At 69.2% G+C, this 56,839-nt stretch carries 53 protein-coding genes, 4 tRNA genes and 2 pseudogenes (1 of these 59 only partly in view); 39 read left to right on the top strand and 20 right to left on the bottom strand.

Going from position 1 to position 56,839, the window contains the following annotated elements:
* The 5 genes from ACGFY9_RS32310 to ACGFY9_RS32290 form a co-directional block, all read right to left on the bottom strand.
* Positions 1–677 carry the 5' portion of a 2-oxoacid:ferredoxin oxidoreductase subunit beta gene (locus tag ACGFY9_RS32310; RefSeq protein WP_393759987.1) on the bottom strand. Its footprint begins 403 nt before the window's first position, so 677 of the gene's 1,080 nt are visible here — the first part of the coding sequence; it begins with the start codon at positions 675–677; its stop codon lies off the left edge, out of view.
* Positions 670–2,598, bottom strand: a complete 1,929-nt coding sequence (locus tag ACGFY9_RS32305; protein WP_393759986.1) for a 2-oxoacid:acceptor oxidoreductase subunit alpha — start codon at positions 2,596–2,598, stop codon at positions 670–672. The genes ACGFY9_RS32310 and ACGFY9_RS32305 overlap by 8 nt, the downstream gene beginning before the upstream one ends.
* Before the next feature lie 318 nt (positions 2,599–2,916).
* Positions 2,917–3,576 (bottom strand): response regulator transcription factor, encoded by a 660-nt coding sequence (locus ACGFY9_RS32300; RefSeq protein WP_328686389.1) that lies wholly within the window; start codon positions 3,574–3,576, stop codon positions 2,917–2,919.
* 262 nt (positions 3,577–3,838) lie between these two features.
* Positions 3,839–5,188, bottom strand: coding sequence for a sensor histidine kinase (locus ACGFY9_RS32295; protein WP_393759985.1), 1,350 nt, complete (start codon positions 5,186–5,188; stop codon positions 3,839–3,841).
* Positions 5,189–5,301: 113 nt separating this feature from the next.
* Complete coding sequence (locus ACGFY9_RS32290) at positions 5,302–6,516, bottom strand: sensor histidine kinase (protein ID WP_393759984.1); 1,215 nt, start codon at positions 6,514–6,516, stop codon at positions 5,302–5,304.
* A 258-nt stretch (positions 6,517–6,774) separates the two neighbouring features.
* Between ACGFY9_RS32290 and ACGFY9_RS32285 the strand changes: the two genes are divergently transcribed.
* The 15 genes from ACGFY9_RS32285 (at position 6,775) to ACGFY9_RS32215 (ending at position 20,778) form a co-directional block, all read left to right on the top strand.
* Positions 6,775–7,194 (top strand): NADH-quinone oxidoreductase subunit A, encoded by a 420-nt coding sequence (locus ACGFY9_RS32285; protein WP_393759983.1) that lies wholly within the window; start codon positions 6,775–6,777, stop codon positions 7,192–7,194.
* The gene (locus ACGFY9_RS32280) at positions 7,185–7,901 is read left to right on the top strand and encodes an NADH-quinone oxidoreductase subunit B (protein WP_393759981.1); all 717 of its coding nucleotides are present in this window, start codon (positions 7,185–7,187) and stop codon (positions 7,899–7,901) included. The genes ACGFY9_RS32285 and ACGFY9_RS32280 overlap by 10 nt, the downstream gene beginning before the upstream one ends.
* Entirely contained in the window at positions 7,898–8,998 is a 1,101-nt protein-coding gene (locus ACGFY9_RS32275; protein WP_393759979.1) for an NADH-quinone oxidoreductase subunit C, read from the top strand. Before ACGFY9_RS32280 ends, ACGFY9_RS32275 begins: the two co-directional genes overlap by 4 nt.
* Positions 8,995–9,963: an NADH-quinone oxidoreductase subunit H gene (locus ACGFY9_RS32270; RefSeq protein WP_393759977.1), complete on the top strand. Its 969-nt coding sequence runs from the start codon at positions 8,995–8,997 to the stop codon at positions 9,961–9,963. The genes ACGFY9_RS32275 and ACGFY9_RS32270 overlap by 4 nt, the downstream gene beginning before the upstream one ends.
* Positions 9,963–10,649, top strand: coding sequence for a NuoI/complex I 23 kDa subunit family protein (locus ACGFY9_RS32265; protein WP_393759975.1), 687 nt, complete (start codon positions 9,963–9,965; stop codon positions 10,647–10,649). The genes ACGFY9_RS32270 and ACGFY9_RS32265 overlap by 1 nt, the downstream gene beginning before the upstream one ends.
* Positions 10,646–11,482, top strand: a complete 837-nt coding sequence (locus ACGFY9_RS32260) for an NADH-quinone oxidoreductase subunit J (RefSeq protein WP_393759973.1) — start codon at positions 10,646–10,648, stop codon at positions 11,480–11,482. The genes ACGFY9_RS32265 and ACGFY9_RS32260 overlap by 4 nt, the downstream gene beginning before the upstream one ends.
* The gene (gene nuoK, locus ACGFY9_RS32255) at positions 11,482–11,922 is read left to right on the top strand and encodes an NADH-quinone oxidoreductase subunit NuoK (protein WP_393759971.1); all 441 of its coding nucleotides are present in this window, start codon (positions 11,482–11,484) and stop codon (positions 11,920–11,922) included. The genes ACGFY9_RS32260 and nuoK overlap by 1 nt, the downstream gene beginning before the upstream one ends.
* Positions 11,919–13,913: an NADH-quinone oxidoreductase subunit L gene (locus tag ACGFY9_RS32250; RefSeq protein ID WP_393759969.1), complete on the top strand. Its 1,995-nt coding sequence runs from the start codon at positions 11,919–11,921 to the stop codon at positions 13,911–13,913. The genes nuoK and ACGFY9_RS32250 overlap by 4 nt, the downstream gene beginning before the upstream one ends.
* A 6-nt stretch (positions 13,914–13,919) precedes the next feature.
* Positions 13,920–15,518, top strand: a complete 1,599-nt coding sequence (locus tag ACGFY9_RS32245) for a NuoM family protein (protein ID WP_393759967.1) — start codon at positions 13,920–13,922, stop codon at positions 15,516–15,518.
* The gene (locus ACGFY9_RS32240) at positions 15,515–17,038 is read left to right on the top strand and encodes an NADH-quinone oxidoreductase subunit N (protein WP_393759965.1); all 1,524 of its coding nucleotides are present in this window, start codon (positions 15,515–15,517) and stop codon (positions 17,036–17,038) included. The genes ACGFY9_RS32245 and ACGFY9_RS32240 overlap by 4 nt, the downstream gene beginning before the upstream one ends.
* Positions 17,039–17,227: 189 nt before the next feature.
* Positions 17,228–18,091 (top strand): zinc metalloprotease HtpX, encoded by an 864-nt coding sequence (htpX, locus tag ACGFY9_RS32235; protein ID WP_359608928.1) that lies wholly within the window; start codon positions 17,228–17,230, stop codon positions 18,089–18,091.
* Complete coding sequence (locus ACGFY9_RS32230) at positions 18,088–18,480, top strand: YccF domain-containing protein (RefSeq protein ID WP_266860840.1); 393 nt, start codon at positions 18,088–18,090, stop codon at positions 18,478–18,480. Before htpX ends, ACGFY9_RS32230 begins: the two co-directional genes overlap by 4 nt.
* A 12-nt stretch (positions 18,481–18,492) precedes the next feature.
* Entirely contained in the window at positions 18,493–19,650 is a 1,158-nt protein-coding gene (locus ACGFY9_RS32225; protein ID WP_393759962.1) for a barstar family protein, read from the top strand.
* Positions 19,651–19,764: 114 nt separating this feature from the next.
* Complete coding sequence (locus ACGFY9_RS32220; protein ID WP_393759960.1) at positions 19,765–20,331, top strand: SMI1/KNR4 family protein; 567 nt, start codon at positions 19,765–19,767, stop codon at positions 20,329–20,331.
* A 180-nt stretch (positions 20,332–20,511) separates the two neighbouring features.
* A complete protein-coding gene (locus tag ACGFY9_RS32215) occupies positions 20,512–20,778 on the top strand; it encodes a GlsB/YeaQ/YmgE family stress response membrane protein (protein ID WP_019061143.1) in 267 nt (88 codons plus the stop codon).
* A gap of 98 nt (positions 20,779–20,876) precedes the next feature.
* On the opposite strand, the gene ACGFY9_RS32210 is transcribed toward ACGFY9_RS32215, so the two are convergent.
* Complete coding sequence (locus ACGFY9_RS32210; RefSeq protein WP_043682730.1) at positions 20,877–21,365, bottom strand: YajQ family cyclic di-GMP-binding protein; 489 nt, start codon at positions 21,363–21,365, stop codon at positions 20,877–20,879.
* Positions 21,366–21,599: 234 nt separating this feature from the next.
* Here ACGFY9_RS32210 and ACGFY9_RS32205 point away from each other — a divergent pair.
* The 3 genes from ACGFY9_RS32205 to ACGFY9_RS32195 all read left to right on the top strand — a co-directional run bounded on the left by ACGFY9_RS32205 (position 21,600) and on the right by ACGFY9_RS32195 (position 23,018).
* Positions 21,600–21,681 (top strand) — tRNA-Tyr (locus ACGFY9_RS32205).
* Between the two features lie 264 nt (positions 21,682–21,945).
* Positions 21,946–22,758 carry a polysaccharide lyase family 7 protein gene (locus ACGFY9_RS32200; RefSeq protein ID WP_393759958.1) on the top strand — a complete coding sequence of 271 codons (813 nt, stop codon included), beginning with the start codon at positions 21,946–21,948 and terminating at the stop codon, positions 22,756–22,758.
* Between the two features lie 47 nt (positions 22,759–22,805).
* Entirely contained in the window at positions 22,806–23,018 is a 213-nt protein-coding gene (locus ACGFY9_RS32195; protein WP_033282563.1) for a hypothetical protein, read from the top strand.
* Positions 23,019–23,063: 45 nt separating this feature from the next.
* Here the strand turns inward: ACGFY9_RS32195 and ACGFY9_RS32190 are convergent, their stop codons facing one another.
* Complete coding sequence (locus ACGFY9_RS32190) at positions 23,064–23,720, bottom strand: NAD(P)H-binding protein (RefSeq protein ID WP_393759956.1); 657 nt, start codon at positions 23,718–23,720, stop codon at positions 23,064–23,066.
* A 143-nt stretch (positions 23,721–23,863) separates the two neighbouring features.
* Entirely contained in the window at positions 23,864–25,141 is a 1,278-nt protein-coding gene (locus ACGFY9_RS32185) for an amidohydrolase family protein (protein ID WP_393759954.1), read from the bottom strand.
* Between the two features lie 261 nt (positions 25,142–25,402).
* On the opposite strand from ACGFY9_RS32185, the gene ACGFY9_RS32180 reads away from it, so the two are divergent.
* From ACGFY9_RS32180 to ACGFY9_RS32145, 8 genes are all read left to right on the top strand, one after another.
* Positions 25,403–25,475 (top strand) — tRNA-Thr (locus ACGFY9_RS32180).
* 46 nt (positions 25,476–25,521) lie between these two features.
* A tRNA-Met gene (locus tag ACGFY9_RS32175) sits at positions 25,522–25,594 on the top strand.
* 88 nt (positions 25,595–25,682) lie between these two features.
* Positions 25,683–25,847, top strand: a complete 165-nt coding sequence (gene rpmG / locus ACGFY9_RS32170; RefSeq protein WP_003948671.1) for a 50S ribosomal protein L33 — start codon at positions 25,683–25,685, stop codon at positions 25,845–25,847.
* 107 nt (positions 25,848–25,954) lie between these two features.
* On the top strand, positions 25,955–26,407 hold the full coding sequence (locus ACGFY9_RS32165; RefSeq protein WP_393759952.1) for a MaoC family dehydratase N-terminal domain-containing protein: 453 nt from the start codon (positions 25,955–25,957) through the stop codon (positions 26,405–26,407).
* Position 26,408: 1 nt separating this feature from the next.
* Positions 26,409–26,837, top strand: coding sequence for a MaoC family dehydratase (locus tag ACGFY9_RS32160; RefSeq protein ID WP_266860859.1), 429 nt, complete (start codon positions 26,409–26,411; stop codon positions 26,835–26,837).
* 153 nt (positions 26,838–26,990) lie between these two features.
* The gene (locus ACGFY9_RS32155) at positions 26,991–27,563 is read left to right on the top strand and encodes a TetR/AcrR family transcriptional regulator (protein WP_393759949.1); all 573 of its coding nucleotides are present in this window, start codon (positions 26,991–26,993) and stop codon (positions 27,561–27,563) included.
* 93 nt (positions 27,564–27,656) lie between these two features.
* On the top strand, positions 27,657–29,138 hold the full coding sequence (locus tag ACGFY9_RS32150; protein ID WP_393759947.1) for a DHA2 family efflux MFS transporter permease subunit: 1,482 nt from the start codon (positions 27,657–27,659) through the stop codon (positions 29,136–29,138).
* A gap of 539 nt (positions 29,139–29,677) precedes the next feature.
* A complete protein-coding gene (locus ACGFY9_RS32145; RefSeq protein WP_393759945.1) occupies positions 29,678–30,802 on the top strand; it encodes a UDP-N-acetylmuramate dehydrogenase in 1,125 nt (374 codons plus the stop codon).
* 21 nt (positions 30,803–30,823) lie between these two features.
* On the opposite strand, the gene ACGFY9_RS32140 is transcribed toward ACGFY9_RS32145, so the two are convergent.
* Positions 30,824–31,456, bottom strand: coding sequence for an NAD(P)-dependent oxidoreductase (locus ACGFY9_RS32140; protein WP_393759943.1), 633 nt, complete (start codon positions 31,454–31,456; stop codon positions 30,824–30,826).
* Positions 31,457–31,579: 123 nt separating this feature from the next.
* On the opposite strand from ACGFY9_RS32140, the gene ACGFY9_RS32135 reads away from it, so the two are divergent.
* Both ACGFY9_RS32135 and ACGFY9_RS32130 read left to right on the top strand, forming a co-directional pair.
* Entirely contained in the window at positions 31,580–32,218 is a 639-nt protein-coding gene (locus ACGFY9_RS32135; RefSeq protein WP_393759941.1) for a TetR/AcrR family transcriptional regulator, read from the top strand.
* Between the two features lie 26 nt (positions 32,219–32,244).
* Positions 32,245–32,802 (top strand): annotated as a pseudogene (locus ACGFY9_RS32130) (hypothetical protein); the annotation flags it as partial.
* On the opposite strand, the gene ACGFY9_RS32125 reads toward ACGFY9_RS32130, so the two are convergent.
* Complete coding sequence (locus ACGFY9_RS32125; RefSeq protein ID WP_393759939.1) at positions 32,783–33,823, bottom strand: adenosine deaminase; 1,041 nt, start codon at positions 33,821–33,823, stop codon at positions 32,783–32,785. The pseudogene ACGFY9_RS32130 and the gene ACGFY9_RS32125 sit on opposite strands and share 20 nt — an antisense overlap.
* Before the next feature lie 130 nt (positions 33,824–33,953).
* A complete protein-coding gene (locus ACGFY9_RS32120) occupies positions 33,954–35,180 on the bottom strand; it encodes a pyridoxal phosphate-dependent aminotransferase (RefSeq protein ID WP_365308679.1) in 1,227 nt (408 codons plus the stop codon).
* A gap of 259 nt (positions 35,181–35,439) precedes the next feature.
* On the opposite strand from ACGFY9_RS32120, the gene ACGFY9_RS32115 reads away from it, so the two are divergent.
* The 11 genes and pseudogenes from ACGFY9_RS32115 (at position 35,440) to ACGFY9_RS32065 (ending at position 48,993) form a co-directional block, all read left to right on the top strand.
* Positions 35,440–35,512: transfer RNA gene (locus ACGFY9_RS32115), tRNA-Trp, on the top strand.
* 113 nt (positions 35,513–35,625) lie between these two features.
* Complete coding sequence (gene secE / locus ACGFY9_RS32110) at positions 35,626–35,913, top strand: preprotein translocase subunit SecE (protein WP_019055477.1); 288 nt, start codon at positions 35,626–35,628, stop codon at positions 35,911–35,913.
* A 77-nt stretch (positions 35,914–35,990) separates the two neighbouring features.
* Complete coding sequence (nusG, locus tag ACGFY9_RS32105; RefSeq protein ID WP_033279975.1) at positions 35,991–36,848, top strand: transcription termination/antitermination protein NusG; 858 nt, start codon at positions 35,991–35,993, stop codon at positions 36,846–36,848.
* 228 nt (positions 36,849–37,076) lie between these two features.
* Positions 37,077–37,511: a 50S ribosomal protein L11 gene (gene rplK, locus ACGFY9_RS32100; RefSeq protein WP_006383482.1), complete on the top strand. Its 435-nt coding sequence runs from the start codon at positions 37,077–37,079 to the stop codon at positions 37,509–37,511.
* A gap of 79 nt (positions 37,512–37,590) precedes the next feature.
* Positions 37,591–38,316: a 50S ribosomal protein L1 gene (gene rplA, locus ACGFY9_RS32095; protein ID WP_093627332.1), complete on the top strand. Its 726-nt coding sequence runs from the start codon at positions 37,591–37,593 to the stop codon at positions 38,314–38,316.
* Between the two features lie 159 nt (positions 38,317–38,475).
* Positions 38,476–39,417: a hypothetical protein gene (locus tag ACGFY9_RS32090; RefSeq protein WP_393759936.1), complete on the top strand. Its 942-nt coding sequence runs from the start codon at positions 38,476–38,478 to the stop codon at positions 39,415–39,417.
* Between the two features lie 103 nt (positions 39,418–39,520).
* Positions 39,521–39,607: pseudogene (locus ACGFY9_RS32085) on the top strand (DUF1396 domain-containing protein); the annotation flags it as partial.
* A 297-nt stretch (positions 39,608–39,904) separates the two neighbouring features.
* A complete protein-coding gene (gene rplJ / locus ACGFY9_RS32080; protein WP_019055481.1) occupies positions 39,905–40,435 on the top strand; it encodes a 50S ribosomal protein L10 in 531 nt (176 codons plus the stop codon).
* 123 nt (positions 40,436–40,558) lie between these two features.
* Positions 40,559–40,942 carry a 50S ribosomal protein L7/L12 gene (gene rplL / locus ACGFY9_RS32075; protein ID WP_369192459.1) on the top strand — a complete coding sequence of 128 codons (384 nt, stop codon included), beginning with the start codon at positions 40,559–40,561 and terminating at the stop codon, positions 40,940–40,942.
* A 571-nt stretch (positions 40,943–41,513) separates the two neighbouring features.
* Positions 41,514–44,999: a DNA-directed RNA polymerase subunit beta gene (rpoB, locus tag ACGFY9_RS32070; RefSeq protein WP_393759934.1), complete on the top strand. Its 3,486-nt coding sequence runs from the start codon at positions 41,514–41,516 to the stop codon at positions 44,997–44,999.
* A gap of 94 nt (positions 45,000–45,093) precedes the next feature.
* Complete coding sequence (locus ACGFY9_RS32065; RefSeq protein ID WP_393759932.1) at positions 45,094–48,993, top strand: DNA-directed RNA polymerase subunit beta'; 3,900 nt, start codon at positions 45,094–45,096, stop codon at positions 48,991–48,993.
* 58 nt (positions 48,994–49,051) lie between these two features.
* On the opposite strand, the gene ACGFY9_RS32060 is transcribed toward ACGFY9_RS32065, so the two are convergent.
* From ACGFY9_RS32060 to ACGFY9_RS32020, 9 genes are all read right to left on the bottom strand, one after another.
* Entirely contained in the window at positions 49,052–49,318 is a 267-nt protein-coding gene (locus ACGFY9_RS32060; protein ID WP_327401957.1) for a hypothetical protein, read from the bottom strand.
* The gene (locus ACGFY9_RS32055) at positions 49,315–49,590 is read right to left on the bottom strand and encodes a hypothetical protein (RefSeq protein WP_393759930.1); all 276 of its coding nucleotides are present in this window, start codon (positions 49,588–49,590) and stop codon (positions 49,315–49,317) included. The genes ACGFY9_RS32060 and ACGFY9_RS32055 overlap by 4 nt, the downstream gene beginning before the upstream one ends.
* A gap of 26 nt (positions 49,591–49,616) precedes the next feature.
* Complete coding sequence (locus ACGFY9_RS32050; RefSeq protein ID WP_393759928.1) at positions 49,617–50,486, bottom strand: peptidoglycan-binding protein; 870 nt, start codon at positions 50,484–50,486, stop codon at positions 49,617–49,619.
* 321 nt (positions 50,487–50,807) lie between these two features.
* Positions 50,808–51,236 (bottom strand): ATP-binding protein, encoded by a 429-nt coding sequence (locus tag ACGFY9_RS32045; RefSeq protein WP_393759926.1) that lies wholly within the window; start codon positions 51,234–51,236, stop codon positions 50,808–50,810.
* A gap of 20 nt (positions 51,237–51,256) precedes the next feature.
* Entirely contained in the window at positions 51,257–51,952 is a 696-nt protein-coding gene (locus ACGFY9_RS32040; protein ID WP_393759924.1) for a hypothetical protein, read from the bottom strand.
* Positions 51,952–53,085, bottom strand: a complete 1,134-nt coding sequence (locus ACGFY9_RS32035) for a hypothetical protein (protein WP_393759922.1) — start codon at positions 53,083–53,085, stop codon at positions 51,952–51,954. Before ACGFY9_RS32035 ends, ACGFY9_RS32040 begins: the two co-directional genes overlap by 1 nt.
* On the bottom strand, positions 53,082–54,182 hold the full coding sequence (locus ACGFY9_RS32030; RefSeq protein ID WP_393759920.1) for a hypothetical protein: 1,101 nt from the start codon (positions 54,180–54,182) through the stop codon (positions 53,082–53,084). The genes ACGFY9_RS32035 and ACGFY9_RS32030 overlap by 4 nt, the downstream gene beginning before the upstream one ends.
* 47 nt (positions 54,183–54,229) lie before the next feature.
* A complete protein-coding gene (locus ACGFY9_RS32025) occupies positions 54,230–55,426 on the bottom strand; it encodes a hypothetical protein (RefSeq protein ID WP_393759918.1) in 1,197 nt (398 codons plus the stop codon).
* Positions 55,423–56,646, bottom strand: a complete 1,224-nt coding sequence (locus ACGFY9_RS32020) for a hypothetical protein (protein WP_393759916.1) — start codon at positions 56,644–56,646, stop codon at positions 55,423–55,425. Before ACGFY9_RS32020 ends, ACGFY9_RS32025 begins: the two co-directional genes overlap by 4 nt.
* Positions 56,647–56,839 lie beyond the last annotated feature (193 nt).

The raw sequence follows: 56,839 nt of genomic DNA, 5'->3' as shown, positions 1-56,839 counted from the left end.
TTGAAGATGTTGCAGTTCTGGTAGATCTCGACCAGGGCCGTGCCGGGGTGGGCGGCCGCCTCGCGGAGGACCTGGGTGAGGTGTTTGCGGTCCGAGTCGATCGTCCTCGCGACGAAGGACGCCTCCGCGCCGATCGCCAGCGACACCGGGTTGAACGGGGCGTCCAGCGAACCCATCGGCGTCGACTTGGTGATCTTTCCCACCTCGGAGGTCGGCGAGTACTGGCCCTTCGTCAGGCCGTAGATCCGGTTGTTGAAGAGGAGGATCTTCAGGTTGACGTTGCGGCGCAGGGCGTGGATCAGGTGGTTGCCGCCGATGGAGAGGGCGTCGCCGTCGCCCGTGACCACCCAGACGCTCAAGTCCCGCCTGGACGCGGCCAGGCCCGTCGCGATCGCGGGGGCGCGGCCGTGGATGGAGTGCATGCCGTACGTGTTCATGTAGTACGGGAAGCGGGAGGAACAGCCGATGCCGGAGACGAAGACGATGTTCTCCTTGGCGAGGCCCAGTTCCGGCATGAAGCCCTGCACCGCCGCGAGGATCGCGTAGTCACCGCAGCCGGGGCACCAGCGCACTTCCTGATCGGACTTGAAGTCCTTCATGGACTGCACTGCCTCGGCCTTGGGGACGAGTGAAAGTGCCTCGATCGTGCCCGTGCCTTCCGTGGACGTCTCAGCCATCGATGGCCTCCTTGAGAGCCGTGGCGAGCTGCTCAGCCTTGAACGGCATGCCGTTCACCTGGTTGTACGAGTGCGCGTCCACCAGGTACTTCGCCCGCACCAGCGTGGCGAGCTGACCGAGGTTCATCTCGGGGATCACCACCCGGTCGTAGCGCTTGAGGACCGCGCCGAGGTTGCGGGGGAAGGGGTTGAGGTGGCGCAGATGCGCCTGCGCGATCGACTCGCCGGCGCCCCGCAGACGGCGGACCGCCGCCGTGATCGGGCCGAACGTCGAGCCCCAGCCCAGGACCAGCGTCCGTGCGCCGTGCGGGTCGTCGACCTCCATATCCGGTACGTCGATGCCGTCGATCTTGGCCTGGCGGGTGCGGACCATGAAGTCGTGGTTGGCGGGGTCGTAGGAGATGTTGCCCGTGCCGTCCTGCTTCTCGATGCCGCCGATGCGGTGTTCCAGGCCGGGCGTGCCGGGGATCGCCCACGGGCGGGCCAGGGTCTGCGGGTCGCGTTTGTAGGGCCAGAAGACCTCGGTGCCGTCGTCCAGGGTGTGGTTCGGGCCCTGCACGAACTGGACGGTCAGGTCCGGGAGTTCGTCGATGTCGGGGATGCGCCAGGGCTCGCTGCCGTTGGCCAGGTAGCCGTCCGAGAGCAGCATCACCGGGGTGCGGTAGGTGAGCGCGATCCGCGCGGCCTCGATCGCCGCGTCGAAGCAGTCGGCCGGGGTGCACGGGGCGACGATCGGGACCGGCGCCTCGCCGTTGCGCCCGAACATCGCCTGGAGCAGGTCGGCCTGTTCCGTCTTGGTCGGCAGGCCCGTGGAGGGGCCGCCTCGCTGGATGTCCAGGACGAGGAGCGGGAGTTCCATGGAGACGGCGAGACCGATGGTCTCCGACTTCAGGGCCACGCCCGGGCCGCTCGTCGTCGTCACCGCGAGTGAGCCGCCGAAGGCCGCCCCCAGCGCCGCGCCGATGCCCGCGATCTCGTCCTCGGCCTGGAAGGTCCGTACGCCGAAGTTCTTGTGCCGGCTCAGCTCGTGCAGGATGTCCGAGGCCGGGGTGATCGGGTACGAGCCCAGGAAGAGCGGGAGGTCCGCCTGCCGGGACGCGGCGACCAGGCCGTAGGACAGGGCCAGGTTCCCGGAGATGTTGCGGTAGGTGCCGGTCGGGAACGCCGTGGTGGCCGGGGCGACCTCGTAGGAGACCGCGAAGTCCTCCGTCGTCTCGCCGAAGTTCCAACCCGCCCTGAACGCCGCGATGTTGGCCGCCGCGATCTCCGGCTTCTTCGCGAACTTCGACTTCAGGAACTTCTCGGTGCCCTCGGTCGGCCGGTGGTACATCCACGACAGCAGGCCCAGCGCGAACATGTTCTTGCTGCGCTCGGCCTCCTTGCGGGTCAGGCCGAAGTCCTTCAACGCCTCCACGGTGAGGGTCGTCAGCGGGACGGGGTGCATGCTGTAGCCGTCCAGCGACCCGTCGTCGAGGGGCGAGGCGGCGTAACCCACCTTCTGCAGCGCGCGTTTGGTGAACTCGTCCGTGTTGACGATGATCTCCGCACCGCGCGGCACATCGGCGATGTTCGCCTTCAGGGCCGCCGGGTTCATCGCGACCAGCACGTTGGGCGCGTCGCCCGGGGTCAGGATGTCGTGGTCGGCGAAATGCAGCTGGAACGACGAAACCCCCGGCAGGGTGCCTGCGGGGGCGCGGATCTCGGCCGGGAAGTTCGGCAGTGTGGAGAGGTCGTTCCCGAAGGACGCCGTCTCCGAGGTGAAACGGTCACCGGTGAGCTGCATACCGTCACCCGAGTCACCGGCGAACCGGATGATCACCCGGTCCAGGCGGTGGACGTCCTTCACCCCCGCCGGTTTGCGTTGTTCCCCGACGACGGCTCCGTCGGCCTGCTCCGCTGGGCTACTGACCTGGCTGGTCACTGAACTGGACCTCCTCTTCGAGGACGCTGTCCGGGCATGGTCGTACTGCCGACCCTCCCAGGATCAACCCTACGTCTGTAAGGGTCGCCTTCCTTCGGCCGTTCGCATGATGGATGCTGTTTTGAGACGGCCAGGCGCCCTGACTTGTCATGATTTCCCGCCCCCCGGCACTTCCCTTGACGACGCTCCCGTTGCGCTGACTGGTTCTCGGATTGCGCTGTCCGAGTCTCGGACTCGGCTGACGGCAAACTGACGGCGGTGAACAACCGCCGGTCGGCGGCCGGACAGCTGACACGGTGTCAGTTTGGCAGGATTCTGTCAGGAGTTGAGGTAGGTGAGGACGGCCAGAACCCGTCGGTGATCCCCGTCACTCGGCGACAGGCCGAGCTTCAGGAAGATGTTGCTGACGTGCTTCTCGACCGCGCCGTCGCTCACCACGAGCTGCCGGGCTATCGCGGAGTTCGTCCGCCCTTCGGCCATCAGCCCCAGCACCTCGCGCTCCCGCGGGGTGAGTCCGGCGAGCACGTCCTGCTTACGGCTGCGCCCGAGCAGCTGCGCGACCACCTCCGGGTCGAGCGCCGTACCGCCCGAGGCCACGCGCACCACCGCGTCGACGAACTCACGCACCTCGGCCACCCGGTCCTTCAGCAGATAGCCGACGCCGTGCGTGGAACCGGCCAGCAGTTCGGTGGCGTAGCGCTCCTCCACGTACTGCGACAGCACCAGCACACCGAGGCCGGGATGCGCCTTGCGCAACTCCACGGCCGCGCGTACGCCCTCGTCGGTGTGCGTCGGCGGCATTCGTACATCGGCCACGACCACGTCCGGCAGTGCGCCCTGCTCGGCCAGCTCGGTGATGGTCTTCACCAGCGCGTCCCCGTCGCCCACTCCGGCCACCACGTCGTGCCCCCGGTCGGTCAACAACCGGGTCAGGCCCTCCCTGAGCAGCACTGAATCCTCGGCGATGACCACCCGCACCCTGTCCTCCACGATGTTCGGCCCCCCATTGCCCGCCCTGCCGGCCCACGTCGACTCGCGTCCGTCCACACGACAGGTCCAGCATTCCAGGGTTCGCGGCTTGGTGCGGGCGAGGGGATGGAATCGGGAGTCGGGGGGTGGTGGAGGCTGGGGGTAAATCTAACCGTTGTCGAGTGCGTTGAATGGTTAGATCGGACCCCAGCCTGCGGAGGGTGGTGGGGGTGGAGAAATCAGGCCTGCCCGAACTCCCCGCCCCGCCCCCTCAACCCCGCCAGGGCAGCTCCGCCGTGATCCGGGTGGGCCCACCCACCGGTGAGTCCACCACCAGAATCCCGTCCACCGCGTCCAGCCGCCCGGCAAGCCCGGCCAGCCCCGAACCGCCGGAGGCATCCGCGCCGCCCACCCCGTTGTCCACGACCTGCAGCATCAGCCGGTTCTCCACCCGCCACACATCCACGGCCGCCCAGGTCGCCTTCGCGTGCTTGCTGATGTTCTGCAGCAGCTCGGAGACGGTGAAGTACGCGATCCCCTCGATGGCCGCCGCCGGCCGCGCGGGAAGATCCACCTCCACCTGAACCGGCACCGTGCACCGCGAGGCCACGGAGGACAGGGCCGCATCCAGCCCCCGGTCGGTCAGCACCGCCGGATGGATCCCGCGCGCCAGATCCCGCAGCTCCTGCAACGCCGTCTTCACCTCACCGTGCGCCTCGCCCACCATCCGCGCCGCGGCCTCCGGGTCCTCCGTCAGCTTCTCCTTCGCCAGCCCCAGATCCATGGCCAGAGCCACCAGCCGGGCCTGCGCCCCGTCGTGCAGGTCGCGCTCGATCCGCCGTAGATCCGCCGCCGCCGTGTCGACCACGACACCCCGGTCCGACTCCAGCTCCACGACCCGCGTGGCCAGCGTCGACGGTCCGAGGAGCCCGTGCACCATGAGCCGGTCGACCATCGTCAGGGCCCGCACGATCCATGGCGTGGCCAGCGTGAACAGCAGTCCGACCAGCGCGGTCACGGTGATCTCGAAGGGGTTGTCCAGATAGATCCGGTGGTGCTCGTCGCCGTACAGCTGAAGGCCGCCCCCGCCGCCGTACATCGGGAAGAGCCAGAACCACAGCGGGTACGTCAGCATGGCCCAGCCGTACGCCCAGACGGTGAGGGCGATGGCGAAGGAGAAGACCGCCCACGGGAGGTGCAGCAGCGCGTACAGCAGATGGCGCCAGGATGAGCCGCTCTTGAGGACCGCGCCCATCCAGGCCATCGGGCCGTTCTTCTTCATGCGCAGCGGCTCGGGGGCGGCGACGTCCAGGTCGAGCAGGCGGCGGGCCCGCGCCCGTTCCAGCGCGCCGAAACCGCGGCAGCCGGCCAGGGCGCCCGCCAGGACCGGGACGCCGAGGAAGGTGATCAGCAGGCCCGCGCCCAGCGACACCATCGTGACGGCGTAGGTGAAGAGAAGGATGCTGATCGGCAGGCTCAGCAGCACATAGCCGAACTCCCGCCAGCTGCGCGCCTCAAGGGGTGCGCGCAGCGCGGTCGGCAACCGGTGCCGGCGCTGACGCCGCTCGTCGAGGCCGAACGTGCCGTGCGATCCGTACCCCTGCCCGTACTCCGTGGCCATTGACGTCGTCCCGTTCTACTCGTTTCCGCAGCCCTGCTGTCGTATCCCCAGACTGCTCGACCGCAGGTCCGTGGACCATGGAGTCCGTCGGCCTCTCGGGAGGGGGGTTTTCCCTACCTCCGGGGTGGCTCGGAGGTCCGTTCCCGCCACGGCAGTTCCGCCGTGACCGTCGTAGGGCCGCCCGGCGGTGAGTCGAGGACGAACAGGCCGTCGACCGCGCCGAGTCGGTCGGCGAGGCCGCGCATGCCGGTGCCGCCGTCGAGGTTGGCGCCGCCGCGGCCGTCGTCCCAGACCTGGATGAGCAGGCGGTCGTCCGACCGCCACACGTCGACCGACGCCGTACGGGCGCCGCTGTGCTTGCTGATGTTCTGCAGCAGCTCGGAGACGGTGAAGTACGCGATGCCCTCGATGGCGGCGGCCGGGCGCGCGCCGAGGTCGGCCGTCACCTTCACCGGCACCGTGCAGCGCGAAGCGACCGAGGACAGGGCCGCGTCGAGGCCGCGGTCCGTCAGCACAGCCGGGTGGATCCCGCGGGCCAGATCCCGCAGTTCCTGCAGCGCCAGCTTCACCTCGCCGTGCGCCTCGTCGACCATCGCGGCGACCTGCTCGTCGGCCCGGCCCTCCAGCAGCTTCTCCTTGGCCAGCCCCAGCCCCATCGCCAGATTGACCAGCCGGGCCTGCGCCCCGTCGTGCAGGTCGCGCTCGATCCGCCGCAGATCCGCCGCCGCCGTGTCGACCACGACACCCCGGTCGGACTCCAACTCGGCGATCCGGCGCTCCAGTTCGTCGGAGGGGGAGAGGAGGCCGCGCACCATCGCCCGGTCCGCGTTCGCCAGCCCGCGCGCGATGAACGGCAGCACCGGCCACAGCACGAACAACGAGGTCAGCGTGACGGTGAAGGTGACGATGCCCCACGGCAACCGCATCCCGTCGTACAGCACCGTCCGCCAGCCCACCGGGTCCTTCAGCGCCATCCACACCCGTTGCAGCAGCCCGCCGCCCTTGCGCCACGGCAACGGGCTCGGCTCGTCGATCCGCACCCCGAGCAGCCGCCGGGCCCGGCCGCGCTCGAACTTCCCGATCAGCCGCGCGCCCATCAACCCCAGCGCGAGCAGCGGAAACCCGACCACGGTGACGGTCAGCCCGGCGCTGATGAACAGCATCGTCACCACATAGACGAAGCCGAACACCGACACCGGCAGATTCGTCAGGAGATGCGCGATCTCCTTCCAGGTGTGTCTGTCGTAGGCGAAGCGGGCCGGCGGCAGCGGCTCGTCGAGTTCGCCGCCGGGTGCCGCCGGGTCGGCGTAGGGAATGCGTACGGTCATATGGGCCAGCGTGCCGCGCGACGCGCTCCGGCGCCATGAGGTCCGCCGCCCGGGTCTGCTGGGGAAAACCCCACCATCGCGTCCGTCCCGTCATTCCGAGCGGATCTCAAGCCGTGACGGGCTGCTTACCGTGCCTTTAACAGGGCCTAGACTCCCGTGCGTACAGATCGTCGAACACAGAGTTCACATGGGTCACGGGGGCACCGGGTCACCGGAGCGGCTCGTGGGGAAGCCCGTGCGGAGGAGGAGGGGTCGGACTTGCGGGAGACGTTGCCGGACACCTTGCGGGAGCCGACCGTGGTCGTCGCGGCGGACTACTTCCGGTCCTACTCCGTCGTGGGACTGCTCACCGTCGTCGGTGTGCTCTTCGTCGCCGTGGCCTTCGGCGCGGGCCGCCTGCTGCGCCCGGTCGTCCCCACCCCCGAGAAGCTCCTGACGTACGAGTGCGGCGTCGACCCCGTCGGCGAGGGCTGGGCCCACACCCAAGTCCGGTACTACGTCTACGCGTTCCTGTACGTCATCTTCGCCGTCGACTCGATCTTCCTCTTCCCCTGGGCGACGGTCTTCGCCGCGCCGGGCTACGGCGCGACCACCCTCGTCGAGATGTTCGTCTTCCTCGGCTTCCTGACCGTGGGCCTGCTGTACGCATACAAGAAGGGCGTCCTGGCATGGACGTGACGCCAGACATGACCTCCTCCTCGTCCTCGCCGGAGCCGGTGTACCTCCCCGAGCCGAAACGCCTGGGCGCCCTCGCCCGGCTGGCCCCCGAACCCATGAAGGTGGTCCTCAACTGGGGCCGCCGCTACTCCCTCTGGGTCTTCAACTTCGGCCTCGCCTGCTGCGCCATCGAGTTCATCGCCGCGTCCATGGCCCGCCACGACTTCATCCGCCTGGGCGTGATCCCCTTCGCCCCGGGCCCGCGCCAGGCCGACCTGATGGTCGTCTCCGGCACCGTCACGGACAAGATGGCCCCGGCCGTGAAACGCCTCTACGAGCAGATGCCCGAGCCCAAATACGTCATCTCCTTCGGCGCGTGCAGCAACTGCGGCGGCCCGTACTGGGACTCCTACTCGGTCACCAAGGGCGTCGACCAGATCATCCCGGTCGACGTCTACGTCCCCGGCTGCCCGCCCCGCCCCGAAGCCCTCCTCCAGGGCATCCTCAAACTCCAGGAGAAGATCGCCCGGGAATCGCTGGGGGAGCGGTACGGGCCGACTGCCGCGGGCCGTCCTTCTACGGCTGCGCTGCAGAGCGGGTTGGTACCGGCGCCGGCACCTGATGGGGGTTCCGCGGGTGCGGGTGCGGGTGCGGGTGCGGGCGGGGGCGGGGATGCGGGCTCGGCCTCCGACTCGGGCTCCGGTTCCGGCTCGGGTGATGCCCGATGACCGCCGTCGGCTGGCTGCCCGCCCCGGTCGAGGAGTTGTTCGGTACGGAGTCCACGGCCGAGGAGTCCTACGACCTCCTCACGGTCGACGTACCCCCCGCCACCTGGCTCGCCGCCCTGCGCACCGCCCGCGACGACCTTGGCTGCACCTACTTCGACTGGCTGAGCGCGGTCGACGAACCAGGCACCGGCTTCCGCGTCTCCGCCCACGTCGTGGCACTGTCACCGGTACGCCGTCTCCTCGTCCGTACGACCGTCCCGCACGAGACCCCGGCACTGCCCACCGCCGTCGGCGTCTACGCGGGCGCCGCCTGGCACGAACGCGAGACCCACGAAATGTTCGGCGTCGACTTCGAGGGCCACCCGGCACTGGACCACCTCCTCCTCCCGGAAACCTTCGAGGGCCACCCCCTCCGCAAGGACTTCGTCCTCGCGGCCCGAGTCGCCAAGGCCTGGCCCGGAGCGAAGGAACCGGGCGAGTCCGACCACGGCGGCCCGAAACGCCGCCAGATGCTCCCGCCGGGCGTGCCCGACCCGAACGAGTGGGGCCCCTTGAAGGGCCGGCTCCCAGCGGCTCCGGCACGGCCCGCGCGGGGGGCGGGGCGGGCTGCGGGTGAACGTCCGGCGCGTGCGGCGGGTGAGCGTCCGGTACGTGCGGGGGGTGATCGTCCTGCACCTGCGGCGGGCGAGACTCCAACTCGTGCGGCCGGTGAGTCTCCAACTCGTGCGGCCGGTGACGGTACGGCCCGTGCGGCGGGTGATCGCCCCGTGCGGCGGGCCCGTTCGGCTTCGGAGGGGTCCGTGAGTCAGGGGGCGCCGGCTGGGGGTGCGGTGCCTTCTGGTGAGGGTGGGGCATCAACACGAGAGGGCAGCACCACCCAGCCCCCTACCGCTCCCCGCAGCACGGACGCCCCATGGCACAACGCCAGCCCAGCCTTCGAGCAGCAGCCCGGGCCGGAGCCGGACTCGGACGCAACTGCACCGGACTCGGACGCAGTTGAACGGACCGATTCGCCCCCCACTGCGGAGGGCCCTACACGCGACGGCGCCGGCCCCGAAGACCCCACTCCCGACACCCCCACAGGAGGCCCGCAGTGAACGACGTGTTCGACGTCGCCCTGCGACTCCTGATCGTCTTCGTCGTCTTCCTCACCTTCCCCCTGATCGTCGGCCAGACCGAGCACAAGGTGATGGCCCACATGCAGGGCCGCCTCGGCCCCATGTACGCCGGCGGCTTCCACGGCTGGGCCCAACTCGTCGCGGACGGCGTCAAGTTCGCCCAGAAGGAAGACATCGTCCCGGCGGGCGCGGACCGCCGTATCTTCCAACTCGCCCCCGCCGTGGCCCTCCTCCCGTATCTGCTCGTCCTCCTCGCCATCCCCATCGGCCCGAGCGAGGGCGCCGTCGGCCAGGTCCTGGACGCGGGCATCTTCTTCGTCCTCGCGGTGATGGGCGTGAGCGTCCTCGGCTCGCTCATGGCCGGCTGGGCCTCCGCCAACAAGTTCTCCCTCCTCGGCGGCCTCCGCACCGCCGCACAACTCCTCGCCTACGAACTCCCCATGCTGCTCACCGCCGCCTCTGTGGCGATGGCGGCCGGCACGGTCTCCCTCCCCGGCATCCTCGACGCCTTCCACTGGTGGTGGCTGCCCTGGCAGATCGTCGGCGCGGTCGTCTTCTTCGTGGCGGGCCTGGCCGAACTCCAGCGCCCTCCCTTCGACATGCCGGTCGCCGACTCCGAGATCATCTTCGGCGCCTACACCGAGTACACCGGTCTCCGCTTCGCCCTCTTCCTCCTCGCCGAGTACGCCGGAATCGTCGTCCTGTGCGGCCTGACCACCGTCCTCTTCCTGGGCGGCTGGCACGGCCCGTGGGGCGCGGACGGCCTCGGCTGGGTGTGGACCCTGCTGAAGACCGGGATCCTCGCCTTCGTCGTCATCTGGCTCCGCGTCACCTATCCCCGCCTGCGCGAGGACCAGCTCCAGAAACTCTCCTGGACCCTCCTCGTCCCCCTCTCCCTCGCTCAGATCGCCCTCACCGGCGTCGTGAAGGTGGTGTTCCTCTAGTGGCCCCGATCCCCGGCTCCGGTCTGGCCAAGGGCCTGGCCGTCACCCTCCGCACGATGACGAAGAAGACCGTCACCGAGCAGTACCCGGACACCCAGCCCGACCTCCCGCCCCGCACCCGCGGGGTCATCGGCCTGTTCGAGGAGAACTGCACGGTCTGCATGCTCTGCGCCCGTGAGTGCCCCGACTGGTGCATCTACATCGACTCCCACAAGGAGACGGTCCCGGCGGCCGCCCCCGGCGGCCGCGAGCGCAGCCGCAACGTCCTCGACCGCTTCGCCATCGACTTCTCCCTGTGCATGTACTGCGGTATCTGCATCGAGGTCTGTCCTTTCGACGCGCTGTTCTGGTCCCCGGAGTTCGAGTACGCCGAGACCGACATCCACGAACTCACCCACGAACGCGACAAGCTCCGCGAGTGGATGTGGACCGTCCCGGCCCCACCCGCCCTCGACCCCGGCGCCGAGGAACCCAAGGAGATCGCCACCGCCCGAAAGACCGCCGAGAAACTGGCCGCGACTCAGGCAGCACAGGCAGCACAGGCAGCACAGGCAGCACAGGCAGGTCACGCAGCTCAGGCCGCGGAAGCAGCGGAGACCACGCAGACGCCGGAAGCCGCAACGCCGGCGGAGACCACGCAGCCCGACCCCGCCGACCCCACCGAGCCGCCGGAGGGCCAGTCGTGACCCTCGCCGCAACCGTCGCCGTGACTGCCACGGCACCCCTCGCCGCCCCCCACACCCACGGGTTCCTCTCCCCGACCGGCGTCGAGATCGCCTTCCTCCTCGTCGGTCTGGTCACCTTCGGTGCCGCCCTCGTCACCGTCACCACCAAGCAGCTGGTGCACGCCGCCCTGTGGCTCGTGGTGACCCTCGGGGGTCTCGCCGTCGAATACCTCCTCCTCACCGCCGAGTTCATCGCCTGGGTGCAGGTCCTCATCTATGTCGGTTCCGTCGTCGTCCTCCTTCTCTTCGGTCTGATGCTCACCAAGGCCCCCATCGGCCGCTCCCCGGATGCCGACTCCGGCAACCGCTGGGCCGCCCTCGCCGTGGCCGTCGCCGCCGCGGCGGCCCTGGTCTGGGTCGTCGTCGACGCCTTCCGCGCGACCTGGATGGACCTGGACGGTCCTGCCGCCGGCTCGACCGCGGTGACCGGCGCGAGCCTGTTCCAGAACTGGGTCCTCCCCTTCGAGGCCCTCTCCGTCCTTCTCCTCGCGGCCCTGGTCGGCGCGATCGTCCTGTCCCGCAAGACGAAGTCGGAGCTGAGCTCTCCCCCTGTGAACTCCCGGGGCGCGACCGGTAGTTCCCCATCCGTCCCGGATTCCCGTAATCACACGTTCAGGCGAAATAGCCGGTCTCAAGGCAACGATCCGACCGCGCGGGACAAACGGACCGAGCGGAACGACCCGACCGAGCGGAACGACCCGACTGGGCGGAACGACCCGACTGGGCAGAACCAGACGGCGCAGAACAACGCGACCGCGCAGAACAACCCCATCGAGCAGAAGGGAGCCCGCTGATGCACCTCGTCTATCCCGCCGTGCTCGCCGCCCTCCTCTTCTGCACCGGCATCTACGGCGTCCTCGCCCGCCGCAACGCGATCCTCGTCCTGATGTCGGTCGAGCTGATGCTCAACGCCGTCAACCTGAACCTGGTCGCCTTCGACGTCTGGCTCAGCAGGACCGCCGAGGAGAAGCTGCACTCCGGCCAGGCCCTGACCCTGTTCGCCATCGCCATCGCCGCCGCCGAGATCGGCATCGGCCTGGCGATCGTCCTCGCCGTCTACCGGGGCCGCGGCACCTCGGACATCGACAAGCTCCGCGACACCGCCGAGGGCCACGAAACCGACGGCCCCGACGGATCCGGCGGCTCCGACAGCACCGGCGGGTCCGGCCCCGGCGGCTCCGACAGCGAGGGCACCGAGCCCCCCGCGGCCGAGAAGGCTGAGGCCACCGCGTGACCACGACCACCCTCGCCGTCCTCGTCCCCCTCCTTCCGTTCCTGGGCGCGGCGGCCGGCCTGTTCCTGGGCCGCACCGCCCCGGGGTTCGTCCGTCCGCTCGCCGTACTGCCGACGCTCGCCGCGCTCGCGCTGGCCGCGATCGTCGCCGTACGGCAGGGCGGCGACGCGGCCATCGACTCCGCCACCGAACTCACGCCCACCGGTTCGGTCCCCGTCGAACTCGCCCTGCACATCGACGGCTTCGCCGCCCTCGTCGCCGTACTCGTCGGCTTCGTCGCCACCTGCGTGCAGATCTACTCGACGGGCTACCTGCGCGACGACCCGCGCTACCCCTCGTACGCCGCGCTCGTCTCCCTCTTCACCTCCGCGATGCTCCTGGTCGTCTACTCCGGCGACCTGATCGTGCTGCTGGTCGGCTGGGAGGTCATGGGCATCTGCTCCTACTTCCTCGTGGGCCACTACTGGGAGACCCCGGAGGCCCGCGCCGCCTCCATCAAGGCCTTCCTCGTCACCAAACTCGGCGATGTCCCCTTCCTGATCGGCCTGTTCGCGCTCGCCATCGACGCCGGGTCCTTCCGCATCACCAAGGTCCTGAGCACCGTCACGAACGGCGGGCTGCACCACCCGACGCTGATCGCCCTGCTGCTCCTGGCCGGCGTGGCGGGCAAGTCGGCGCAGTTCCCGCTGCACACGTGGCTCCCCGACGCGATGGCAGGCCCCACGCCTGTCTCCGCACTGATCCACGCCGCGACGATGGTCGCCGCCGGTGTCTACTTCGTCGCGCGTCTCCTCCCGGTCTTCGAGGCCTCCTCGGCCGCGATGGTCGTCCTCGCCGTCATGGCCGCGGTGACGATGGCCGGGTCGGGCCTCGCCGCGCTCGCCCAGGACGACATCAAACGCGTCCTCGCCTACTCGACGATCGGTCAACTCGGCTACATGACCGGCGCCCTCGCCGTCGGCGACCGCGGTGCCGCCGTCTTCCACCTCCTGTCCCACGGCGCCTTCAAGGCGCTGCTCTTCCTCGCGGCCGGCGTGATCATCCACGCCTCCGGCACCAACTCGCTGGCCGCCATGTCCCGCATGGGCAACCTGCGCGCCCGCGTTCCGGACGCCTTCTGGACGATGACCGTGGCGCTCCTCGCGCTCGCCGCGATCCCGCCCTTCAGCGGCTTCTTCTCCAAGGAGTCCGTCCTCGGCGCCGCCGAACACGCGGCCACCGGAGACACCGCGCACGTCCCCGGCGTCGCGGGCTGGATCGTCCTCGCCGCCGGTCTGCTCACGGCCCTGCTCACCGCCGCGTACGCGACGCGCCTGTGGCTGCTCGCCTTCCACGGACGGGGAGTTGAGGCCCCGGATCACGGCAGGCAGCCCGTGGCGATGAACGCCGTGCTGTGGGTGCTCGCCGTCCCGTCCCTCGCCCTTGGCGGGCTCGCCTACCGCGTGCTCCCCGGCTGGTTCGACGGCCGCGACCTGACCCCCACGCTCACCACCTCGGTGCTGGGCACGGGCGTCGCCCTCGTCGGCGGCATCGTCACCTACGGCGCCTGGCGGCACACCACCGCGCTCGCGGCCCGCGCACCGCTGGGCGCGGTCGCGGCCCACCCGGAGGGCGACGCCGGACTCGTCGAGGCGGAGGCCATCGCGAGCCACACGCCCGCCTACGGGGACGTGGCCTCGGCACCCGACCCGGCGGACCCGGGCCGCCTGCTACTCGGCCCGCTGCACCGCCACGCGGCCTCCGGCTTCCATCTGGACGCCGCGTACGCGGCCCTGTTCGTCCGCCCGGTGATGGCCGCAGCGAGTCTCGTCCGGTTCCTCGACCGCGAGGTCGTCGACACCTACGTACGCGGCGCGGGCACCCTGCCCCGCCTGCTCGGCGCCGCCGTACGGCGCGCCCAGACCGGCAATATGCAGACCTATGTGAGCGCGCTGCTCGCCGGCACCGTCGTCCTGACGGTCGCCGTCCTCCTCGTCGCCACGGGAGCGTGAGCAGGCGTGATCGATATCAACGAGTCCGTGATGCAGGTCCTTCTGGCGTTCATCGTCGTCGGCCCGCTCCTCGGCGCCGTCACCGCCCTGCTGCCCGCGCCGCCCGGGCTGAAGGGGAAGTCGCCCGAACAGGCCGTACTACGGCACGGCGTCACCGTGACCGGCGTGATCCTCATCGCCGCGATCGTCCTCGCGCTGGGCTTCGACCACGACCATCCGTCGAAGATGCAGGCCACGACCGACATCAGCTGGATCCCCGCACTCGACGTGCGCATCCACCTCGGCATCGACGGCATCTCCCTCCCCCTCCTGGTCCTGACCGCGCTGCTGACTTTCCTCTGCGCGCTCTACTCCTACTTCAAGCAGCAACATCAGCGGCTGACGCCGCGGGCTTCGGGCCCGTCCCCGAAGGCATTCGTCGCCCTGATCCTCCTCCTGGAGTCCGGCACCCTCGCCACCTTCGCCGTCCTCGACCTGATCCTCTTCTTCCTCGCCTTCGAGACCGTCCTGATCCCGATGTACTTCCTCATCGCCCGCTGGGGTGGTGCCCAACGGACCCAGGCCGCCTGGAAGTTCATCCTCTTCACACTGCTCGGCTCCGTCGTCATGCTGCTCGGCCTGCTCCTGATCGGAATCAAGGCGGGCACATTCGACATGGTGGCACTCGCCACTGACAACGGCCGGTCGCTGACCACATCCGTGCAGGTCATCGCCGTTCTGGCGATCGGTGTCGGGCTCGCGGTGAAGACGCCGATGTGGCCCCTGCACAGCTGGCTGCCCGACGCCCACACCGCCGCACCGACCGTCGGCTCGGTCCTGCTGGCCGGCGTGATGCTGAAGATGGGCACGTACGGGTTCGTCCGCATCCTGCTGCCGATCGCCCCCGACGGCATGCACACCTTCGCGCCCTATCTCGCCGCCTTCGCCGTCGTCGGGATCATCTACGGCTCCCTGGCCTGCCTCGCCCTCGCCAGACAGGGCGCGAAGGGCGACCTCAAACGCCTCATCGCGTACTCCTCCGTCGGCCACATGGGCTTCGTCCTGCTCGGCATCTCGACGATGACCCCGACCGGCGTGAACGGCGCGCTGTTCGCCAACATCGCCCACGGCCTCATCACCGGCCTCCTGTTCTTCCTCGTCGGCGCCCTCAAGGACCGCACAGGCACCACCGACCTCGACACCCTCGCCGAGGAGACCGGCGCAGCCCTCTACGGAAAGGCCCCGCGCCTCGGCGGCCTGCTCGCGTTCGCCGCCGTCGCCTCGCTCGGACTGCCCGGACTCGCCGGATTCTGGGGCGAGATGCTCGCGCTGTTCGGCGCGTTCAAACCCGCCGCCGACCTCAGCCGCCCCGCCTTCCTCACCTTCATGGCGATCGCGGCCTTCGGCACCCTCCTGACGGCCGCCTACATGCTCGCGGTGGTCCGCCGCGTCTGCATGGGCGCCGTCTCGCAGGAAGCGCCGAAGCTCGCCGACGTCCAGACGTACGAGTTCGCGGCCTGGACCCCGCTCGTCGCCCTCACCGTCGCCGCCGGCCTGTGGCCGAAGGCACTCCTCGGCCTGACCGACCCGGCCGTGCAGCAGCTCCTCTCAGGAGGCACCCGATGAGCGCCCTGGCCCAGCCTCTCGCGGAGTCGATGGTCCAGCCCGTCGACTGGCTCGCGATCGCACCGCCCACCATCACGGCGGTCGTCGGCCTGGTGGTCCTCGTCGCCGACCTGTTCCTCCAGGACGCCAGAAAAGCGCTCCTGGGCTGGGTGTCGGTCGCGGGCCTGGCCGCCTCCGCGCTCATGCTGCTGCCCCTCCTGGACGGCGACCGCGCCACCTTCTGCCTCACCGGCGACGCGACCGCCTGCAGTTATACGGCGGACCGCTTCACCCTGGTCATCCAGTTCCTGGTCCTCGGCGGCGCCCTGTTGGCGGCCCTCCTGTCGATCACCACCCTGAAGGACGCCGACAGGGGACTCCCCGAAGGGGAGTACTGGTTCCTGCTCCTGTCCTCGGCCGCAGGCGCCGCCCTCCTGCCCGCCTCCCGTGACCTCGCGACCCTGATCGTCGCGCTGGAGGTCGCCTCCCTGCCCGCGTTCGCCCTCGTCGGCATCCGGCACGGCGACAAGAAGTCCGCCGAAGCGGCCCTCAAGTTCTTCCTGTCCTCGGTCACCGCGACCGCGGTCAGCCTGATGGGTGTCAGCTTCGTCTACGCCACCACGGGCACCCTGTACCTCACCCGGATCGCCGACCGCATCCAGCACGTGGACGGCCAGTTCCACCCGCTCGCCCAGACCGGCGTCGCCCTCACCCTCGTCGGCTTCGCCTTCAAGACGGCAGCGGTCCCCTTCCACTTCTGGGTACCCGACACCTACGTAGGAGCGCCCCTCCCGATCGCCGCCTACTTGTCGGTCGTCGGCAAGGCGGTCGGCTTCTCCGGCCTGATCCTCGTCACAGTCGTCGCCTTCCCGTCGTACGCCGACGTGTGGGGTCCCGCGCTCGCAGCGCTGGCCGCCCTCACCATGACGGTCGGCAACCTGGGCGCCCTGCGCCAACAGGCCACGCGCGCGTACAGCGCGGTACGGCTGCTCGCCTGGTCCTCCGTCGGTCAGGCCGGCTACCTCCTGGTGCCGATCGCCGCCGCCGCGTACTCCAAGGACACCCAGAAGTCGATCGGCTCCACCGTCGCCTACGCCCTCATGTACGCGGCCGTGAACCTCGGTGCCTTCGCGGTGGCCGCCCTGGTGGGCCGTAGCAGAGCCCTCAACCGCATCAGCGACTACCGTGGCCTGTACGCGTCGAACCCACTGGCAGCGCTGCTCCTGGCCTTCTTCCTGCTGTGCCTCGCCGGACTGCCGCCGGGTGTCATCGGGCTCTTCGCCAAGGTGACCGTCTTCTCGGCGGCCGTCGACGCGGGCCTGGGCTGGCTGGCGGTCGTCATGGCCGTCAACGTGGTCATCGCGCTCTTCTACTACCTTCAGTGGACGGCCCTGCTGTTCCGCGCCCCGGTGGGCGAGCACGGCAAGCACCGCGTCCCCGCGCCCCTCACCGCAGCGCTCGCCCTCACCGGCGCACTCGGAATCGCCCTCTCCGGAGCACCCCAACTGGTCCTGCGCTTCGCCGCCACCGGACTCTTCTGAGCCACCGGCACATACCACCGTCCTCACCCGGACGGCCCACCCCCGGCGTCGTACGCACAAGGGAACTAGAGCCCCCCGCCTGGCGTTGACCAGTACGGGAGGGTCCACTGGACGTGACACCACGACACCGGTGGCATCAGAGATCAGCAAGCAAAGGGTTCCCCTGCTGCACGATTTGGAGGGCGTACCGTGCACCGCCGGCACAACGGGCTCAGGACCGCAGTTCTCCTCGGGGGACTGTCCGCACTCATCATCGTCATCGGCAGCTTCTTCGGCCGCATGGGCCTCGTCGTAGCGGTCGTGATCGCGCTGGGCACGAACGCGTACGCGTACTGGAACAGCGACAAACTGGCGCTACGCGCGATGCGCGCCCGCCCGGTGAGCGAGTTCGAGGCCCCGGCCCTGTACCGGATGGTCCGCGACCTCTCCACCCAGGCCCGCCAGCCGATGCCGCGCCTGTACATCTCGCCCACGGAGGCCCCCAACGCCTTCGCGACGGGCCGCAACCCGCGCAACGCCGCCGTGTGCTGCACGGAGGGCATCCTGCGCATCCTGGACGAGCGCGAGCTGCGCGGAGTCATCGGCCACGAACTCAGCCATGTCTACAACCGCGACATCCTGATCTCGTCGGTCGCCGGCGCCCTCGCCTCGGTGATCATGTTCCTGGTCAACTTCGCCTGGCTGATCCCGATCGGCCGCTCGAACGACGACGACGGCCCCGGCATCCTGGGCATGCTCCTGATCATGATCCTGGGACCCCTCGCGGCCAGCCTCATCCAGTTGGCCATCAGCCGCTCCAGGGAGTACGAGGCGGACGCGTCCGGCGCCCAGCTCACCGGAGACCCCCTCGCCCTCGCGAGCGCGCTGCGCAAGCTCGACGCCGGCACCAAGCAGCTTCCGCTGCCCCCGGAGCCCCGCATCGAGACCGCGAGCCACATGATGATCGCGAACCCCTTCCGCCCGGGCCAGGGACTCTCCAAGATGTTCTCGACGCACCCGCCGATGGCGGAGCGGATCGCCCGGCTCGAAAAGATGGCAGGTCGCCCTCAGTGAAAACCATCCTGAACGTCATTTGGCTCGTCCTGAGCGGCTTCTGGCTGTTCCTCGGGTACCTGCTCGCCGGCGCGCTGCTGTGCATCACCATCATCGGCATCCCGTTCGGCATCGCCGCCTTCCGTATCGGCGTCTACGCCCTGTGGCCCTTCGGGTACACGACGGTCGAGCGCCGGGACGCGGGCGCCCCCTCCTGCGTCGGCAACGTCCTGTGGCTGATCCTCGCGGGCTGGTGGCTGGCCCTCGCGCACATCGTCACCGGCATCGCCATGTGCATCACGATCATCGGCATCCCGTTCGGCATCGCCAACTTCAAGCTGATCCCCGTCTCGCTGTTCCCCCTGGGCCGCGAAATCGTGCCCACGGACCAGCCGTTCGCCACCCGCTGACGGCGGGCAGCGGTGGGGGCGCCCAAGTACGTCCTGCTGTCGTACGACGAAGGTGCCGAGTCCACCGGCGAGCACGGCTACGAGGAGACCTGGGCCCTGTGCGAGGACGCCGCCGACCTCTTCGCCGACCCGGCCCCACCTGCGCGCGTGACGTACGAACTGCTCGGCTGCGCACCCGAGGGCGACCTGCGAACAGCCCTCGCACGCGCGCGTGCCGACGGTTCGGCACCGCTCGGCCTACTCACCCTGGAGCCCCTCGACAGGACCGGCGGGGGAGAGGGCGAGTGGCGGCTGGAGGACGTACGCGTCGTAGGCGACCGTCCCTGCGCGCGTGACCTGTCGCTGAGGGACGTCACCGTAGAGGGCAGGCTGTCCGACGACAACCTCTACGACTATCCGCAGCGCCCGCCCCTGTCCCCGGGCTACCGGGTACAGGGCGCGGACGGCCAACCATGGGGAGGCTGCCGGGACGTGGCCCAGGTCCAGGAGGACCGGCCCGAACAACTGGAGCCTCCCCTGCGCCTGTTGGGCTGTACCCCGCGCGGTGCGCTGCGGGCGGCACTGGACGGCGGGGAAGAGGACCTGGGCCACGTCAAGGTGGTGCGCGTCGACTCGTCCGCTCGGCCCGTGCAGCCCGCCGCCGAGGGCGAGTTACGGGCCTGGATCCCGTCCGCGCGCGGCCCGGGCCTGGTCGATCTCACCCTGGACCCTTGGTCGGAACGCCCACCGCTCGCGGCCCGGGAGGTGTGGGACCTGTGGGGCGAGGGCCGCCCCTCCGAACCCAACCGCTGGGCCGGTTGCGACGCCGCAGGCCGCCGATCCTGGCTCGACACGGCCCTGGCCAACCACACCCACGGCACCTCGGACCGTCCGCCGGGCACCACCTACCACCTCGACGGCAGCCACATCACCGACGCACCCGGCTTCTTCTGCGCCCTGGGCGAGGCGGTGAACGGCCCCGCCGGATACTTCGGCTGGGGCCTGGACGCTCTGAACGACTGCCTGCGCGGCAGTTGGGGAGCCACCCCGCCCTTCACCCTCGTCTGGCACGACGCCGCCGTAGCCCGCGCCTGCCTCGACGTCACCCCGCACACCGGCCGGCGGCCGCCGACGTTCGAGGAACTGCTCGCCTTCCTCGCCGAACGGCACGTCGACGTCCGCCTGTCCTGACCGTTCGTCACCGCACCACGCCCGCAGTCGGAGCGCACGACCAGCGGTTTTCCACAACCGCCGGGTTGTCCACAGGCGGGCCCGATTGTCAGTGGCGCGCGGCACCATGAAGCCATGACCGAGAACGAGCAGCACCTGCTGACACGGGTGGCCGCCGAGGCCCGCAATACCCGCCCGTCGGGCTGGACTTCACTCCCCGCTCCCGTGGACGAGGCCACGGTGGCCCGCGCCGAGGCCGCCCTGGGCTTCCGCCTGCCCTCGCTGCTCGCCGCGCTCTACACACGCATAGGAGACGGCGGATTCGGCCCGGAGTACGGCCTGTTGCCCCTCCTCGACAACCCACCGGCCGGCGAGCCCGCCGCCGTCACGCAGTACCTCGCCAACCGCGCGAGCGGACACAAGGACCCCGACTGGCCCTGGCCCGAGGGCGTCCTGCCGATATCCCATTGGGGCTGCGCGATGTACGCGTGCGTGGACTGCCGGACTCCACAGGCCACGGTCCTCCTGTACGAGCCGAACGCCGACGAGGCCGACCACGCGTGGTACGTCGACGCGCCCAGCCTCGCCGACTGGCTGCGCTCCTGGCTCGACGGCACGGGCTGGTACGAGGACCACGAAGGCGGCAGCGAACCGACACCGTGGACCGACTTCCGTATCCGCACGACGGCGCAGGCATCCTGAGCGGTCGTCGCAGGCCACCGATGCCTGCAACCACCACACGCATCCGTGACGTCCTGTTCATCGACACGGCGGAACATGCAGCGACAGGCCGTGCGCAAGGACCTACGAACACAGCCTGTCCGGGCGGAATTCACAGCTCCGGATCAGTGCAGGCACAGCGTGAGAGGGCAGGTTCACGGCATGGGCATCATCAGCTGGATCATCCTGGGACTGTTGGCCGGAGCCATCGCCAAATTCCTGCTGCCGGGCCGCGACCCGGGCGGCTTCATCGGTACGACCATCATCGGCGTCGCGGGCGCGTTCATCGGCGGCTGGATCTCGGCCCGCTGGCTGGACCACCCGGTCGCCAAGAACTTCTACGACGGCGCCACTTGGGCCTCGGCGATAGGTGGCGCGCTCGTCCTCCTGATCGCCTACCGCATCCTGTTCGGCAACTCGCGCAACTAGCGCGTCCCCGTGCCGCAGCCAGCAGGCGAGAAGGGTGGGCATCGACGGATGCCCACCCTTCCTCGTACCGGCGCGCGGCGGACGCGCGAGGCGCGGTTCTACCGGTAGTTCACGAACTGCAGCGCGAAGTCGAAGTCCTTGCCCTTGAGCAGGGCCTGCACGGCCTGGAGGTCGTCGCGGCTCTTCGAGCTGACCCGCAGTTCGTCGCCCTGCACCTGGGCCTTCACGCCCTTGGGGCCCTCGTCACGAATGATCTTCGCCACCTTCTTCGCGTTGTCCTGGGAGATGCCCTCCTCGATCGACGCGAAGATCTTGTACTCCTTGCCGGAGAGCTGCGGCTCACCGGCGTCCAGCGCCTTCAGCGAGATGCCGCGCTTGATCAGCTTGGACTGGAAGACGTCGAGGATCGCCTTGACCCGCTCCTCGGAGTTCGCCTCCATGAGGATCTTCTCGGCGGACCATGAGATCGAGGCACCCACGCCCTTGAAGTCGTAGCGCTGAGAGATCTCCTTGGCGGCCTGGTTGAGGGCGTTGTCGACCTCCTGCCGCTCGACCTTCGAGACGATGTCGAAACTGGAGTCGGCCATGTCCTGTGGCTCCTTGTATCGGGGTGCGTATCGATGCGTGTCACTGCGTATCGGCGTGCGTCGGGGCAGCCGCCGAGCCCGGTGTAGGCCCCGGGCCGCATCCGCATAAGCCTAGCCACCCCCTCCCCTCCGAGCGCCGGTCAATCGGGTGGCGAAGCACCCCTGGGCATCGGGTATCGTTTACGTCGTTGCCACGGAGCACCGCCGAAAAGCGGTTCGAGGGGCAGCATCCCCGGCGGTGTGCCCGAGTGGCCAAAGGGAGCAGACTGTAAATCTGCCGGCTTAGCCTACCCAGGTTCGAACCCTGGCGCCGCCACATGATCGAAAGGGTCTGTGATCAGCAGCAATGCTGATCACAGACCCTTTCGTCGTTCCCCAGGGCTTCCAGAGGACGTCCCGAGGTTTTCCGGGACGTCGCAGAGCCGTCCCCGCGGCCCCCTTCGCCCTGCCGCCAACCTTGACGTGCCCGTGCCACAGCCCTACTGTCGCGACACCGCGTTCACGTTGAAACATAAAGTTCATACATGTGAACGCCTGCCCCGCCAACCGAGTCCACAGAGCAGACAGGAAGGCACCCCCCATGCGCATGCGTACGCTGCTCACCTCCCTGGCCACCGTCGTCGCCGTCACCGGCGGCCTCGCCCTCACGGCCCCCGCCGCGTCGGGCAGTACCGGCGCCGCCGGCGTCGTCGCCTCCCCCCTGGCGGACCCCTCCGTCGCGCCCGGCGGGAACTTCGACCTGTCGGTCTGGCAGCTCCAGGAGCCGATCGGTTCCCCCGGCTCGCCCACGACGATCTCGTCGTCCCGGCTCCAAGGGGCGAACGGCTTCCAGGACTCGTACTTCTACACGGACACCCGCGACGGCGCGATGACCTTCTGGGCGCCGGAGAAGGGCGTCACCACCCCCAACTCGAACTACGCCCGCTCCGAACTGCGGGAGATGAACCGCAGCGGCAGCGCGGCCGACTGGTCGCTCAGCGGCACCCACACGATGAAGGCGACGCTGCGGGTCGTCTCCGTCACGTCGAACGTCTGCGTCGGCCAGATACACCTCGGCACCGGCGGCACCTCCACCAAGCCGCTGCTGGAGCTGTACTACCGCTCCAGCGGCGACATCGTCCTCGGCACCGAGAACTCGCCCTCCGGCGGCCAGACCCTGCACACCGTGGGCAACGTGTCGGTCGGCAAGACGTGGAGCTACACGATCGGCGTCTCGGGCGGAAACACCATCAACCTGACGGTCAACGGGAGCACCACGCACTACGCCATCCCGTCGTCGTTCAACGCCTACAAGCAGTACTTCAAGGCCGGTTCGTACAACCAGTCGTCCTCGGACAGCACCACCAAGGGCGCCCGCGTCGCCTTCTACGGCCTCACCGTCGCCCACAGCTGAGCGAGCCTCAACAGCCGACTCGGCCTGCGGCGGGGCAGACTGATCCCATGTCGTCACGCCGCAGAAGCTGCCCCGAGTGCCGTCGTGAAATCGCCGTCGTGGCCGGCCGGTTCGCGCGGCACGACCCGCCCGGCGCGCGGGAGACCGGCGACCTCGTGTCCTGCCCCGGGTCCCGCCGCCAGGCGGAACTCGGGGCGGCACAGCCCGCGTTGGACGGGTACGTGGTCCCGGAGTTCCCCGGACAGATGCCGCTCTTCTAGACGGCGGGCCACCGCCCGGCGGGGAACTCCAAGTTGCTCAGATCCTCAGTTCCCCGCCACCGACTTCACCGCCACCGAAACCGGCGCGGACCCACTGATCAGTTCCAGCGTCAGGCCGGCCGTCGCCGGGGTCTCCACCAACTCCGCGAGCACGGCGGCCACATCGTCGCGCGGGATCGAGCCGAGACCGGTATGCGCCTCCAGCCGGACCAGCCCGGTGCCGGCGTCGTTCGTGAGCGAACCGGGGCGCAGGATCGTCCAGTCCAGCGCGTCCAGGCCGCGTACGTACGCGTCGGCCTCGCCCTTGGCCCGCAGATACACGTCGAAGACGCCGTCCCCGGAGTGCGTCGGATCCGCGCCCATCGAGGACACGACGACATGGCGCCGTACGCCCGCCAGGACCGCCGCGTCGGCGAACAGCACCGCCGAACCCCGGTCCACCGTGTCCTTGCGGGTCGTGCCGCTGCCCGGGCCCGCGCCCGCCGCGAAGACCGCCGCGTCCGCGCCCCGCAGCTGCGCCGCGACCTCCTCGACCGAGGCCGACTCCAGGTCGAGCAGCAGCGGTTCGGCGCCGGCCGCCCGTAGATCGTCGCTCTGTTCGGCGTTGCGGATGATGCCCGCGACCTCGTCACCGCGCGCGGCGAGCAGGCGCTCCAGCCGCAGCGCGATCTGACCATGACCTCCAGCGATGACAATGCGCATGCCTTCGACCGTACGCCCGGACGGCCGCACGCGCCGCATGACTTCAGCCGCGTCCCAGCGGCGCACACCCGCGACGGACGCGCCGGGCGCGCGGACCCGAGCCGTAGCGCCTCAGGCGTACGCCCCGGCGCAGCGGTAGCGGCTCACGACAACTCGCCCCTTCCCTGCCGGGGCAGCCCCAACTCCGAGCCCGCCGCCGTGTTGCAGTACTCCCGCACCGCGCTCGTCCGTGCCACCACGCGCCCCCGGTGCACCACGATCCTGCTGTACGCCAGCGACAGCGCGCCCGCGAGCCGGTCGCCGCGCACCGCGAGCAGTTCGGCCGGAAATCCCGCCTCGACCCGTACCTCGGGCAGGCCCAGCGCCGCGCGTGCCGAGGAACTCACCGTCTCGTACGCGTCCTCGGGCCGCATCCCGTGGCGCGAGGCCAGCAGGTAGGCCGCCTCCAAGGGGTCCCCGCGGCCCACCGGGTTGGACACGTCCCGCAGGGCGCCGCTGCCCGCCGCGACCTGGACGCCGGCCGTGCGCAGCAGCCGTACGGGAGCAGTGCCCCGGCGGTCCACGCCGCCGCAGCCGCCCTGCGGCAGGCAGACCACCGTCACGCCGGCCGCGGCCAGTTGGTCCGCGGTCCGCGTGACCGTGTCCGCAGGCAGCCGCCCCAGGCCGCCGCACGGGCCGAGTGTCACCCCAGGGCGCATTCCGCCCGCGACGGCCGCCAGCCGGGCCAGGCGGGTCGGGTCGGCGGCGTCCGTGTGCAGGTCGACCGGACAGCCGTGCTCGGACGCGACCTCCAGAACCGCCTCCACATAGCCCGTCGGATCGGGGTCCAAATCTGGACAACCGCCCACTACGGAGGCACCCATTTTCAGTGCGTCCCGCAGCATCGCGAGCCCGTCCGCCCCCGCCACCCCGGTCAGCAGCCGGGGCATCGCCACCGCCGTCAGCTCGGCCAGCCCCCGCAGCGCCCGCCGCGCCCGCAGTACGGCGGCCAGCGCGCCCAGCCCCTGGACGTCCCCCACGCGCACGTGTGCCCTCTGCGCCGTCGCCCCGTGTCCGAGTTGCATCAGCGCGGCCTCCGTGGCGCGGCGCTGCACGTCCTGGGGGTCGTAGGAGACGGGTCCGCTGTTCTCGGCCGAGAGGGCGGTGTCACTGTGCGTGTGCGGCTCGGCCGGGGCCGGGAGGAGGAGATAGCCGCTGAGGTCCACGCGCGCGCCGCACGCGCGCGTGGCGTCCGTCGCCAGGCTGCCGGCCGTGCCGACCGCCTCGATGCGCCCGCCGCCCAGCCGTACGTCCACGGTCCTGCCGTCGGTCAGCCGGGCCCCGCACAGCAGGAGCGCGGCCGGGTCGGCCGGTCCCGACGAGCCTGAAGAACCCGACGGACCAGACGACGAGTGGGACGGCTGGGGCTGGCTGTCGGGCATCGCGCTCCAGGGGCTCAGGGCTTCGCGGGCTCGGGGCTCAGGGCAGGGGACTGCGCAAAGGGGCGCAAGATCACGCAGAGTGAGTCGAGCCTAGGGCGGTGATCCGCTCACGGCCGGGAGGAGCGCAATAGTCGTACCGGTGTGGTCCCCCATACGGGAGGGGCCCTTGAGGCCTCTGGGAGGGCCTTGGAAGGGGCTGGAGCGGCGCCGCGAAACGGATTTGGGCGAACGGTCGCCGAGCGTGTAATGTCTTCATCGCTCGCCCCAATAGCTCAGTCGGTAGAGCGTCTCCATGGTAAGGAGAAGGTCTACGGTTCGATTCCGTATTGGGGCTCTGGTGTGAAAGGTTCCCGTCGCGAGACGGGGACTGATCGCATCGCAGCGGTGTAGCTCAGTCGGTAGAGCAAGCGGCTCATAATCGCTGTGTCACCGGTTCAAGTCCGGTCACCGCTACTGACAGTAGCCGATTGCGGGGTCGGTCCTTCGATCGGCTACTCTGTTATGCGTTCATAGTCCCATCCGTTCGTCAAGGAGCACTCCTGTGGCTGCCACCGACGTCCGCCCGAAGATCACGCTGGCCTGCGTGGAGTGCAAGGAGCGGAACTACATCACCAAGAAGAACCGGCGTAACAACCCGGACCGACTGGAGATGAAGAAGCACTGCCCGCGTTGCAATGCGCACACCGCGCACCGCGAAACGCGATAAGAATCAGGCTCGTACACGAGGCCGTCCCCGAAGTCTGGGGGCGGCCTCGCGTCGTTCTCCATCCAGCAGCAGGACACGGCAGCAGGAACATCAGGAGGTACCGGGCCATGGCCCTCGACCAGTCCTTCGTGGGGCGGACCTACCCGCCCACCGACCCCTACGAGGTGGGCCGGGAGAAGATCCGTGAGTTCGCGGAGGCGGTGGGCGACGCCAATCCGGCGTACACGGACCCGGAGGCCGCCAAGGCGCTCGGTCACCCCGATGTGATCGCCCCGCCGACCTTCGTCTTCTCCATCACGTTCAAGGCGGCCGGACAGGTCGTCCAGGACCCGCAGCTCGGCCTCGACTACAGCCGCGTCGTGCACGGCGACCAGAAGTTCGTCTACGTCCGCCCCGTGCGCGCCGGCGACCGTCTGACGGTCACCTCCACGATCGAGGCGATCAAGTCGATGGCGGGCAACGACATCCTGGACATCCGCGGCGAGGTCCACGACGAGGTCGGCGAGCACGTCGTGACCGCCTGGACCAAGCTCGTGGCCCGCGCGGCGGAGGAGAACTGACATGACGGCGAAGATCGCGTACGACGACGTCGAGGTCGGCACCGAACTGCCGGCCCAGACCTTCCCCGTGACCCGCGCCGCCCTCGTCCAGTACGCGGGCGCCTCCGGGGACTTCAACCCGATCCACTGGAACGAGAAGTTCGCCAAGGAGGTCGGACTCCCGGACGTCATCGCGCACGGCATGTTCACCATGGCCGAGGCGATCCGCGTGGTCACCGACTGGACCGGCGACCCGGGCGCGGTCGCCGAGTACGGCGTCCGCTTCACCAAGCCCGTCGTCGTCCCGAACGACGATCAGGGCGCGACCGTCGAGGTCAGCGCGAAGGTCGCCGCCAAGCTCGACGACAACACGGTCCGTGTGGACCTGGTGGCGATGAGCGCCGGCCAGAAGGTGCTGGGGATGTCACGGGCGGTCGTACGACTGGCGTGAGCTGAGGTAAGGGGCGTCGGTCATTGCTGGCGCCCCTTACATGTCGGACACCCCGGTGACTGGCGGTGACATCGTCGACCCCGGGTCCGCCCGCTCATGTGCCATGCCCCACACCCCTTGACTAAGTTAGTGATTGAGTACTAACTTTCTCGCATGGTCAGGATGAGCGCAGAAGAGAGGCGCGAGAGCGTCGTCCGCGCGGCGATCGCCGAGTTCGCGCAGCGGGGGTACTACGGGACCTCCACCGAGGCGATCGCCAAGCGGGTCGGGGTCTCGCAGCCGTATCTCTTCCGGCTCTTCCCGGGCAAGAAGGCGATGTTCGCGGCGGCCGCGCTCAGGTGTGTCGAGGACGTGTGCCGGGTCATGGAGGAGTCGTCCAAGGGGCTGGAGGGCGAAGAGGCCCTGCGCGCCATGGCCGACGGCTATGTGCGGCTCATCACGGAGCATCCCGAGAAGCTCCAGATGCAGATGCAGACGTACATCACGGTGGCCGCCGCCGAGGCGGAGGGCGACCACGAGTTCGGTGAGGCCGTGCGGAAGGGCTGGATGAAGCTCTGGGACGTCGTGCATCTGCCTCTGGGGGCGGATGTGGACCAGACCACGACCTTCCTGGCGTACGGAATGCTGATCAACACCCTTGCGGCCATGGGTTTTCCGCCGGAGCACCGGGTCTGGGAGGGGTTGTATCCGGAGGCCCGTGTCACCGGTCGGCTGGAGAAGTCGTAGCGGCAGGGGAGAGGCGGATTCTGCGCCTTTTCGTGAGCATCGAAGTTAGTCATCAATAACTAATCATCGGTACGAGCACCCTTTGGGGGAGCGATGTCAGAGCCAACCGCACGTCGCGGGGGAATGGTCTGGGCCCTCGTCATCACCAGCGTCGCCGGATTCATGGCGGCCCTGGACAACCTCGTCGTCACCACCGCCCTGCCGTCCATCCGCAAAGACCTCGGTGGAGCACTGGGCGACCTGGAATGGACCGTGAGCGCCTACACGCTCACCTTCGCCGTCCTGCTGATGTTCGGCGCGGCGCTCGGTGACCGGTTCGGGCGCCGCCGGCTCTTCCTCGTCGGCATCACCGTCTTCACCGGCGCCTCCGCCGCCGCGGCCATGGCACCCGGCATCGAGTCCCTGATCGCGGCCCGCGCGGTCCAGGGTGTCGGCGCGGCGATCATGATGCCCCTGACACTGACCCTGCTGACGGCGGCCGTGCCCGTCGCCAAGCGCGGGATGGCGTACGGCATATGGGGCGCGGTCAACGGACTCGCCGTCGCCTCAGGCCCCCTCATCGGCGGCAGCCTCACCGAGCACATCTCCTGGCACTGGATCTTCTGGCTGAACGTTCCGCTCGGCCTGGCCCTGATCCCGCTCGCCCGCCTGCGCCTCTCCGAGTCGTACGGCACCGGTGCCCCGCTCGACTTCCCCGGCACCCTGCTTGCCAGCGGCGGCCTCTTCGGGATCGTCTACGGCCTGGTCCGCGGGCCCGCCGACGGGTGGACCAGCTCGCTCGTCCTCACCGGACTGTTCGCGGGGGGCGCGCTGTTCGCCGGCTTCATCATCTACAGCGTCAACGCCAAGAACCCCATGCTCCCGATGCGGCTGTTCCGCTCCCGCGCCTTCTCCGGGATCAACGCGGCGAGCCTGCTGATGTTCCTCGGGATGTTCGGGTCGATCTTCCTGCTCAGCCAGTACATGCAGGGTGTCCTCGGCTACTCGCCCACCGAGGCGGGCCTGCGGATGCTCCCCTGGACCGGCATGCCGATGCTCGTCGCCCCCATCGCCGGCATCCTCTCCGACCGCATCGGCGGCCGCCCGGTCGTCGCCGCGGGCCTCTTCCTCCAGGCGGCCGGTCTCGGCTACATGTCCTACGTAGTCACCACCGACGTCTCCTACGGCGCGCAGCTGCCCGGCCTGATCCTCAGCGGCATCGGCATGGCCCTGTTCTTCGCACCGGCCTCCAACCTGGTCATGTCCAGCGTCCGCCCCCAGGAACAGGGCATCGCCTCCGGCGCCAACAACGCCCTCCGCGAGGTCGGCGGCGCCCTCGGCATCGCGATCATGGCGTCCATCTTCTCGGCCCAGGGCGGCTACCAGACCGCACAGACCTTCGTCGACGGCCTGAAGCCCGCGCTGGTCACCGGGGCGGCGGTGGTCGCCCTCGCCGGAGTCGCGACACTGCTGATCCCGACGCGGCGGCGGGCAGCGGAGCTCGCGGCGACGTCCGCGTCCGCTGAGTCGGCGGGGAGCGTGGAGTCGGCGGGGTCTTCCAACCCCGACTCGGTACTGGAGAACGCCGGTCGCTGACCGGAGACAACTGCGCACGCGCGTGTGGGCCCTGCCGTCGCCGGTGGGGCTTCACGCGTGCGTGCGGCTTTGTGCGTGAGGCGTCTGCTGTTGCCGGGGGAGCTTCACGCGCGCGTGGGCTTGGGATCGTGGGTGGGGCTTCACGCGTGCGTGTGTCCGGCTTCGGTGGTGAGGTTCTACGGGTGTGTGCGGCCCGGGTAGCTGTGGGGGCGGGCTCGCGTCGGATGCGGCGCGCACGCGCTGCTGGACGCCTGCTCGGCGGATGAGGTGCCCCGGGGCCGGACGCTGGCCTCGTGCTGAGGCGTGTGCCTTGTGCCGGGCGGGGTCTCCGTACTCGTGTCTGGCGCCCTGTACTGAAGGCGCCCTGTACTGGATGAGCGCCTCGCGTCGGACGCGCACCCGCGTCCCATCGGTGCCGGACGCCCGCCCTCACCGCCCGCACCGGACGCTCGGCTCCATCCAGTACTCGCCGGACGCTCACCCCGCCCCGCTCACACCACCCGCACCCTCACCGGTTCCGTACCCTCACCCCCACCGAAATGACCAGCCACACCCCGCCACCCCCAGCCTTGTCAGTCCCGTCTCGTAGTCTTGGCCCCGTGCAGGAACTCCACGACGCTCCCCTCGCCCCCCTCACCACCTTCCGGCTGGGCGGTCCCGCGACCCGGTTGGTCACCGCTGGTACCGACGCCGAGGTGATCGACGTCGTGCGTGCGGCCGATGACGCCGGGACGCCGTTGCTGGTCATCGGGGGCGGGTCGAACCTCGTCATCGGGGACAAGGGGTTCGAGGGCACCGCCCTGCGGATCGCCACCCGTGGGTTCGAACTCGACGGCACGCGGCTGGAGTTGGCGGCCGGTGAGGTGTGGACCGATGCCGTCGCCCGCACCGTGGAGGCCGGTCTCGCCGGTGTGGAGTGCCTCGCCGGGATTCCCGGGTCGGCCGGCGCGACCCCGATCCAGAACGTCGGGGCGTACGGCCAGGAGGTCTCCGCCACCATCACCGAGGTCGTCGCCTACGACCGCACCACCCGTGAGACGGTCACCCTCACCAACGAGGAGTGCGCCTTCTCCTACCGGCACAGCCGGTTCAAGGCCGATCCCGAGCGGTATGTCGTGCTGCGCGTCCGCTTTGAACTGGAGGACGCGGATGGGCTGTCCGCGCCCGTGAAGTACGCCGAGACGGCCCGCGTCCTCGGCGTCGAGCCCGGGGATCGGGTGCCGTTGGCGCAGGCCAGGGAGACCGTGCTCGCGTTGCGTGCCGGGAAGGGCATGGTGCTTGATCCCGAGGACCATGACACCTGGTCGGCCGGTTCCTTCTTCACCAATCCGATCCTCACCGACGCGCAGTTCACCGCGTTCCACGCGCGCGTGGAGGAGCGTCTCGGGGAGGGTGTGGAGCCGCCCGCGTACCCGGCGGGGGAGGGGCACACCAAGACCTCCGCCGCCTGGCTGATCGACAAGGCCGGCTTCACCAAGGGGTACGGCATGGGGCCCGCCCGGATCTCCACCAAGCACACCCTCGCCCTCACCAACCGGGGCGAGGCGACCACGGCCGACCTCCTCGCCCTCGCGCGTGAGGTCGTCGCCGGGGTCCACGACGCCTTCGGGGTCACGCTCGTCAACGAACCGGTGACCGTCGGCGTCAGCCTCGACAGCCAGTAGGTCCGCCGCCCTCCGGCGACCTCAATAGGCCAGCCCCACGCCCTGCTTCACCGTCTGCGGTTCGTCCGTCATCGTCAGCATCGCGTGCGCGACATCGGCGCGGCCGATGAACCGGCCCTTGTCCGGGAAGCCGCCCACGACCGTGCGGTACGTGCCGGTCAGCGGCTTGTTCTGCAGGCGTGGCGGGCGGACGCTCGTCCAGTCCGTGGCGCTGGCGGCGAGGGCCGCCTCCATCTCCCGCAGGTCGTCGTAGACGTCCTTCAGGAGGGCCGAGATCAGCCCGCGCGCGGTGCGGTCGAGGAGCCCGGCGCCCTCCGGGTCCGGGCCGATCGGGCCGGCGCTCACCACCAGCACCCGGCGCACCCCCTCCGCCTCCATGGCCGCCAGGACCGTACGCGTGAGCCGGGTCGCGACACCCGCGTCCTTGCGGCTGCGGGCACCGAGCCCGGACAGGACCGCGTCCCGGCCCGCGACCGCCGGGCGTACCGCCTCCGGGTCGGTGAGGTCCGCGCGGAACACCTCAAGGCCCGCGCCCCGCACGGTCAGCCGCGCCGGGTCCCGTACGACCGCCGTGACCTCGTGGCCCGAGGCCAGCGCCTGGCGGACGATCTCCTGGCCGATGCCTCCAGTGGAACCGAAAACGGTGAGCTTCATGGCGTACTCCTGCCGCTGAACGAGGTGGGTAAGTGTTTACTCACCCCTGCCTCCCTCTAGAGTGGGTAAGTACTCACCCACCCGTCAAGCCCGAACGGACCGGCCATGGAATCCTTGGGCCCCATGCAGCAGAAACAGGCCCCGGAACCCGTCGCGCAGCAACCCGCCCGGGTCCGCATCCTCGACGCCGCCCACGAGTTGATGCTCACCGTCGGCCTGGCCAGGACGACCACCAAGGAGATCGCGAAGGCCGCCGACTGCTCCGAAGCAGCCCTCTACAAGTACTTCGCCAGCAAGGAGGAGCTGTTCATCCGCGTCCTCACGGAACGGCTGCCCCGGCTGACCCCGCTGCTGCGCAGCCTCGCCGCCGAGCCCGGACAGCACTCCCTGGAGGACAACCTCACCGAGATCGCCCGCCAGGCGGCCCTCTTCTACGAGCAGAGCTTCCCGATCGCGGCCTCCCTGTACGCCGAGACCCAGCTCAAGCGGCGCCACGACGAGGCCCTGCGGCAGCTCGGCTCGGGCCCCCACAAGCCGATCGAGGCCCTGGACGCCTATCTGCGCGCCGAACAGGCCGTCGGCCGCGTCCGCCCCGACACGGACACCTTCGCGGCCGCGTCCCTCCTCCTGGGCGCCTGCGCACAGCGCGCGTTCGCCTACGAGGCCGCGGGGACCGGCGTACGACCGCCCGTGGACGAGTTCGCGCCACGCCTGGCCCGGACGCTGCTGGGCGGAATCTCCGTTGCCGAGGCCCCCTCCTGACCGGGACCCTTGCCCCATGAGGCACCCGCGACCCGGCGCCGTACGGCACGCTCCTGGGGGATCACGACGGGCTGAGCCGACTGGCCGGGCTGTTCTCGTTCGCCGCGTACTCCCGGCACACCATCGTGCACGTCCCGCTGCGCGAGAGCGTGCCGCCCGACGAGGGGTGCGGGGAACTGGTCGATCTGGTGGTGGCCCACCAGGAGGCGGGACCACGACCCTCCAAGTGGCCCGAGCTGCGGCGGTCGCTGGGGCGCGGTACGCCGCTCACCGTGCGCACGGACGAGGCCCGTACCGAGCGCCACGCGCGCGCGTGGGAGGAGCGGCCGTACGCCCGTGGGCAGTTGAGGCACACCACGCACGCGCGTACGTACTTCCTCATCGGCGACCGTGGCGTCCTCGCCGCTGCCACCCACTTCGCCTACGCGGCCGGCTGGGGGCCGCAGGAGAAGGGAGTCGTCAAGGGGCGGTCGGCGTTCATGACCTGCCTGCACGGCGAACTGGCCCCCCACGAAGGGGCCGAGATCCTGGTCTGTTTCAAGCCGTATCCGCCCTACGCCCACTTCAAGCGACCGGGGCACTGAGCCAGTCGTCGATGCCGGACAGCAGCTTCGTCTTCATGTCCTCCGGGGCCGCCGATCCCCGTACCGACTGCCGGGCCAGTTCAGCCAGTTCGCGGTCCGAGAAGGCGTGGTAGCGGCGGGCAATCTCGTACTGGGCCGCCAGCCGGGAGCCGAAGAGGAGGGGGTCGTCGGCGCCCAGTGCCAGCGGGACGCCCGCTTCGAAGAGGGTCCTCAGAGGCACGTCCTCGGGCTTCTCGTAGACACCCAGGGCCACGTTCGACGCCGGGCAGACCTCGCAGGTGATACCCCGGTCGGCGAGCCGCTTCAGCAGGCGCGGGTCCTCTGCCGCGCGCACCCCGTGGCCGATCCGGGTCGCGTGCAGGTCGTCCAGGCAGTCCCGCACCGAGGCCGGGCCCGCCAGCTCGCCGCCGTGCGGCGCCGACAGCAGGCCGCCCTCCTGGGCGATCGCGAAGGCCCGGTCGAAGTCCCGTGCCATACCCCGGCGTTCGTCGTTCGAGAGGCCGAAACCGACCACTCCGCGGTCCGCATACCGCACGGCCAGCCGGGCCAGCGTGCGCGCGTCCAGCGGGTGCTTCATCCGGTTCGCGGCCACCAGCACCCGCATCCCGAGCCCGGTCTCCCGGGAGGTCGTCTCCACCGCGTCCAGGATGACCTCCAGGGCCGGGATCAGCCCGCCCAGGCGCGGTGCATACGACGTCGGGTCCACCTGGATCTCCAGCCAGCCCGAGCCGTCCCTGACGTCCTCCTCGGCGGCCTCGCGGACCAGCCGCTGGATGTCCTCGGGTTCCCGCAGGCACGACCGCGCCGCGTCGTACAGCCGCTGGAAACGGAACCAGCCCCGCTCGTCCGTCGCCCGCAGCTTCGGCGGCTCCCCGCTGGTCAGCGCCTCGGTCAGGGCGTCGGGCAGGCGTACGCCGTACTTGTCGGCGAGCTCCAGCACGGTGGTCGGCCGCATCGACCCGGTGAAGTGCAGGTGCAGATGGGCTTTCGGCAGTTCAGAGACATCACGTACACGCTCCATCTGGGAATCCTGCCGTACGTTTCCGCCGTCCCGGTACCACTTTCCTCGATCGTGGTCTTGCTCGCACAAAGCAGCGGGCCGCCTCCCGGGAGGGAAACGACCCGCACACGCGCGTGGAGCACGAATAACGTCAGTCCTTGGCCTCCGCCAGCAGCTTCTGGATACGGCTGACACCCTCGACGAGGTCCTCGTCACCCAGGGCGTACGACAGCCGCAGGTAACCGGGGGTCCCGAAGGCCTCGCCCGGGACGACCGCGACCTCGGCCTCCTCCAGGATCAGCGCGGCCAGCTCGACCGAGTCCTGCGGGCGCTTGCCGCGGATCTCCTTGCCGAGCAGCGCCTTGACCGACGGGTACGCGTAGAACGCGCCCTCGGGCTCCGGGCAGAGCACGCCGTCGATCTCGTTGAGCATCCGCACGATCGTCTTGCGGCGGCGGTCGAAGGCCTCGCGCATCTCCGCGACGGCCTTCAGGTCACCGGAGACGGCGGCCAGCGCGGCGACCTGCGCCACGTTCGACACGTTCGAGGTGGCGTGCGACTGGAGGTTCGTCGCGGCCTTGACGACATCCTTCGGGCCGATGATCCAGCCCACCCGCCAGCCGGTCATGGCGTACGTCTTGGCTACCCCGTTGACCACGATGCACTTGTCGCGCAGCTCCGGCAGGATCGCGGGCAGCGAGGTGAACTTGGCGTCGCCGTAGACCAGGTGCTCGTAGATCTCGTCCGTCATGACCCACAGGCCGTGCTCGACGGCCCAGCGGCCGATCGCCTCGGCCTCGGCCTCGCTGTAGACGGCGCCGGTCGGGTTGGACGGCGAGACGAAGAGGACGACCTTGGTGTTCTCGGTGCGGGCCGCCTCCAGCTGCTCGACCGTGACGCGGTACCCGGTCGTCTCGTCGGCGACGACGTCCACGGGGACACCGCCCGCGAGACGGATCGACTCCGGGTACGTCGTCCAGTACGGCGCGGGGACGATGACCTCGTCGCCCGGGTCGAGGATCGCGGCGAAGGCTTCGTAGATGGCCTGCTTGCCGCCGTTGGTGACGAGGATCTGGGAGGCGTCCACCTCGTAGCCCGAGTCGCGCAGCGTCTTCGCGGCGATCGCGGCCTTCAGCTCCGGCAGACCGCCGGCCGGGGTGTAGCGGTGGTACTTGGGGTTCGAGCAGGCCTCGATGGCGGCCTGGACGACGTAGTCCGGGGTCGGGAAGTCCGGTTCACCCGCGCCGAAGCCGATCACCGGACGTCCGGCGGCCTTGAGGGCCTTTGCCTTGGCGTCCACGGCGAGGGTGGCGGACTCGGAGATCGCGCCGACTCGGGCGGAGACCCGGCGCTCGGTGGGAGGGGTTGAGGCGCTCATGGGTCCATCGTTTCAGACCGGAAACCCGCCCGGCACACCGGTTTCACAGACTGAACAGGATCGGGCGAGCGTGGAACAACCGTCCGGATTCCCGCCCCGGCCTGGGCGATCTTCCTCCGGCAATCCCCGTACAGGCACTTTCTGTTCGACGACCGGCCCCGGAGCACGTACACTCCTAGCTCGTTGGCCTTCAACAGCCGCGCCCTACCAGGTGCACACCGAGCACCCGGGCGGATGCGGTACGTTGGGGACGTCACAAAGGGTCGTAGCTCAATTGGTAGAGCACCGGTCTCCAAAACCGGCGGTTGGGGGTTCAAGTCCCTCCGGCCCTGCTACACACACCTTCACCAGGATGTGTGCGCAGCGCATGTACGTACAGCAATGCACCGCCGTGCGGCTCAGACCGGGCGCGGCACGGCCACGACCCGGGAACAGGTGAGGATGAATGGCGGACGCCGTGGGCTCCATCGACATGCCTGATGCCCAGGACGAGGTGTCGGAGTCCAAGAAGAAGGCCCGCAAGGGTGGCAAGCGCGCCAAGAAGGGCCCGCTGAAGCGCCTCGGCATCTTCTATCGCCAGATCGTCGCGGAGCTCCGCAAGGTCGTCTGGCCGACCCGCAACCAGCTGACGACGTACACGACGGTTGTCATCGTCTTCGTCGTCATCATGATCGGTCTCGTGACCGTGATTGACTATGGACTCAATCACGCCGCGAAGTACGTCTTCGGCTGAGGCCGGAAGCGAAGGGCGCCCTGACCGGCGCCCCTTTCGCGTGTTCCACCCCCATGTATCCAGGAAGAAGCAGCCACGTGTCTGACCCGAACCTGAACGAGGCCGTCGAGCCGGACGAGTCCGTGGAAGACGAACTCGACATCGTCGAGGGCGCGGACGAGGAGCTGGACGAGGTCGAGGCTGCGGACGCCGACGCGGGCGAGCCGGCCGAGGAAGCCGCCGTACACGTCGAGGACGAGGACGCGGAAGCGACCGAGGACCTCGACGACGAGGCCACGGCCGAGGACGACGAGGAAGAGGCCGAACCGGCCGAGCCCGTCGACCCCGTCGTCGCCCTGCGTGAGGAACTGCGTCTCCTGCCCGGCGAGTGGTACGTCATCCACACGTACGCCGGTTACGAGAACCGCGTGAAGACCAACCTGGAGCAGCGCGCCGTCTCGCTGAACGTCGAGGACTACATCTTCGCGGCCGAGGTGCCGCAAGAAGAGGTCGTCCAGATCAAGAACGGCGACCGCAAGACCATCAAGCAGAACAAGCTCCCGGGCTACGTCCTGGTCCGCATGGACCTGACGAACGAGTCCTGGGGCGTCGTCCGCAACACCCCCGGTGTCACCGGCTTCGTGGGCAACGCCTACGACCCGTACCCGCTGACCCTGGACGAGATCGTCAAGATGCTCGCCCCGGAGGCCGAGGAGAAGGCCGCACGCGAGGCGGCCGAGGCCGAGGGCAAGCCGGTTCCGCAGCGCAAGGTCGAGGTCCAGGTGCTGGACTTCGAGGTCGGCGACTCGGTCACCGTCACCGACGGTCCGTTCGCGACGCTGCAGGCGACCATCAACGAGATCAACGCCGACTCGAAGAAGGTCAAGGGTCTCGTCGAGATCTTCGGCCGCGAGACGCCGGTCGAGCTTTCGTTCGATCAGATTCAGAAGAACTAGTTCTTCGGCTGCGGGTGTGTGGGGGCTGGTCGCGCCCGCGCGACGGAAGTCGCATATCGACACAGCCCCGCGCACCTAAGTGGGTCAGGTCAGGCGGTTCCAAGTGGAGCCCCTGGCCTTTCTCGTTTTTGGGCATGGCCCCTTACCCGCTATTGTTGTGCGGTATGCCTGCGTGCGGGAGAGCAACCCGGATGCAGGCAGGACCCGAACGAGAGGACCCGGAGAGCAATGCCTCCCAAGAAGAAGAAGGTCACGGGGCTCATCAAGCTCCAGATCAACGCCGGTGCGGCGAACCCGGCCCCGCCGGTCGGCCCCGCGCTCGGTCAGCACGGCGTCAACATCATGGAGTTCTGCAAGGCCTACAACGCGGCGACCGAGTCGCAGCGGGGCTGGGTGATCCCGGTGGAGATCACGGTCTACGAAGACCGCTCCTTCACCTTCATCACCAAGACTCCGCCGGCCGCGAAGATGATCCTCAAGGCCGCTGGTGTCGAGAAGGGCTCGGGCGAGCCGCACAAGACCAAGGTCGCCAAGATCACCCAGGCGCAGGTCCGTGAGATCGCCACGACCAAGCTTCCCGACCTGAACGCCAACGACCTGGACGCCGCGTCGAAGATCATCGCCGGCACCGCCCGTTCCATGGGCATCACGGTCGAGGGCTGACCTTCACCTCGTAGGAAAGACCGTGGCAGGGCCTGCTCGGCCCACACCACGACTCCTCAGAACACACACAGGAGCAGTAGTGAGCAAGCGCAGCAAGTCTCTCCGCGCTGCGGACGAGAAGATCGACCGGGACAAGCTCTACGCCCCGCTCGAAGCCGTCCGTCTCGCCAAGGAGACCTCCACCTCCAAGTTCGACGGCACCGTCGAGGTCGCCTTCCGTCTGGGTGTCGACCCGCGCAAGGCGGACCAGATGGTCCGTGGCACCGTGAACCTCCCGCACGGCACCGGTAAGACCGCCCGGGTCCTGGTCTTCGCGACCGGTGACCGTGCCGAGGCCGCGACCGCCGCGGGCGCCGACATCGTCGGCTCCGACGAACTCATCGACGAGGTGGCGAAGGGCCGGCTGGACTTCGACGCCGTCGTCGCCACCCCGGACCTCATGGGCAAGGTCGGCCGCCTCGGCCGCGTGCTCGGTCCCCGTGGTCTCATGCCGAACCCCAAGACCGGCACCGTGACGCCGGACGTGGCCAAGGCCGTCAACGAGATCAAGGGCGGAAAGATCGAGTTCCGCGTCGACAAGCACTCGAACCTGCACTTCATCATCGGCAAGTCGTCCTTCGACGACACCAAGCTGGTGGAGAACTACGGCGCGGCCCTCGACGAGATCCTCCGTCTGAAGCCGTCCGCCGCCAAGGGTCGCTACATCAAGAAGGCCGCGATCAGCACCACGATCGGCCCCGGCATTCCGGTCGACCCGAACCGCACCCGCAACCTCCTCGTCGAGGAGGACCCGGCCGCCGTCTGAGCCCCGCGCTCACCTCGGTAGCCGCGTCCGGCGCGCGTCAGCATTCGGGCGAGCCCCGCAACCTTCGGGTTGCGGGGCTCGTCCTCTTTTCGGACGGGGTGTCAGTGCGCTGCGCTAGCGTTTCTGGCAGGCACAGCAATCGCATAGGGGTGGGGACGAATGAAGAGCACGACCGTGCGCCGGGTGGGTCTCTCGATCGCGGTGGCGACCGCGCTGGCCTCGGTGGCCGCCTGCGGTTCCTCGGGGTCCTCCGGGAGCTCCGGCAAGGACGACAAGGCCGTGGGCAAGGGCTCGACCCGGGTGAGCCCCATAGCGGCCCTGCGCAGCGCCGAGCAGTCCACCGACAAGGCGGACTCCGCCAAGGTCGAGTCCTCCACCGTGATGGGCTCCCTGATGTCCATGGACGCCAAGGGCAACCTCGGCTGGGGCGACGGCATCACCGGCGTCCTCACGATGACGTACACCGGCGGCACGATGGCCCAGACGATGCGCGCGGCCGGCAGCACGTCGATGGAGGCCCGCTATCTGCCCGACGCCTACTACGCGAAGATGGGCGACAAGTTCGCCGAGCAGGCAGGCGGCAAGCACTGGCTGAAGTACGACTACGACGACCTGGCCAAGCTCGGCGGCAGCTCCGGCGCGTACCTCAAGGACCAGATGCAGAACTCCACGCCGAACCAGTCGGTGAAGCTCCTGCTCGCCTCCGGGGACGTCAAGAAGGTCGGTACGGAGTCGGTCCGCGGCCAGCAGGCCACGCACTACTCGGGCACGGTCAATGTCGCCGACCTCGCCGCCAAGAACTCCAACCTCACCGCGAGCCAGCTCGCCGGCCTGAAGAAGCAGCTCACCGCGGCCGGCGTCACCACGGAACAGGTCGACATCTGGGTCAACGCCCAGAACCTGCTGATCAAGAAGGTCGAGAAGGGCCAGATGTCCTCGGGCCAGTACAGCCAGACCGCCTACTACAGCGACTACGGCGTGAAGATCGACGCCACTGTGCCCCCGGCGAGCGACACCGAGGACTTCACGGCGCTGCTGAAGCAGCAGGGCGCGGGCTCGGACAGCAGCGGCACGTCGACCGGGTCCGGTACGAGTTCCTGAGCGGGCCCCAACCCCCCTGAGGCCCACGGGAATTCGCCGGGCTCGTCGCCCTGGGTGGGGCTGGGCGGCCAACGACCTGAACGCCGACTCCATGAGCGCGGCCGAGGCCGGCTTCCTCACCGGTGGTGAGGACGTGAAGGCGGTCGGCACCGAGACCGTCGACGGGGTGCGGACCACCCACTACGCCGGTAAGCCGAGCTGATGAAGGATGCCCAGGGCTGAGCCGTACGGGCGGATTTGCTTCAGTCCGTGGGGCTCGCGTACGGTGGTCCAGAAGCCAAAGACCGCTGGTCGTTGCCGTGCCTGTCAAAGGGTGTGGTGACCGAAGGATCCGCTGAACAGTGGACGACCCGCGCAGGTGAACTGGATGTGTTCCCGGGAATGTCGTTTCCGGTCGAGCTACGCCCCGTGCGCCTGCGCCGGGGCGTTTTTTCTGTCCCAGCCCCTTCTGAGCGGTCCTCATCACCCGGAAGGAGGCCGACGCTCTATGGCAAGGCCCGACAAGGCTGCCGCGGTAGCCGAGCTCGCGGACCAGTTCCGCGACTCGAACGCCGCCGTGCTGACCGAGTACCGGGGTCTCACCGTGGCGCAGCTCAAGACGCTGCGTCGTTCGCTCGGTGAGAACGCCCAGTACGCCGTGGTGAAGAACACGCTGACCAAGATTGCGGCCAACGAGGCCGGGATCTCTACGCTCGACGACCTGTTCAACGGTCCGACGGCGGTCGCCTTCATCACCGGTGACCCGGTGGAGTCGGCGAAGGGTCTTCGTGACTTCGCCAAGGACAACCCGAACCTCGTCATCAAGGGCGGTGTCCTTGACGGCAAGGCGCTGTCCGCCGACGAGATCAAGAAGCTCGCGGACCTTGAGTCCCGCGAGGTTCTGCTCTCCAAGCTGGCGGGTGCCTTCAAGGGCAAGCAGACTCAGGCTGCGCAGCTCTTCCAGGCGCTTCCGTCGAAGCTCGTCCGCACGGTGGACGCCCTTCGCGCCAAGCAAGAAGAGCAGGGCGGTGCCGAGTAATTCGGCTCGCAGCATGACCGCCGCCTGAGGCTCCGCGCCGCACGGCAACGGTCGTAGCGGGCCGAACGTACGCCCGCCAGACATGTACACACCGGCACCAGCCGAAATTAGTGGAAGGAAGCCATCGTGGCTCTCACCCAGGACGAACTGCTCGCCGAGTTCGAGACCATGACCCTCATCCAGCTTTCCGAGTTCGTGAAGGCGTTCGAGGAGAAGTTCGACGTCACCGCCGCCGCGGCGGTCGCCGTTGCGGGCCCCGCCGCCGCCGGTGCCCCGGCCGAGGCCGAGGCCGAGCAGGACGAGTTCGACGTCATCCTCACGGGTGCCGGCGAGAAGAAGATCCAGGTCATCAAGGTCGTGCGTGAGCTGACCTCGCTGGGCCTGAAGGAGGCCAAGGACCTCGTGGACGGCGCCCCGAAGCCCGTCGTCGAGAAGGTCGCCAAGGACGTCGCCGAGAAGGCCGCCGAGTCCCTCAAGGCCGCCGGCGCCTCGGTCGAGGTCAAGTAACACCTTCGAGGCCGTGGACGGGGTCCCAAGGACCTTGTAACGCCTCACCCCCGAAGAGCGATCATCCATCTGGGTGGTCGCTCTTCGGCGTTCCCGGGTCGGGTGAGCGGCAGCCTTGCGGTCAGGGGTTCGCGGAGTATGGTGATCTTCTTCGTGCCTCCGAGCATCCCTGGTGGTATGTGGTGTGGGCCATGGAGGCCTTGACGAACCGCACGCAGCGCGCAATTCTCAGGACGCGTCGTCACAACGATCCGAATCCGAGGCATGGATCGGCGGCGAAGAGGGCAGTATCAACGCGTTGAGGACGTGAGCTTGCCGAGGGTGTTGAGCACGACGAGGGTCTCAAAAAAGCGGGGCTGGACATCAGTGCGCCAAGTGGCTACACTGACCCTTTGCGCTGCCTGTTAGCTGCTCCCTGCCCGTCACCAGGGGCATGCCCTCACTTGAGCATCGATGACCGGACCAACCCTGACCTGGCCTTTCCGGGCCGTCTCAGGAAGTCCATGTCTCTTTGCCCCTGAGAGGGGCCGGTACGCGCGTAGTGAGTCCGAGCCCTCGGAAGGACCCCCTCTTGGCCGCCTCGCGCACTGCCTCGACCGCGAATATGAACAACGGCGCCAGCACCGCCCCGCTGCGCATCTCCTTTGCAAAGATCAAGGAGCCCCTTGAGGTTCCCAACCTGCTCGCGTTGCAGACCGAGAGCTTCGACTGGCTGCTCGGCAACTCCGCCTGGCAGAGTCGGGTCGAGGCGGCTCTGGAGTCGGGTCAGGACGTCCCCACGAAGTCCGGTCTGGAGGAGATCTTCGAGGAGATCTCTCCGATCGAGGACTTCTCCGGGTCGATGTCGCTGACCTTCCGCGACCACCGTTTCGAACCTCCCAAGAACAGCATCGACGAGTGCAAGGAGCGCGACTTCACGTACGCCGCCCCGCTCTTCGTAACCGCTGAGTTCACCAACAACGAGACCGGCGAGATCAAGTCCCAGACGGTCTTCATGGGCGACTTCCCGCTCATGACCAACAAGGGCACCTTCGTCATCAACGGCACCGAGCGTGTCGTCGTGTCGCAGCTGGTCCGTTCGCCGGGCGTCTACTTCGACTCCTCGATCGACAAGACGTCCGACAAGGACATCTTCTCCGCCAAGGTGATCCCGTCCCGGGGTGCCTGGCTGGAGATGGAGATCGACAAGCGCGACATGGTCGGTGTCCGCATCGACCGCAAGCGCAAGCAGTCCGTCACCGTCCTGCTCAAGGCTCTCGGTTGGACGACCGAGCAGATCCTGGAGGAGTTCGGCGAGTACGAGTCCATGCGCGCCACCCTGGAGAAGGACCACACCCAGGGCCAGGACGACGCGCTTCTCGACATCTACCGCAAGCTGCGTCCGGGCGAGCCCCCGACCCGCGAGGCCGCGCAGACGCTTCTTGAGAACCTCTACTTCAACCCGAAGCGCTACGACCTCGCCAAGGTCGGCCGCTACAAGGTCAACAAGAAGCTGGGCGGCGAAGCCCCGCTCGACGCCGGTGTGCTGACCGTCGAGGACATCATCTCGTCGATCAAGTACCTGGTGAAGCTGCACGCCGGTGAGACCGAGACCGTTGGCGACAACGGCACGACGATCGTCGTCGAGACCGACGACATCGACCACTTCGGCAACCGTCGTCTGCGCAACGTCGGCGAGCTCATCCAGAACCAGGTCCGTACGGGCCTGGCGCGTATGGAGCGAGTCGTCCGCGAGCGGATGACGACCCAGGACGTCGAGGCGATCACGCCGCAGACCCTGATCAACATCCGGCCGGTCGTCGCCTCCATCAAGGAGTTCTTCGGCACCAGCCAGCTGTCGCAGTTCATGGACCAGAACAACCCGCTGTCGGGTCTCACCCACAAGCGCCGTCTGTCGGCTCTTGGCCCGGGTGGTCTCTCCCGTGAGCGGGCCGGCTTCGAGGTCCGTGACGTGCACCCCTCGCACTACGGCCGCATGTGCCCGATCGAGACCCCTGAAGGCCCGAACATCGGCCTGATCGGCTCGCTCGCCTCCTACGGCCGTGTCAACGCGTTCGGTTTCGTCGAGACGCCGTACCGCCGGGTCACCGACGGTGTCGTCACCGACGAGGTCGACTACCTGACCGCCGACGAAGAGGACCGATTCGTCATCGCGCAGGCCAACGCGCCGCTCGGGGACGACTTCCGGTTCGAGGAGACCCGCGTCCTGGTCCGCCGTCGTGGCGGAGAGGTCGACTACGTCCCCGGTGACGATGTCGACTACATGGACGTCTCCCCGCGCCAGATGGTGTCCGTCGCGACCGCGATGATCCCCTTCCTGGAGCACGACGACGCCAACCGTGCCCTCATGGGCGCGAACATGATGCGGCAGGCGGTGCCGCTGATCAAGTCCGAGGCGCCGCTGGTCGGCACCGGCATGGAGTACCGCTGTGCGGTCGACGCCGGTGACGTCCTGAAGTCGGAGAAGGACGGTGTGGTCCAGGAGGTCTCCGCGGACTACATCACCACCGCCAACGACGACGGCACGTACACCACGTACCGCCTCGCGAAGTTCTCCCGCTCCAACCAGGGCACCTCCGTCAACCAGAAGGTTGTCGTGGACGAGGGCGCCCGGGTCGTCGCCAACCAGGTGCTGGCCGACGGTCCGGCGACCGAGTTCGGCGAGATGGCGCTCGGCAAGAACCTGCTCGTGGCGTTCATGCCCTGGGAGGGTCACAACTACGAGGACGCGATCATCCTGTCGCAGCGCCTCGTACAGGACGACGTCCTCTCCTCGATCCACATCGAGGAGCACGAGGTCGACGCCCGTGACACCAAGCTCGGCCCCGAGGAGATCACCCGGGACATCCCGAACGTCTCCGAGGAGGTCCTCGCCGACCTCGACGAGCGCGGCATCATCCGTATCGGTGCCGAGGTCGTCGCCGGTGACATCCTCGTCGGCAAGGTCACGCCCAAGGGTGAGACCGAGCTGACCCCCGAGGAGCGCCTGCTCCGCGCGATCTTCGGTGAGAAGGCGCGCGAGGTGCGCGACACCTCGCTGAAGGTGCCGCACGGCGAGATCGGCAAGGTCATCGGCGTCCGCGTCTTCGACCGCGAGGAGGGCGACGAACTGCCGCCCGGCGTCAACCAGTTGGTCCGTGTGTATGTTGCGCAGAAGCGCAAGATCACCGACGGCGACAAGCTGGCCGGCCGCCACGGCAACAAGGGTGTCATCTCCAAGATCCTGCCGATCGAGGACATGCCGTTCCTTGAGGACGGCACCCCGGTCGACATCATCCTGAACCCGCTGGGTGTCCCGTCCCGAATGAACCCGGGACAGGTCCTGGAGATCCACCTCGGCTGGCTCGCCAGCCGCGGCTGGGACGTCTCCGGGCTCAGCGAGGACTGGGCGCGCCGCCTGCAGGTCATCGGCGCCGACCAGGTCGCGCCGGGTACCAACGTCGCGACCCCGGTCTTCGACGGTGCCCGCGAGGACGAGATCTCCGGTCTCTTCGAGGCCACGATCCCGAACCGCGACGGCGACCGGCTGGTCCAGGCCTCCGGCAAGGCCAACCTGTTCGACGGCCGCTCCGGCGAGCCGTTCCCGGAGCCGATCTCGATCGGCTACATGTACATCCTGAAGCTGCACCACCTGGTCGACGACAAGCTGCACGCCCGTTCGACCGGTCCGTACTCGATGATCACCCAGCAGCCGCTGGGTGGTAAGGCGCAGTTCGGTGGTCAGCGCTTCGGCGAGATGGAGGTGTGGGCGCTTGAGGCTTATGGCGCCGCTTACGCCCTCCAGGAGCTGCTGACGATCAAGTCCGACGACGTCACCGGCCGCGTGAAGGTCTACGAGGCCATCGTCAAGGGCGAGAACATCCCCGAGCCCGGCATCCCCGAGTCCTTCAAGGTGCTCATCAAGGAGATGCAGTCGCTCTGCCTGAACGTGGAGGTGCTGTCCAGTGACGGTATGTCCATCGAGATGCGTGACACCGACGAGGATGTCTTCCGCGCAGCGGAGGAGCTCGGCATCGACCTGTCCCGGCGCGAGCCGAGCAGCGTCGAAGAGGTCTGACGGGAGTCCGGAGACCTGCGCCACGCAGGTCTCCGGCCCCAGGACCCCCGTATCAGACCCCAAGACTTACAACCCTGAGAGGGATTGACGCATAGTGCTCGACGTCAACTTCTTCGATGAGCTCCGGATCGGTCTGGCAACCGCTGACGACATCCGTCAGTGGAGCCACGGCGAGGTCAAGAAGCCTGAGACCATCAACTACCGCACGCTCAAGCCCGAAAAGGACGGACTCTTCTGCGAGAAGATCTTCGGTCCGACCCGGGACTGGGAGTGCTACTGCGGCAAGTACAAGCGCGTTCGCTTCAAGGGCATCATCTGTGAGCGCTGCGGCGTCGAGGTGACCCGCGCCAAGGTGCGCCGTGAGCGGATGGGCCACATCGAACTGGCCGCGCCCGTCACCCACATCTGGTACTTCAAGGGTGTCCCGTCGCGTCTGGGATACCTGCTCGACCTCGCCCCGAAGGACCTTGAGAAGGTCATCTACTTCGCGGCGTACATGATCACGTTCGTCGACGAAGAGCGCCGTACGCGTGACCTGCCCTCGCTGGAGGCGCACGTCTCCGTGGAGCGTCAGCAGGTCGAGAACCGGCGTGACTCCGACCTCGAAGCCCGCGCCAAGAAGCTTGAGACCGACCTGGCCGAGCTTGAGGCCGAGGGTGCCAAGGCCGACGTTCGCCGCAAGGTGCGCGAAGGTGCCGAGCGGGAGATGAAGCAGCTGCGCGACCGTGCGCAGCGCGAGATCGACCGCCTGGACGAGGTGTGGACCCGGTTCAAGAACCTCAAGGTCCAGGACCTGGAGGGCGACGAGCTCCTCTACCGCGAGCTGCGTGACCGCTTCGGCACGTACTTCGACGGTTCGATGGGTGCCGCGGCGCTGCAGAAGCGCCTGGAGTCCTTCGACCTGGATGAAGAGGCCGAGCGTCTCCGCGAGATCATCCGTACCGGCAAGGGCCAGAAGAAGACCCGTGCGCTGAAGCGGCTGAAGGTCGTGTCTGCCTTCCTGCAGACCTCCAACAGCCCCAAGGGCATGGTTCTCGACTGCGTCCCGGTCATCCCGCCGGACCTCCGCCCGATGGTGCAGCTGGACGGTGGCCGCTTCGCGACCTCCGACCTGAACGACCTGTACCGCCGTGTGATCAACCGCAACAACCGCCTGAAGCGGCTTCTGGATCTTGGTGCTCCCGAGATCATCGTCAACAACGAGAAGCGCATGCTCCAGGAGGCCGTCGACGCCCTCTTCGACAACGGTCGTCGTGGTCGTCCGGTCACCGGTCCCGGTAACCGCCCGCTGAAGTCCCTGAGCGACATGCTCAAGGGCAAGCAGGGTCGTTTCCGTCAGAACCTGCTCGGCAAGCGTGTGGACTACTCCGCGCGTTCCGTGATCGTCGTCGGTCCGCAGCTGAAGCTGCACCAGTGCGGTCTGCCGAAGGCCATGGCGCTGGAGCTCTTCAAGCCGTTCGTGATGAAGCGCCTGGTCGACCTGAACCACGCGCAGAACATCAAGTCGGCGAAGCGGATGGTCGAGCGCGGCCGCACGGTCGTGTACGACGTCCTCGAAGAGGTCATCGCGGAGCACCCGGTTCTGCTGAACCGTGCGCCCACGCTGCACCGCCTCGGCATCCAGGCCTTCGAGCCGCAGCTGGTCGAGGGCAAGGCCATCCAGATCCACCCGCTCGTCTGCACCGCGTTCAACGCGGACTTCGACGGTGACCAGATGGCCGTACACCTGCCGCTCTCCGCGGAGGCGCAGGCCGAGGCCCGCATCCTGATGCTGTCCTCGAACAACATCCTGAAGCCGGCCGACGGTCGTCCCGTCACCATGCCGACCCAGGACATGGTGCTGGGTCTGTTCTTCCTCACCACCGACGGCGAACTCCGCGACGTCAAGGGCGAGGGCCGCGCGTTCGGCTCCACGGCCGAGGCGACGATGGCGTTCGACGCCGGCGAGCTGGCGCTCCAGTCGGCCGTCGACATCCGCTTCCCGGTGGGCACCATCCCGCCGCGTGGCTGGGTGCCGCCGGTCCGCGAGGAGGGCGAGCCCGAGTGGCAGCAGGGTGACACCTTCCGCCTGAAGACGACCCTGGGCCGCGCGCTCTTCAACGAGCTGCTGCCCGAGGACTACCCGTTCGTCGACTACTCGGTGGGCAAGAAGCAGCTCTCCGAGATCGTCAACGACCTGGCCGAGCGCTACCCCAAGGTCATCGTGGCGGCGACGCTCGACAACCTGAAGGCGGCCGGCTTCTTCTGGGCGACCCGTTCCGGTGTCACCGTGGCCATCTCCGACGTCGTCGTTCCCGAGGCGAAGAAGGAGATCGTCAAGGGCTACGAGGCGCAGGACGAGAAGGTCCAGAAGCAGTACGAGCGCGGTCTGATCACCAAGGAAGAGCGCACGCAGGAGCTCATCGCGATCTGGACCAAGGCGACCAACGAGGTCGCCGAGGCGATGAACGCGAACTTCCCGAAGACCAACCCCATCTTCATGATGGTCGACTCGGGTGCCCGAGGAAACATGATGCAGATGCGTCAGATCGCGGGTATGCGCGGTCTGGTGTCGAACGCCAAGAACGAGACGATTCCCCGTCCCATCAAGGCGTCCTTCCGTGAAGGCCTGTCCGTGCTGGAGTACTTCATCTCCACGCACGGTGCCCGTAAGGGTCTGGCCGACACCGCTCTGCGTACCGCCGACTCCGGTTACCTCACCCGTCGTCTGGTCGACGTCTCCCAGGACGTCATCATCCGCGAGGAGGACTGCGGCACCGACCGCGGCCTCAAGCTGCACATCGCGGAGCGCGGCGCGGACGGTGTCCTGCGCAAGGCCGACAACGTCGAGACCAGCGTGTACGCCCGTGCGCTGGCCGAGGACATCACCGTCGACGGCAAGGTGCTGGCCCCGGCCAACACCGACCTCGGCGACGTCCTCATCGACGAGCTGGTCAAGCACGGCATCGAGACGGTCAAGACCCGCTCGGTCCTGACCTGCGAGTCCGCCGTCGGCACCTGCGCCATGTGCTACGGCCGCTCGCTGGCCACCGGCAAGCTGGTCGACATCGGTGAGGCGGTCGGCATCATCGCCGCCCAGTCCATCGGTGAGCCCGGTACCCAGCTGACGATGCGTACCTTCCACACCGGTGGTGTGGCCGGTGACGACATCACCCAGGGTCTGCCCCGTGTCGTCGAGCTCTTCGAGGCTCGTACGCCGAAGGGTGTCGCCCCGATCTCCGAGGCCCAGGGCCGCGTGCGGATCGAGGAGACCGAGAAGACCAAGAAGCTCGTCGTCACCCCGGACGACGGCAGCGACGAGACGGCGTTCCCGATCTCGAAGCGTGCCCGTCTCCTGGTCAGCGAGGGCGAGCACGTCGAGGTGGGCCAGAAGCTCACCGTGGGTGCCACCAACCCGCACGACGTGCTGCGCATCCTGGGTCAGCGTGCCGTCCAGGTCCACCTGGTCGGCGAGGTCCAGAAGGTCTACAACTCGCAGGGTGTGTCGATCCACGACAAGCACATCGAGATCATCATCCGGCAGATGCTCCGCCGCGTGACGATCATCGAGTCCGGCGACGCCGAGCTGCTGCCCGGCGAGCTGGTCGAGCGTTCGCGCTTCGAGCAGGAGAACCGTCGTGTGGTCCAGGAGGGCGGTCACCCGGCCTCCGGTCGTCCGCAGCTCATGGGTATCACCAAGGCCTCGCTGGCCACGGAGTCCTGGCTGTCGGCGGCGTCCTTCCAGGAGACGACCAGGGTTCTGACGGACGCGGCGATCAACGCCAAGTCCGACTCCCTGATCGGCCTCAAGGAGAACGTCATCATCGGTAAGCTCATCCCGGCCGGTACGGGCCTGTCCCGCTACCGCAACATCCGGGTCGAGCCGACCGAGGAAGCCAAGGCCGCGATGTACTCGGCCGTCGGCTACGACGACATCGACTACTCGCCGTTCGGCACGGGCTCCGGCCAGGCCGTTCCGCTGGAGGACTACGACTACGGTCCGTACAACCAGTGAGTAGCTGAAACGCGTTGAAGGGCGGCACCCCGCACGGGGTGCCGCCCTTCGGCGTTTCTCAGTGCGGTGTCAGCTCCCAGGCGGTGACCACCACGGTGGCGATCGCGGCCAGGGCGCCGATGCTGGCGAGTGGCCAGCGGGAGCGTTCCAGGGCGTCCAACCGCTGTTCGTGGTCGGCGAGTTGGCGGTCGGTCTGGTCGCTGCGCTGGACCAGCAGCGCGAGGGAGCCGTCGACCCGAGCGAAGCCGGCCTCGACGGTCCCGCGCAGCCGTTCCAGTTCCACGGCGACGGCGATCGGGTCGGACAGGGACGTGGGTTCGTTCACGTGTCCTCCCGTTCCGGATCGGCCTTGACCAGCTTCAGCAGCGCGCCGTCGTCGACCGGCGGCACATCGGTGCGCAGCCAGGTGGGCAGCAGTGCCTGTACGGCGGGCAGGGCCATGATCCTGGTGACTCCGGCGGCTGCGGCCAGCGCCGCGGCCACCCAGGGCAGGGTGTCCGGGACACCGGCGGCGTCGACGACCGTCGGCAGCAGGACACACAGGCCGACAGCGGTCTGGAGAACGGTACGGAGGGTGCGCTTGGCGGCCTCTGACATGGGTGGACCTTGCCTTTCCGAGGGGTTCAGGAGCTGTACGGGACCTTCAGCGCGAGCCAGGAGGTGGCTCCCGGCCAGCCGTCCGCCGCGGTGCCGGTGTAGCCGAGCTTGCGCTGCCACTTGGCGTAGGAGGCCTTGTCGGCGGTGGTCCACTGGGGGCCGGGGCCGGAGGTGTACGCCGAGCAGCCGACGGCGACCAGTCGCTTGCCCATCGCTGTGACGATCGCCGACTTGGGGTTCTTCTTGAACCAGTCGGCGCCCGGGAAGGGCTGGTAGGTGGGCTTGGCGGGCGGTGTCACCTTTGTGCCGAGGCGGGTGGCCACCCGGGTGCGGAAGTCGGCCATCGTGAAACCCCGCGGGTCGATCTTGGTGTTCGTCCACTCCTTGTGGCCGATGACCGAGTGGGCGTTCCAGCCGTGCGCTCGGCACAGGGCGGCCGAGGCGCGGACCATCGCGTCCAGCTGGACTGCGGGCCAGGGGTCCTTGCCGTCGCCGAGGTTGACGCACTCGAAGCCGTAGAAGTGGACGTTGCCGTCCGTGTTGTTCTGGTTCGGGGCGGGGAGGGTGGGGCTCTGGGCGATGACCGCTTTTAGTACGTCGCCGTCGCCGCTGCCTGCGTGGTTGGCTCGGCCGTTGCCCACCAGGTGGACTGTGCCGTCCTTGGCGATGACTCCGTGGCAGAGGGGGCCGGGTAGTTCGGAGTGGCCGTTGAAGCAGAGGTTGACGGAGGTTGTGGTGCCGGAGGTGACGGTGTGGTGGATGACGATGCCGTTGACCGGGCCCCAACTGCCCTTGCTGTTGCGGTTATTGGTTCGCCAGCCGGGGTGCTCGATGACGGTGATGCCCTCGGCTTTGAGGGCTTTGATCAGGGCGTCGGGGGAGAGGGGTGTGGCCATGGGGTGCCTTTCGGGAGGTGAGCGGGGGGAATTGGGCATGAAAAAACCCGGGCCGGGGGTGGGGGCTCGGGTTGTGTGCGGGGTGCGGGTGCGTGGGGGCTGATCGCGCAGTTCCCCGCGCCCCTAGGAGGTTGGGGTGAGCGGGGTGAGAGGGGTGGGCGCGCCCGCGTGGCGGTAGCCGCGTGTTCGATACAGCCCCGCGCCCCTGGGGGGTTGGGGTGAGCGGGGTGAGAGGGCTGGGCGCGCCCGCGTGGCGGTAGCCGCATGTTCGATACAGCCCCGCGCCCCTTACGGGCATGGGGGCTGGGCGGAGTTTGTAGGCTAGGCCGGCGTCGTCGTCGACGTGCCGTCTCCGTCTCCTGAACCGTCTCCGTCTCCCGGATCGTCGGTCGGCGGGGTCCACTTGGCTGCCAAGGCCGTGTAAGCCGCCGTGTTCTCGACGAAGTTGGCCAAGGCCGCCGCCACCACGCTCTGGATGGCGGTCTGGTCGGGGACGACCATCGCTGTGCCGATGGGCATGATCGTGGTGCGGGCGCTGCCTCGGATGGCGGCGCCGTTGGTGCCGGTCTCGGTGAACTGGGCGGCTACCGTCACGGGGGCGTAGGTGCCGCTGATCGAGTCGGGGGCGATGATGCTGTTGTAGCTGGAGTCGGAGACGTTGACGTAGATCGTGTGGCCGGCCTCGGTGATGGTGGCTCGGCCCGCGAAGTCGATGGCCAGGCCCCAGGGTTGGGTGGTGTCGATGTCCATGGGTTGTGTGGTGTCCTCTCTCAGGTTTGGCGGCCGTACATCAGGATCGGGTTGGCGTAGACCGTGCCGGAGGTGCTGGTGACCTGGGCCTGGACCTCGACCTTGAGCTGGGTGCCGTAGACCGAGCCGAAGTCGGAGCTGATCAGGGCCTCGTAGATGAAGTCCGTGCCGGCGCTGACCGTGCTGCCCCACTGGGCGCCGTTGACGAGGACCTGGACGGAGCCGGTGGCGCCGGAGCTGGCGCGGGTGTTCATGACCAGGCGCATCTTCGGCTGCCAGGCGATGTTGTAGGACATCGCGATCGTTGTCATCGACGTCGAGGTGGTTTGTGGCCAGCGGGTCGTGTTCGTGTCCTGCGGTGGCAGCATGTTCAGCCAGGGGCGGGCCAGGCCGCCGGTGCTGATGTCGTCCGAGAGGATCTCGCGCTCCGCCTTGTCGTAGAGGCGGAGTGGCTGGAGTGAGGTGGCGGTGCCGTCGCCGTTGTACATGCTCATCGCCAACTGGCCTGTCTGGCGGCGGAGTTCCATGCGGTACTCGTCGGTGCCGGGCCACTTGCCGATCTTGAAGACCGGGGAACCGGTGGCCGGGCCCACCTCCAGGGTGCCGCCCGAGACCGTGTTGAGGGCCGGGCGGGTGTTGACGGCCGTGGAGAGCTGCTGGATGCGGCGTTCCATCTGTGTGAGCCGGTCGATGATGTCTTCGGGGAGCTGGGGCATCAGACCTCCTCCAGGTAGAGGTCGGCGGTGTCGGGGCGGCCGCGCTGGGCGGGGCTGACCTTGACGCCGATGATCCGGTAGCGGGTGTCGAGGCCCTCGGCGTACCACTCGTCGGTGATCCGGATGCGGACCGTGCGGCCGATCAGCGCGGCCGGGACCAGGTCGTCGAGGCGCACGCTGATCTCGGGGATCACCACCGCGCCGGTGGCCGCGGCCAGTTCGGTGCGGGCGAGCGCGGTGAGGGTGGCCGTGTCGGTGATGTCGTTGTGGTCCGAGGTCAGGTCGATGCGGGGGTAACCCGCCTGTCCGATCAGGTCGTTGGCCACCGCGACCGTGGAGCACAGGGGGCGGGACTCGCTGGCCTGGTCCGTGTTGGTGGAGGCGCCTCGGGCGCGGTCCGTGGTGCCGCCGCGGGTCGCGTCGCGCGGGAAGGAGTACGCCAGGATCGTGCCCGGGCGGTCCATCACCAGGTCGGTGGCGCCGGTGAGGATCTTCGGGCTGCCGAGCCGGAGGCGGCGCACGCGGGCGCCGGTCGTCGGGTCCGTGTACACCGAGATGTAGTGCTCGAAGCCGTTCTCCAGCGCCGCCAGCGCGTCCAGCGCGTCGAGATAGACCGTCTCGTCGCCGTCGCGGTAACTCGCCGAGCGGGTCACCCCGGAGGTCTCGGTGCCGTAGCTGACGCCGATGTCGCCGCCGGGGAGTGCGGTCTGGAGGTCAGTCCACAGGGCGCGGGCCATGTCCAACTGGTCGCCGGTGAGCGCCAGTTGGTAGCCGGGGTCGTATTCCGGCGTGGTCGCCCGGATCAGGCGCCTTCCCGCGTACGACTCGAAGGTCGCCGCCTGGATGCCGAGGGCGAGCACGCCCTGGTCGTCGCTCTGCAGGGTGCTCGTCCAGACGATGCCGCCCCACCACAGGTCGCCGCCGCGCTGGAGGTAGACCGAGGTGCGGCCCTCCTCGATACGGCGGACCCGGGCGGCCATCGCCGCGTCGGGGACCGGGATGGTGCCCGAGAGCGAGCCGGCCTTGCCGATGTAGTCGTCGACGGTGACGTCCCGTAGGGGGAGGATGTCGATGGTGCGGTCCGTGCGCAGGTCGCAGAAGATCGCCCGGTACGGCGTGTTGACGGTCGTCATGCGGCGGCCTCGTAGGTGGCGGTGCCGAAGATCGTGTAGCCGCTCGCCCAGGTCCACGGGGTGATGGCGTCCACCCCGCCGGTGTAGGCGTACGCGGTGAGGCTGGACTGGGCCGAGCACGTGACCAGTTCGAAGGCGCCGGTGGTGGAGAGGTAGACGCGGGCCGTGGCGCGGTTGCCCGCGGTGTTGGCGGACAGCTCGGCGAAGCCGATCGCCATGCGGGTCGAGGCTGCGGCGACGGGCAGGGAGAAGCGCCAGTTGTCGTTGACGGTGGGGCTGGTGCCGAAGGCGGTGGTGGTGCCGAACGTGATCGCGAAGTTCAGGTGCACGGTCGTACCGGACTTGACGTACCGGCAGCTCACCGTGGCGTTGCCGAAGGCCGGGGACGCCGATCCGCTGGAGGTGGTCCAGGCCGGGGTCCAGCTCTGCCAGGTCGGCAGGGCCGGGTAGTCGGTCCAGGCGGTGCCGTTCCAGCGCTGCAACTGGCCGTTGTTGTCGCGGTATTGGCCCGGGTAGGCGCCGTTCGCGGTGTCGGTGGTGACCGGGAGGATGCCGCCTACGGCGACCGTGGCGGTGCGCCGGCCGGTGAGACCGGTGGTCCAGGGGATGCCGCCGGTGCCCGCGCTGGTGCCGGCCGGCACGGTGACCTCGTACAGCGGGAGCGCGAGATCCGGGACGGCGGGCACGGTTGGGGTGGCGGACGGGGTGCCCCGCACGATGTCGACGACTGCCTCGGTGCGGCCCGAGCCGTCGTAGACGTCGTCGTAGATCCGCAGGACGAGGAGGTCGATCCGGCCGTACTGGGCGTCGCCGTCCGCGAAGGTCACGTCCTCGTACTCGGTCAGCGCGATCGGATAGGCGCCGCGGGTGTCGGTGGACTGGACGATCGCGCGGCCGGGGCTGACGGTGCCGCTCATGGTGCCGGTGGTGCCGGTCAGGGTGAAGCCGTTGACGCGGTACAGGCCGGTGGACGACCCCGGCAGGATGCCGGAGCGGACCTGGACCGCCGAGGTCGGGGTGAGGGCGCCGAGCGCGATGAGCCTGGTGTCCTCGCGGGACTGGCTGTCCGGGGAGAGCCAGCCGGAGCGTACGGGCATGGTTGAACTCCGTTCAGAGGGTGGGGAGTTGGGGGAGGGGCCGAGCGTCAGGCGATCGGGTCTGCGCGGAGGTAGATCGTGTCGAACCAGGCGGGGACGGTGGACGACGTCGACCGGTGCATGGCCGTGATCGTGTAAGTGGAGCCCGGGGTGAGGGAGTTGAGTCTTAGCTGAGTCGAGACCGACTTGCCGACCGCGCCTGAACCGGACGCGGCCCGTTCGTCGTCCGCCGCCCAGATCACCGTGGTGCCGAGGGTGATCTGCGGGGACATGTGCGCGCTCACCGTCTCGCTGCTCGTCGTGTAGACGCGGGCGCCCAGGCCGATGATCACCGAACCGGACGGCGACGCCGTGAAGTTGAGCGTCAGCGACGTCACCGCGGTGTCCGTGAGCGCGGACGTGTACGTCGTCGATGTCGTGTAACCCGCGTCCAGCGACTGTGCGAACACCGGGCCCGGCACGGCGGGTTGCCAGGCGGTGCCGTTCCAGCGCTGGAGCTGGCCGGCGGAGCTGTCCCGGTACTGGCCGGTGTAGCCGCCGGTGGTCAGCGCGCCCGCCGGGGCGATACCGCCCAGCCCCTTCGGATACGGCACCCAGGCCGAGCCGCTCCAGCGCTGGAGGGAGCCGGAGCTGTCGTTGTCCTGGTACTGGCCGCGGTAACTCCCGGCCACCGTCGCGTTGTTGTAGACCGGGAGGATGCCGCCGACCGAGACCAGGGTGGTTCGCAGGTCCGTGATGGCGGTGGCCCAGGGGATGCCGCCCGTGCCCGCGCTCGTCCCGGCCGGGACGGCTACCTGGAACAGCGGCAGCGCCAGGGTGGGGACGGCCGGTGCGGCGGGTACGGCGGCCGGGGTGCCCTGGACGATCTCGACGGCGGCCTCGTCGCGGCCGGAGCCGTCGGTCTCGTCGTCGTAGACGCGCAGGACGACCAGGTCGATGCGGCCGTACTGGGCGTCGCCGGCGGCGAACGTGATCGTGAGGTTCTCGTCGAGGGCGACCGGATACGCGCCCTGGGTGGTGGTGCCCTGGACGACGGCTCTGCCGGGTTGGACTGTCGCGGTCATCGTGCCCGTCGTGCCGGTCATTCCCAGGCCGCCGATGCGGTACTGGCCGTCGTCGGTGCCCGGCAGGATGCCGGAACGGCTCTGCAGCGGGCCGGCCGGAGTGGTGGCGCCGAGCGCGGTGTGGCGGGTGTCCGCGCGCGTCTGGCCGTTCGGTGACAGCCATCCGTAGCGGATGGTCATGACGCGGACTCGTACGTGCCGTGGATGGACAGGACGTCACCGGTGGCCCAGGTGAAGGGCGCTGCCTTGGCCCAGATGCCGGAGCCGCTCGCGAGGCTGTCGCGCAGCGAGCGGACGTAGCCGACGCCGCTGGTCACCACGAGCAGGCCGCTGCCCTGGTAGAGCGTCCCGGGCGAAGTCGAGTCCCAGGCCTCCGCGTTCAGCACCCGGCCGTCCAGCTTCCACGCGGTGCCGTTCGGTACGAACGGCAGCCGGAACGTCCAGTTGGCGGCGGCGGCCTGGGCGGTGAGGTTGGTCGTCGAGCCGATCTTGAGATAGATCCGGATGTGCACGACCGTTCCCAGCTTCACGTACGACCCGGCCAGCGTCCCGTTGCCGATCGCGGGCGCGGTGCCGGTCTCCACGCCCCACGCCGGTGTGTAGTCGGTCCAGGTCGGCGGTGGCGAGTACGACACCCAGGTCGTGCCGTTCCAGCGTTGGAGTACCCCGGCGGACGTGTCCCGGTACTGGCCCGTGTAGCTCGCGGTGGTGACCGCGCCGGCCGGGGCGATGCCTCCCAGCGCGCTCGGGTACGACACCCAGGCCGAGCCGTCCCAGCGCTGGAGCGCGCCGCCGGAGTCGCGGAACTGGCCCGGGTAGGCGCCGGTGCCGGTCTCGCCGTACGCGGGGAGGATGCCGCCGACCCCGACTACGGGTGTACGGAGGTCGGTGACGTCGGTGCTCCAGGTGATTCCGCCCTTGCCGGCGCTGATGCCTGCGGCGACCTTGACCTGGTAGAGGGCGAGTCCGATGCCGGGGATCAAGGGGGCGGTGGGGGTGGCGGCCGGGGTGCCCTTGATTATTTCCAGGGCCGCCTTCGTCTGGCCGGAGTTGTCGTAGAGCGAGTCGTAGATCCTGAGGACCACGAGGTCGATACGGGGATTGCTCGCGTCGCCGTCGGTGAAGGTGAGGGCGGTCGGTTCGGGGAGGGTGACCGGGTAGGCGCCCCGGGTCGCGCCGGCCGCGACTACGGCGCGGCCCTCGTGGACGGTCGCCGTCATCGCGCCCGAGGCGCCCTCCATCCAGAAGCCGGACATCCGGTAGAGGCCGTCGTACGAGCCCGGGAGGATGCCGGAGCGGACTTCCAGGGGGTTGGCCGGGGTGGTCGCGCCGAGTTGGGTCAGGCGGGTGTCCTCGCGGGTCTGGCCGGTCTCGGCCACCCATGAGCTGCGGAGGTTCATGTACGGGTCTCCTGGGGGTGGGTGGGGTGTGGTGGGTGGGGTGGGGTGGGGTGCCCGCAGGGGGTGGTGGGTGGGTCGGGGGGGGGGGGGGGGGGGGGGGGGGGGGGGGGGGGGGGGGGGGGGGGGGGGGGGGGGGGGGGGGGGGGGGGGGGCGGGGGGGGGGGGGGCGGGGGCGGCGGGGGGGGGGGCGCCG

Source organism: Streptomyces sp. NPDC048504 (genome assembly GCF_043200035.1).
Classification (GTDB): Bacteria; Actinomycetota; Actinomycetes; order Streptomycetales; family Streptomycetaceae; genus Streptomyces.
Note: the sequence above shows the minus strand (reverse complement) of the source record. Positions and strands in the feature narration are given on the sequence as shown.

Bases quoted from the DNA above. Each gene is read 5' to 3' on its own strand.
- ACGFY9_RS32295 (WP_393759985.1), bottom strand. From the start codon at position 5,188: ATGGCCACGGAGTACGGGCAGGGGTACGGATCGCACGGCACGTTCGGC.
- ACGFY9_RS32290 (WP_393759984.1), bottom strand. From the start codon at position 6,516: ATGACCGTACGCATTCCCTACGCCGACCCGGCGGCACCCGGCGGCGAA.
- ACGFY9_RS32280 (WP_393759981.1), top strand. From the start codon at position 7,185: ATGGACGTGACGCCAGACATGACCTCCTCCTCGTCCTCGCCGGAGCCG.
- ACGFY9_RS32275 (WP_393759979.1), top strand. From the start codon at position 7,898: ATGACCGCCGTCGGCTGGCTGCCCGCCCCGGTCGAGGAGTTGTTCGGT.
- nuoK (WP_393759971.1), top strand. From the start codon at position 11,482: ATGCACCTCGTCTATCCCGCCGTGCTCGCCGCCCTCCTCTTCTGCACC.
- ACGFY9_RS32240 (WP_393759965.1), top strand. From the start codon at position 15,515: ATGAGCGCCCTGGCCCAGCCTCTCGCGGAGTCGATGGTCCAGCCCGTC.
- ACGFY9_RS32220 (WP_393759960.1), top strand. From the start codon at position 19,765: ATGACCGAGAACGAGCAGCACCTGCTGACACGGGTGGCCGCCGAGGCC.
- ACGFY9_RS32215 (WP_019061143.1), top strand. From the start codon at position 20,512: ATGGGCATCATCAGCTGGATCATCCTGGGACTGTTGGCCGGAGCCATC.
- ACGFY9_RS32210 (WP_043682730.1), bottom strand. From the start codon at position 21,365: ATGGCCGACTCCAGTTTCGACATCGTCTCGAAGGTCGAGCGGCAGGAG.
- ACGFY9_RS32200 (WP_393759958.1), top strand. From the start codon at position 21,946: ATGCGCATGCGTACGCTGCTCACCTCCCTGGCCACCGTCGTCGCCGTC.
- ACGFY9_RS32195 (WP_033282563.1), top strand. From the start codon at position 22,806: ATGTCGTCACGCCGCAGAAGCTGCCCCGAGTGCCGTCGTGAAATCGCC.
- ACGFY9_RS32190 (WP_393759956.1), bottom strand. From the start codon at position 23,720: ATGCGCATTGTCATCGCTGGAGGTCATGGTCAGATCGCGCTGCGGCTG.
- ACGFY9_RS32185 (WP_393759954.1), bottom strand. From the start codon at position 25,141: ATGCCCGACAGCCAGCCCCAGCCGTCCCACTCGTCGTCTGGTCCGTCG.
- ACGFY9_RS32165 (WP_393759952.1), top strand. From the start codon at position 25,955: ATGGCCCTCGACCAGTCCTTCGTGGGGCGGACCTACCCGCCCACCGAC.
- ACGFY9_RS32160 (WP_266860859.1), top strand. From the start codon at position 26,409: ATGACGGCGAAGATCGCGTACGACGACGTCGAGGTCGGCACCGAACTG.
- ACGFY9_RS32155 (WP_393759949.1), top strand. From the start codon at position 26,991: ATGGTCAGGATGAGCGCAGAAGAGAGGCGCGAGAGCGTCGTCCGCGCG.
- ACGFY9_RS32150 (WP_393759947.1), top strand. From the start codon at position 27,657: ATGTCAGAGCCAACCGCACGTCGCGGGGGAATGGTCTGGGCCCTCGTC.
- ACGFY9_RS32145 (WP_393759945.1), top strand. From the start codon at position 29,678: ATGACCAGCCACACCCCGCCACCCCCAGCCTTGTCAGTCCCGTCTCGT.
- ACGFY9_RS32140 (WP_393759943.1), bottom strand. From the start codon at position 31,456: ATGAAGCTCACCGTTTTCGGTTCCACTGGAGGCATCGGCCAGGAGATC.
- ACGFY9_RS32135 (WP_393759941.1), top strand. From the start codon at position 31,580: ATGCAGCAGAAACAGGCCCCGGAACCCGTCGCGCAGCAACCCGCCCGG.
- ACGFY9_RS32125 (WP_393759939.1), bottom strand. From the start codon at position 33,823: ATGGAGCGTGTACGTGATGTCTCTGAACTGCCGAAAGCCCATCTGCAC.
- ACGFY9_RS32120 (WP_365308679.1), bottom strand. From the start codon at position 35,180: ATGAGCGCCTCAACCCCTCCCACCGAGCGCCGGGTCTCCGCCCGAGTC.
- secE (WP_019055477.1), top strand. From the start codon at position 35,626: ATGGCGGACGCCGTGGGCTCCATCGACATGCCTGATGCCCAGGACGAG.
- rplK (WP_006383482.1), top strand. From the start codon at position 37,077: ATGCCTCCCAAGAAGAAGAAGGTCACGGGGCTCATCAAGCTCCAGATC.
- ACGFY9_RS32090 (WP_393759936.1), top strand. From the start codon at position 38,476: ATGAAGAGCACGACCGTGCGCCGGGTGGGTCTCTCGATCGCGGTGGCG.
- rplJ (WP_019055481.1), top strand. From the start codon at position 39,905: ATGGCAAGGCCCGACAAGGCTGCCGCGGTAGCCGAGCTCGCGGACCAG.
- ACGFY9_RS32055 (WP_393759930.1), bottom strand. From the start codon at position 49,590: ATGTCAGAGGCCGCCAAGCGCACCCTCCGTACCGTTCTCCAGACCGCT.
- ACGFY9_RS32050 (WP_393759928.1), bottom strand. From the start codon at position 50,486: ATGGCCACACCCCTCTCCCCCGACGCCCTGATCAAAGCCCTCAAAGCC.
- ACGFY9_RS32045 (WP_393759926.1), bottom strand. From the start codon at position 51,236: ATGGACATCGACACCACCCAACCCTGGGGCCTGGCCATCGACTTCGCG.
- ACGFY9_RS32040 (WP_393759924.1), bottom strand. From the start codon at position 51,952: ATGCCCCAGCTCCCCGAAGACATCATCGACCGGCTCACACAGATGGAA.
- ACGFY9_RS32035 (WP_393759922.1), bottom strand. From the start codon at position 53,085: ATGACGACCGTCAACACGCCGTACCGGGCGATCTTCTGCGACCTGCGC.
- ACGFY9_RS32030 (WP_393759920.1), bottom strand. From the start codon at position 54,182: ATGCCCGTACGCTCCGGCTGGCTCTCCCCGGACAGCCAGTCCCGCGAG.
- ACGFY9_RS32025 (WP_393759918.1), bottom strand. From the start codon at position 55,426: ATGACCATCCGCTACGGATGGCTGTCACCGAACGGCCAGACGCGCGCG.
- ACGFY9_RS32020 (WP_393759916.1), bottom strand. From the start codon at position 56,646: ATGAACCTCCGCAGCTCATGGGTGGCCGAGACCGGCCAGACCCGCGAG.